Below are 55205 nucleotides of genomic sequence, written 5' to 3'. Positions count from 1 at the left end.
CGACGATGACGCAGGCCACGGTAGCAACCGAGATCCATCAGACGCTTGATGTTCATCGAGGTCTCGCGACGCAGGTCACCTTCGACCTGGTAGTCGCGGTCGATGGTTTCGCGGATCTGCAAAACTTCTGCATCGGTCAGCTGATGAACACGACGTTCAGCCGGAATACCGACTTTCTCGACGATTTCCTGTGCGAATTTCGGGCCGATCCCGTGAATATACGTCAACGCGATAACGACGCGCTTCGCAGTCGGGATGTTGACGCCAGCGATACGTGCCACGTCTATTCTCCTTGCGTTCCAGTTGCCATCCGGCAAGTGGTGCTTCTTCCATGACAGCAGTCGCTGCGCGACCGCCAGTTCAAATCCTATCCGAAAAGGCCAAACGACCGTGTCCGGAAACCCTTGTCGGGAGGTCCGCACCGATCGCATTGCTTTCGCGAGTTGGCGCGGTGTTAGCGGAATCGGTTAAAAAAAGCAACCGGCCCCGCCAAGATTCTTCGGTGTCGTTATCCATTCGCTCAAAGAGCGGACAGAACCTTTTCGATCTCGGCCGTTACGGTATCCATCTCGGCCATGCCGTCGACCGTCTTCAACTTGCCCTTGGCATAGTAGTAGCCGATCAGCGGAGCCGTGCTCTTGTAATAGGCTCGCAGACGATCTGCATAGACATCTGCGTTGTCGTCCTTGCGGACCGACCCGCCAGCGGCTTTCGTCTCCTCGGCACGTCGCAGGATACGCCCGACCATGGCCGAATCGTCGACCGCCAGTTCGATCGCAACGTCCAGCGCCTGCCCCTTGCTTCTCAGCATGGCATCCACGGCATCTGCCTGCACCAAAGTGCGGGGGTAGCCGTCGAGAATGAACCCGCGAGCACAGTCCGGCGCATCGATCCGTTCGGAAACGATAGCGTTGACAATATCGTCGGAGACGAGTTGGCCAGCGTCCATCACTTCTTTGGCACGCTTACCGACATCCGTTTGAGCCGCCACGGCTGCACGCAGCATGTCACCGGTAGAGAGCTGAGGTATACCGTGCTTCTCCACGATCCGCTGGGCCTGGGTCCCCTTCCCCGCGCCCGGCGGTCCCAAAAGAATTAGTCTCATCGTCCCCTCTTTCCTCCACGCAACTTCGACTTCTTGATCAGGCCCTCATACTGCTGGGCAATCAGGTGCCCCTGAACCTGAGCAACGGTATCGAGGGTTACACTGACAACGATCAAAAGCGAAGTACCACCAAGGGCTAACGGTACCCCCGTGCGGGCTATCAACAGCTCCGGCAGCACGCAGACGAAAACAAGATAGGCCGCACCCACGACGGTGATCCGGGTGAGGACGTAGTCAATGTACTCAGCCGTTCTTTCGCCGGGACGAATGCCGGGGATGAAGCCCCCGTGCTTCTTCAGATTGTCGGCCGTGTCCTTCGGGTTGAAAACGATTGCAGTATAGAAGAAGGCGAAGAAGGCAATCAACAGACCATAGAGGACCATGAAAGCAGGCTGCCCGTGGCCCAGCGCGGATATGATGGTCGTTGCCCAACCCGGCATGTCGGTGTTGCCTGCAAATCCTGCGGCGGTCGCCGGCAGAAGCAAGAGCGAAGAAGCGAAGATCGCCGGAATCACACCCGCCGTGTTCAGCTTAAGTGGCAGGTGCGAGGTGTCGCCCTGGAACATGCGGTTGCCGACCTGACGCTTGGGATACTGGATCAACAGGCGGCGCTGGGCACGCTCGACGAACACAATCAGCATAATCACCGCGATTGCGACGAGGATGACCAAGAGAATCAGAGCCGTTGACAAAGCACCGGTCCGACCAAGCTCCAGTGTTCCTGCCAAAGCAGTCGGCAGCGCCGCCACGATGCCGGCGAAGATGATCAGCGAAATGCCGTTGCCGATGCCGCGCGCGGTGATCTGTTCGCCCAGCCACATCAGGAACATAGTGCCCCCAACAAGCGTGACGACCGTGGAGATACGGAAGAACCAGCCTGGATCGAGGACCAGACCGTTGCCGCTTTCCAATCCTACCGCAATCCCATAGGCCTGAAGCGTGCCGAGCAAAACTGTGCCGTAGCGCGTGTACTGATTAATAACCTTGCGGCCCTGCTCGCCCTCCTTCTTGAGAGCCTCAAGCGAGGGAACCACGGAGGTCATCAGCTGCACGATGATCGACGCGGAGATATATGGCATGATGCCGAGCGCGAAGATCGCCATGCGCTCGACGGCGCCACCGGCAAACATGTTGAAGAGGCCGAGAATACCGCCAGCCTGGCCGCGGAAGGCCTGTGCATAGGCTTCGGGGTTCAGACCCGGGAGCGGGATGTGTGTCCCCAGCCGGTAGACAAGGAGCGCCGCCAGCGTGAACCACAGTCGCTTCTTGAGATCCTCCGCCTTGGCGAAGGTCGAAAAATTAAGGTTGGAGGCAAGTTGTTCCGCTGCAGAAGCCATGCATTTCTCCGCCTGACCAATTCCGGCGGCGGTCTAGCCGGGCCCGGAAAGCAGTCCACATTCAGTTTCTGAAAACGGGCGGGGATCGCGGATGCAATCGGTGCCTCACCCTATTTTCCGTATGGTTCCGGAAAGCGCGACCGTGCGATCGGTCCCGGAATCGTGAGGCTCACATATGGGAGCAAAATCGCCCGGTGTGAAGCACGCCGGGCGATTCAGAAGTGTTTACTCGGCAGCAGCTGCTTCCGGAAGCTTGATGGACCCACCGGCCTTTTCGATCTTCTCGACGGCGGCCTTGGAGGCGCCGGCGGCTTCGATCGTGACTTTGGCCTTCAGTTCCCCGTCCGACAGAACGCGGACGCCGTCCTTCGGGCGACGGATCACACCTGCAGCCTTCAGGGCAGCGGCATCGATCGTGCCCTTCGGGTCGAGCTTCTTGGCATCGATCGCAGCCTGGATCCGGCCGAGCGAAACGGTGACGAAGTCGGATGCGAAGATGTTGTTGAAGCCGCGCTTGGGCAGGCGACGATAGATCGGCATCTGGCCGCCCTCGAAGCCGTTGATGGCGACGCCCGAACGGGACGACTGCCCCTTCACGCCGCGACCACCGGTCTTGCCCGAGCCCGATCCGATACCGCGACCAACGCGCTTCCGGTTCTTGCTGGCACCTTCGTTGTCTTTGATTTCATTCAGTTTCATGATGACTTCCCCCGTCTCACTTCTCGTCGACGACGCGAACGAGATGCTGGACAGCACGGATCATGCCGCGAACCGACGGAGTGTCCTCCAGGGTGCGGACCCGGTGCATCTTGTTGAGCCCGAGACCGATCAGCGTCTGACGCTGCACAGCAGGGCGGCGGATGGGGCTACCGATCTGTTCGACCGTAACCGTCTTGTTAGCTTGTGCCTGAGTAGCTTTCTTAGCCATGATCGCTCTCCTTATTCTTCCGCAGAATTGCCGGAAGCGGCGCGGCGAGCCTGTAGCGTCGCATACTTGAGGCCGCGCTGGGCTGCTACGTCCTTCGGATGCACCTGATGCTTCAGGGCGTCGAAAGTCGCGCGAACCATGTTGTAAGGGTTCGACGAGCCGGTAGACTTGGCAACGACGTCATGAACGCCGAGCGTTTCGAAGACAGCGCGCATCGGGCCGCCGGCGATAATACCGGTACCGGCCTTGGCAGCACGCAGCAGAACCTTGCCAGCGCCATGACGACCATTGATGTCGTGGTGGAGCGTACGACCGTCGCGCAGCGGCACGAAGATCAGATCGCGCTTTGCGGCTTCCGTGGCCTTACGGATGGCTTCCGGCACTTCGCGTGCCTTGCCATGACCGAAGCCAACGCGGCCCTTCTGGTCGCCGACGACGACGAGGGCTGCGAAGCCGAAGCGACGGCCACCCTTGACGACCTTGGCGACGCGGTTGATCGCGACCAGCTTGTCGACGAATTCGCTATCACGTTCTTCGCGGTTCTGGCGATCGTCGCGAGAACCTCTTCTTTCCTGTGCCATTGTCCTTTTCCTTTTTCTTTTCCGGGTGCAACGGGCAGTTTCTGGGAGCCAACCATCCTGCGCCGAGATCGGGCAGAACGGGACGACTGTGGGTGCGGGGAAAACCGCGCTTGCCCGGCAGCCCTTGTGGGGCCGCCGGGCAAATTTTTAGAAGCTGAGACCGCCTTCGCGCGCAGCTTCGGCAAGGGCCTTGATGCGACCGTGGTAGATAAAGGCGCCGCGATCGAACACGACTTCCTTCACGCCAGCCTTGGTGGCGCGTTCTGCGACCAACTTGCCGACGGCAGACGCTGCCTCAACATCAGCGCCGGTCTTCAGCTTGGAGCGAAGATCCGCGTCGAGCGTGGAGGCGGCTGCAAGCGTGCGGCCGGCTACGTCGTCAATGACCTGTACATAGATGTTCTTCGACGAGCGATGAACCGACAGGCGCGGACGGCCGTTGGCAACCGCCTTAACCTGGCGGCGCACGCGGCTCGCGCGCTTTGCAAGTGCTTGTTTCCTGCTAGCCATTTCGCGTGATCCTTACTTCTTCTTGCCTTCCTTGCGGACGATCCGTTCCTCGGCGTACTTGACGCCTTTGCCCTTGTAGGGCTCGGGACCACGGTATTCGCGGATTTCCGCGGCAACCTGACCGACCTGCTGCTTATTGATGCCGGTGACGACGATTTCCGTCGGCTTCGGCACGGCAATCGAAATGCCCTGAGGCGGTTCGTAGACGACGTCATGGCTGAAGCCGAGAGCCAGCTGCAGGTTCTTGCCTTGCAGCGACGCGCGGTAACCGACGCCATTGATTTCCAGCTTACGCTCGAAACCGTCCTTTACGCCCTTGAAGATGTTCTCGATCATCGTGCGCGACATGCCCCACTTGGAGCGGGCGTCCTTGCTGTCGTTGATCGGGGTCACCGAAACGGCGTTGTCGTTGAACTCAACCTTCACTTCGTCATTGGCGACGAAGAAAAGCTCGCCCTTCGGGCCCTTGGCAGTCACTTTTTGGCCATCAACCGAGGCCGTAACACCAGCAGGAACCGGAACGGGCTTCTTACCGATACGAGACATTTTGTTATCCTGTCTGTTCGCTATGGAGATCCCTGCGCCGTCTTAGAAGACGGAGCAGAGTACCTCGCCACCAACGTTCTGTTCGCGAGCCTGGTGATCGGCCATCACGCCCTTCGGAGTCGAAAGGATGGTGATGCCGAGGCCGTTCGCGACCTGCGGAATGGACTTAACCGAAACGTAGACTCGGCGGCCCGGCTTGGACACGCGGCCGATCTCACGGATCACCGACGCGCCTTCGTAATACTTCAGCTCGATTTCGATCTCGGACTTGCCGTTACCGTAGTCGGTCTCAGAATAACCGCGGATATAACCTTCAGCCTGAAGCACGTCGAGAACGCGTGCGCGCAGCTTGGAGGCTGGCGTCGTCACCGACGTCTTGCGACGAGCGGCGCCATTGCGGATGCGGGTGAGCATATCACCCAGGGGATCAGTCATGGTCATCTAATGATCTCCTTACCAGCTCGACTTGACGAGGCCCGGCACCTTGCCGAGGTTGCCCAGTTCACGAAGCGCGATACGCGACATCTTGAGCTTACGGTAGTAGGCGCGCGGCCGGCCACTGACTTCGCACCGGTTGCGAATGCGGGTCTTTGAGCCATCGCGCGGCAGCGAGGCGAGCTTAAGGGTCGCCTGGAACCGCTCCTCGATGGGCAGTTCCTGGTTCATGATGGTTGCCTTCAGGGTCGCGCGCTTGGCGGCCTGAGTGGCAACGGTCTTGCGGCGGCGCTTGTTCTTTTCAACTGCGCTGGTCTTCGCCATATCGGAGTTCCTTTTCTACGCTCGTCGTTACGGTTACTGACGGAACGGGAAGTTGAACTCTCGCAGGAGAGCCCGGGCTTCGTCGTCGGCCTTGGCCGTCGTGCAAACGATGATGTCCATGCCCCACATCTGATCAACCTTGTCGTAGTTGATCTCAGGGAACACGATGTGTTCCTTGATGCCCATGGCAAAGTTGCCACGGCCGTCAAAGCTCTTCGGATTCAAGCCGCGAAAGTCACGAACGCGCGGAAGCGCGATGTTGATCAGGCGGTCGAGGAATTCATACATGCGTGCGCCGCGCAGCGTAACCTTGGCGCCGATCGGCATGCCTTCGCGGACTTTGAAGCCAGCGATGGAGTTACGGGCCTTGGTGATCACCGGCTTCTGACCGGCAATGGCAGCCAAGTCCGCCGCAGCAACCGTGGGCTTCTTGGAGTCGGCAGTCGCCTCGCCCACACCCATGTTGATCACGATCTTTTCCAGACGCGGAATCATCATGTCATTGGTGTAGGAGAATTCCTCCTTCAGCGCAGCGCGGATGCGGGATACATATTCGGTCTTGAGCCGCGGCTCATACTTTGCCTCAGCCATCGATCACATCTCCCGTACGCTTGGCAACTCGCACCTTCTTGCCGTCGACGACCTGGAAGCCAACGCGGGTCGGCTTGCCATCTTTCGCGGCGATCGCGAGGTTCGACAGGTGGATGGATGCTTCCTTGTTGATGATGCCTGCTTCCTGCGTCTGAGTCTGACGCTGGTGGCGCTTCACCATGTTAATGCCGCGCACGAGTGCGCGATCTTCCTTCGGCATGACCTGGAGGACTTCGCCGGTACGGCCCTTGTCCTTGCCGGTCAACACGACGACACTGTCGCCCTTGCGGATCTTCTGCATCGGTATCGCTCCCTTACAGTACTTCTGGAGCCAGCGAGATGATCTTCATGTGGTTCTTGGCGCGAAGTTCGCGCGGAACCGGTCCGAAGATACGGGTACCGATCGGCTCTTTCTTGTTGTCGATAAGCACCGCTGCGTTGTTATCGAAGCGGATGACGCTGCCGTCGGCGCGACGGATGTCCTTGGCGGTACGCACAACCACCGCCTTCATCACGTCACCCTTCTTCACGCGGCCACGCGGTATCGCTTCCTTGATCGAGACGACGATTACGTCGCCGATCGAAGCGTACTTACGCTTGGAGCCGCCCAGCACCTTGATGCACATGACACGACGTGCGCCGGAATTATCCGCCACGTCGAGGTTTGTTTGCATCTGAATCATGTCAGGTCGCCTTTTTCTAATGACCGGACCGACCGGGCGCGCGAACGCCCCGATCCGGCTTATGGACAGATTTTCATTGTGCGCGGGATGGATCTTGCCAAGGTGGTTTCCTGTGAAGGACCTTCCCTGCGCTCAAAGCAAAAGAACGCTCGTTGCCGAGCGTCCTGCGCCGATGGCGTGCTTCATACAGGAATCTGCGCCAGAAGCAAGGCCCCGGCGCAAATCTCTGACCTCAAGCCTGGGCGGCAATTACCGTCCAGCACTTATCCTTGGAAATCGGTGCACATTCCTGAATGGAAACGACATCACCGGCCTTGTACTGGTTGTTTTCGTCATGCGCCTTGTACTTCTTGGAACGGCGGACCGTCTTCTGAAGCAGCGGGTGCGCGAATCGGCGCTCGACACGGACAACAACGGTCTTCTCGTTCTTGTCGGAAACTACGACGCCCTGCAGAATGCGTTTCGGCATATTGTTCTTCCTTTAGGCCTTGGCTTCTGCCGCCTTCTGGCGGGCAATGGTTTTAACGCGAGCGATGTCCTTGCGAACTTCGTTGATGCGCGAGGACTTCTCGAGCTGACCGGTGGCCTTCTGGAAGCGCAGATTAAACTGCTCCTTCTTGAGCTCGGCGAGCTTGTCCTTGAGCTGGTCGGCCGTGAGGCCGCGAACGTCTTCGGCTTTCATCGTGCCTTCTCCTTACTCTGCAATGCGCTGAACGAAGCGCGTCTTGACGGAGAGCTTGGCCGAACCGAGGCGCAGGGCCTCGCGCGCGATCTCTTCCGAAACGCCATCGATCTCGAACATCATACGACCGGGCTTCACGCGGCATGCCCAGTACTCAACCGAGCCCTTACCCTTACCCATACGGACTTCAGTAGGCTTGGCCGTGACTGGTACGTCGGGGAACACACGGATCCAAACGCGACCTGCACGCTTCATATAGCGTGTGATGGCACGGCGAGCTGCTTCGATCTCGCGTGCGTTGACGCGGTTCGGTTCCTGAGCCTTGAGGCCGAATTCGCCGAAGGCCAGCTCGTAACCGCCCTTGGCCACACCCTTGATACGTCCCTTGAACTGCTTCCGGAACTTTGTACGCTTTGGCTGCAACATTTTCTTACTTCTCCGAGCTTATCTTTCGCCAGCGTTGATCAAGCGTTTTCGCGTTCGCGGCGGCGATCGCCACGATCGCCACGTTCGCGGCTTGCCGGACCCTGGGCATCGCCTTCAAGCGCACGGCGCTCGGAAGCCATAGGATCATGCTCAAGGATCTCGCCCTTGAAGATCCAAACCTTGATGCCGCAGATACCGAATGCGGTTTCGGCTTCCGCCGTCCCGTAGTCGATGTCGGCGCGCAGCGTGTGAAGCGGCACACGGCCTTCGCGATACCATTCGGTCCGTGCGATTTCAGCACCACCTAGACGGCCTGCGCAGGTGATACGAATACCTTCCGCACCAAGACGCATGGCAGACTGAACGGCGCGCTTCATGGCGCGGCGGAACGCGATGCGGCGCTCCAGTTGCTGGGCAATCGACTGGGCAACAAGCGTTGCATCGACTTCGGGCTTGCGCACTTCAACGATGTTAAGGTGGGTTTCCGAGTTCGTCATCGAAGAGATCTTCTTGCGAAGCTTCTCGATGTCAGCGCCCTTCTTGCCGATGATCAGACCCGGACGCGCCGAATGGATCGTCACGCGGCACTTCTTGTGCGGACGCTCGATGACCACCTTGGCGATACCGGCCTGCTTCAGCTCACGCATCAGGTACTGACGGATCTTCAGATCCTCATGCAGCAACTGACCGTATTCGGCGTTGTCGGCGAACCAACGGCTATCCCAAGTGCGGTTAATGCCGAGGCGGAAGCCGATTGGATTAATTTTCTGGCCCATTATGCGGCCTCCCCTTTTTCCTCGACTTCACGAACCACGATGGTCAGGTGCGCGAAAGGCTTCTCGATGCGAGATGCCCGGCCGCGACCACGAGCGTGGAAACGCTTCATGACGATCGACTTGCCGACGTATGCTTCCGATACGATCAGGCTGTCGACGTCGAGGTCATGGTTGTTCTCGGCATTGGCGATAGCAGACTCCAGGGTCTTTCTCACCGTGCCAGCGATGCGCTTGCGCGAAAACTCGAGATCTGCGAGGGCGCGATCAACCTTCTTGCCGCGGATCATGGCGGCAACCAGGTTCAGCTTCTGCGGGCTGACGCGAAGCGTGCGGGCAACCGCCTGTGCCTCATTGTCCTTCAGCCGGCGTTCGGTCTTTGCCTTGGCCATGATTACTTCCTCTTAGCCTTCTTGTCCGCACCGTGACCATAGTAGGTCCGGGTCGGCGAGAACTCGCCGAACTTGTGGCCGACCATGTCTTCGTTGACAGAGACGGGCACATGCTTGCTGCCGTTGTAGACGCCGAACGTCAGACCGACGAACTGCGGCAGGATCGTGGAGCGACGGCTCCAGATCTTGATGACTTCACTGCGACCGCCTTCACGAACCTTCTCAGCCTTCTTGAGAAGATAGCCGTCAACAAACGGGCCTTTCCATACTGAACGAGCCATTCCTGACTACCTCTCTTACTTCTTGCGCTGATGGCGCGAACGCATGATGAACTTGTCGGTAGACTTGTTCGAGCGAGTGCGCTTGCCCTTGGTGGGCTTGCCCCATGGCGTCACCGGATGACGACCACCGGATGTACGGCCTTCACCACCACCGTGCGGGTGGTCGACGGGGTTCATGACGACGCCGCGGTTGTGCGGGGTCTTACCACGCCAGCGCGTACGGCCAGCCTTGCCGTCGTTGATGTTGCCGTGGTCTGGGTTGGATACGGCGCCAACAGTGGCGAGGCAGGAACCGGGAACGAGGCGCTGCTCGCCCGAATTCAGGCGAAGGATTGCCATTCCCTGGTCGCGACCAACCAGCTGAACGTAGGTGCCGGCGGAGCGCGCGATCTGACCGCCCTTGCCCGGCTTCATTTCAACGTTGTGTACGATCGAGCCGACCGGGACGTACTGCAGAGGCATGGTATTGCCCGGCTTTACGTCAACGGCCTTGTCGGAAGCGATGACCTTATCGCCGGCAGCAAGGCGCTGCGGGGCGAGGATATAGGCCAGTTCGCCGTCCTCGTACTTGATGAGAGCGATGAATGCCGTGCGGTTCGGGTCGTACTCCAGACGCTCAACAGTCCCTTCGACGTTGAACTTGCGACGCTTGAAGTCGACCAGACGGTAGGTGCGCTTGTGACCGCCGCCGATGAAGCGGGCGGTGATACGACCAAGGTTGTTACGGCCGCCGCTCTTGGAGAGACCTTCCGTCAGCGCCTTGACCGGCTTGCCCTTATGGAGGCCAGAACGGTCGACGATGACCAGCTGGCGCTGGCTCGGAGACGTCGGATTGTAGCTTTTCAATGCCATTTTTCTGTTCCTCAGAGACCGGTGGAGACGTCGATCGACTGGCCTTCAGCCAAGGTCACGACTGCCTTCTTCACGTCCTTCTGCTTGCCGATGAAGCCGCGGAAACGCTTAACCTTGCCCTTGCGGACCAGCGTGTTGACGGCCTTGACCTTCACACCGAACAGCGCCTCTACGGCCGCCTTGATTTCCGGCTTGGAAGCATCCTTGGCAACGTTGAAGACAACCTGATTCTGTTCTGATACCAGCGTCGACTTTTCGGTGATCGCCGGCGAGACAATCACATCATAGTGGCGAAGATCGGTCACTTGAAACGCTCCTCTAGAGCTTCAACTGCGGCCTTCGACAGCACGAGCTTGCCGCGACGCAGGATGTCGTAAACATTGATGCCCTGAACCGGCAGAACATCGATGTTCGGGATGTTCTGGGCCGCGAGCTTGAAGTTGTTGTCGAGTTCGGCGCCACCGATGACGAGTGCATTGGTGAGACCGAGCGAGGCGAAGGAACCGATCAGCGACTTGGTCTTCGCTTCTGCAGCCATCAGGTTGTCGACGATGATCACGTCTTCAGCCTTGAACTTGGCGGAGAGCGCGTGACGCAGGGCGAGCGCACGAACCTTCTTGGGAAGATCGTGAGCGTGGCTGCGAACAACCGGACCATGCGCCTTGCCACCGCCACGGAACTGCGGTGCACGAGCGGAATGGTGACGAGCGCGGCCCGTACCCTTCTGCTTGTACATCTTTGCACCGGTGCGGGACACTTCGGAGCGGTTCTTGGTCTTGTGCGTGCCCTGCTGCTTCTTGGCAAGCTGCCAACGAACCATGCGGGCGATGATATCTTCGCGAGGGTCGAGGCCGAAGATCTCATCCGAAAGGGAGACCTTGCCAGCGTCTTTGCCCTCAAGGGTCTTGACGTTGAATTCCATTTGCTTGGCTCCCTTACTTCGCAGCCGACTTGATGGCGTCACGAACCACGATCCACGCGCCCTTGGAGCCGGGGACGGCACCCTTGACGAGGATCAGGCCGCGGCCTTCGTCGGTCGAAACGACTTCGAGGTTCTGGGTCGTGACGCGCGTCTGGCCCATGTGACCAGCCATGCGCTTGCCCTTCCAGACCTTACCCGGATCCTGGTTGGAACCGGTCGAGCCGTGCGAACGGTGCGAAACGGACACACCGTGCGTGGCACGCAGACCACCGAAGTTGTGGCGCTTCATGGCGCCGGCAAAACCCTTACCGATCGAGGTACCGGTTACGTCCACGAGCTGTCCAGCTTCGAAATGCGAAGCCTTCAACTCGGTACCGACATCGATCAACTGGTCTTCCGAAACGCGAAACTCAACGAGCTTCGCCTTCGGCTCGACTTCAGCAACGGCGAAATGACCGCGCAGAGCCTTCGTCGTGTTCTTTACCTTGGCGTTTCCGGAACCCAGCTGAATAGCCGTGTAGCCGTTCTTTTCCTTGGTGCGATGAGCAACGACCTGGCAGTTTTCCAGCCGCAGTACCGTCACCGGGATATGCTCGCCGGCGTCATTATAGACGCGGGTCATTCCCACTTTCTGTGCAATTACACCCGAACGCATCGGTTCAATCCTTCTCACTCAGCTCGAGACCAGAAGTCTCAGAGCTTGATCTCAACATCGACACCAGCAGCGAGATCGAGCTTCATCAGCGCGTCCACTGTCTGAGGTGTCGGGTCAACGATGTCGAGAAGGCGCTTATGGGTGCGCATCTCGAACTGCTCGCGGCTCTTCTTGTCGATGTGGGGGGACCGGTTAACCGTAAACTTCTCGATTCGGGTCGGAAGCGGAACGGGGCCCCGGACACTAGCTCCGGTGCGCTTCGCCGTCGACACGATCTCACGCGTAGACGCGTCGAGAATGCGGTGATCGAACGCCTTCAGGCGAATGCGGATATTTTGGCCGTTCATTCGACGTTATCCTTGTTGTCTATTCCCGCGTGCCTGGCAAAGGGCACGGGTTGTTCTTTTTCCTAAGGCGGACCACCGGTTTCAAAGAGCGAAGGGAACGCCGGGGAGCGGCATCCCTTCCAGTCTTCGGGTCTTGCGACCCACCTTATTGTTGATTGCAGTGCCCTGCCCCAATCGAAGCAGGGGCAAATCGCGCTTGCGCGCCATTTGCTACATTTTTGCGTCATAAGCAAGCCCGCCACCGGCGTCTTGCTTAAAGATTCTGCCACCAAAGGCGCAGAGCAGCTCTGCGCCTTTGGCAAATCAGATTACTCGATGATCGAGGCGACGATGCCGGCGCCGACGGTGCGGCCGCCTTCGCGGATCGCGAAGCGCAGCTTTTCTTCCATCGCGATCGGAACGATCAGCTCGACATCAACGGTCACGTTGTCGCCAGGCATGACCATTTCGGTGCCTTCCGGAAGCGTCACGATGCCCGTCACGTCCGTCGTGCGGAAGTAGAACTGCGGACGGTAGTTCGTGAAGAACGGCGTGTGACGGCCGCCCTCTTCCTTCGTCAGGATGTAGGCTTCTGCCTTGAACTTCTTGTGCGGCTTGACCGTGCCGGGCTTGCACAGGATCTGGCCACGCTCGACGCCGTTGCGGTCCACACCGCGAACAAGGGCACCGATGTTGTCGCCGGCCTGGCCCTGGTCGAGCAGCTTGCGGAACATTTCAACGCCGGTAACGGTCGTCTTCGACGTGTCGCGGATGCCGACGATCTCGACTTCCTCGCCAACCTTGACGATGCCGCGCTCGACGCGACCAGTCACAACCGTGCCACGACCAGAGATCGAGAACACGTCTTCGATCGGCATCAGGAACGGCTGGTCGATCGGACGCTCAGGCGTCGGGATGTAGTCGTCCACGGCTGCCATCAGTTCGCGGATCGCGTCTTCGCCGATCTTCTTGTCCGAATCTTCCAGAGCCGCAAGAGCCGAGCCCTTGACAACCGGAATGTCGTCGCCCGGGAAGTCGTAGGACGACAGAAGTTCGCGCACTTCAAGCTCGACGAGCTCGAGAAGCTCGGCGTCGTCGACCTGGTCGACCTTGTTCAAGAACACCACGATCGCCGGAACGCCAACCTGGCGAGCAAGCAGGATGTGCTCGCGCGTCTGCGGCATCGGGCCGTCAGCGGCCGAGCAGACCAGGATCGCGCCGTCCATCTGGGCCGCACCGGTGATCATGTTCTTGACGTAGTCGGCGTGGCCGGGGCAGTCGACGTGGGCATAGTGACGGTTCGGCGTCTCGTATTCGACGTGTGCCGTCGAAATGGTGATGCCGCGCGCCTTTTCTTCAGGAGCTGCGTCGATCTGGTCGTACGCCTTGAACTCGCCGAAGTACTTCGTGATCGCCGCCGTCAAAGACGTCTTGCCGTGGTCAACGTGACCGATCGTGCCGATGTTGACGTGAGGCTTATTGCGCTCAAACTTGCTCTTTGCCATTTCCGGCTCTCCGTTCTTTTTCCCCTTGCGGGAGAATTTCCTATGGGTTCAGAGGGGTATTCCGGTCACTTCTGACCGGAATACTTTGCCTGGATTTCCTGTGCGACGTTGCTCGGCACCGGCGCGTAATGGTCAAAGACCATCGAGTACTGGGCGCGGCCTTGGCTCATGGAGCGCAGGTTGTCGACGTACTTGAACATGTTCGCCAGCGGTACGTGGGCGTTGATCACCACGGCGATGCCGCGGCTTTCCTGGCCCTGGATCTGACCGCGACGAGAGTTCAGGTCGCCGATGACGTCACCGACATAATCTTCCGGCGTCACGACTTCGACCTTCATCATCGGCTCGAGGAGCTGCGCGCCAGCCTTCTTGGCTGCTTCGCGGAAGCAGGCACGCGAAGCGATTTCGAATGCCAGAACCGACGAGTCGACATCGTGGAAGGCGCCATCGACGAGGGTCGCCTTGACGCCCAGCATCGGGAAGCCAGCCAGCGGACCGGAAGACAGAACGCTCTCGATACCCTTCTGAACGCCCGGGATGTATTCTTTCGGAACAGCACCGCCGACGATCTTGGACTCGAACATGAAGTCTTCGCCGTCCGGGTTCGGTTCGAAGATGATCTTGACGCGCGCAAATTGCCCGGTACCACCGGACTGCTTCTTGTGCGTGTAATCTTCTTCGTGCTGACGCGTGATGGTCTCGCGATAAGCAACCTGTGGCGCACCAACGGTCGCCTCGACCTTGAACTCGCGACGCATGCGGTCAACGATGATGTCGAGGTGGAGCTCACCCATGCCGGCGATGATCGTCTGACCCGATTCCGTGTCGGTCTTGACGCGGAAGGACGGATCCTCAGCAGCCAGACGGTTGAGCGCGAGGCCCATCTTTTCCTGGTCGCCCTTGGTCTTCGGCTCGATTGCGATCTGGATGACCGGCTCCGGGAACTCCATGCGCTCGAGGATAACCTGGTTCAGCGGGTCGCAAAGCGTGTCGCCCGTGGTCGATTCCTTGAGGCCAGCCAGAGCAACGATGTCGCCCGCGAAAGCTTCTTCGATGTCCTCACGGCTGTTGGAGTGCATCTGCAACATGCGGCCGACGCGCTCGCGCTTTTCCTTGACCGTGTTCATCACCGACGAGCCCTTTTCGAGCTTGCCGGAGTAGATGCGGCAAAACGTCAGCGAACCAACGAAGGGGTCGTTCATGATCTTGAACGCCAGCATCGAGAGCGGCTCATTGTCGTCAGGATGACGCTCAATTTCGCCTTCCGTCTTGACGTCGATGCCCTTGATCGCAGGGATGTCGAGCGGCGACGGCAGGTAATCGACAACAGCGTCGAGCAGCGGCTGAACGCCCTTGTTCTTGAAGGCGGTACCGCAGAACATCGGGTGGAACTTGACGTCGATAGTGCCGCGGCGAACGAGTTCGCGGATCTTGTCGTTGTCCGGCATGTCGCCGTTCAGATAGGCTTCCATCGCTTCTTCGTCGATCTCGACAACCGTCTCGATCAGCTTTTCGCGATATTCTTCGGCCTTTTCCTTCAGGTCGTCCGGGATCTCGACAACGTCCCAGGCAGCGCCAAGGGATTCATCACGCCATACCAGCGCGTTCATCTCGATCAGGTCAACGACGCCCTTGAAGTCGGCTTCGGCGCCAATCGGCAGTTGCATGACAACGGCAGTCGCGCCGAGACGGGTCTTGATCATCTCGACCGAGCGGTAGAAGTCAGCGCCCGTCTTGTCCATCTTGTTGCAGAAGATCATGCGCGGAACATGATACTTCTCGGCCTGGCGCCAAACGGTTTCCGTCTGCGGCTCTACACCGGCGTTGGCGTCGAGCAGCGCGATGGCGCCATCGAGGACGCGCAGCGAACGCTCGACTTCGATGGTGAAGTCAACGTGGCCGGGGGTGTCGATGATGTTGAAGCGGCGCATCTTGCCATCGCGACCCTTCCAGAAGGTCGTGGTAGCAGCCGAGGTGATCGTGATGCCACGCTCCTGCTCTTGCTCCATCCAGTCCATCGTGGCCGCGCCGTCGTGGACTTCACCGATCTTGTGCGACTTACCGGTGTAGTACAGAATACGCTCGGTGGTCGTGGTCTTGCCGGCGTCGATGTGCGCCATGATACCGAAATTTCGGTAGTCTTCGATTTTATATTCGCGAGCCATAGGACTGCCTTTCGGAATTCGATCGGATGACGATTACCAACGGTAGTGAGAAAATGCCCGGTTGGCGTCGGCCATCTTGTGCGTGTCTTCGCGCTTCTTGACGGCACTGCCACGGTTGTTGGCAGCATCCATGAGTTCGCCCGAGAGGCGATCGACCATCGTCGTTTCGTTGCGCTTGCGGGCAGCCGCGATCAACCAACGGATCGCGAGAGCCTGACGGCGCTCCGGACGGACATCGACCGGCACCTGGTAGGTCGCGCCACCGACACGGCGCGAGCGGACTTCAACATGCGGGGCAACGTTGTCGAGGGCCTGGTGGAAGATTGCCAGGGGCTCCTGCTTTGCCTTGCCCTGCACGGAGTCGAAGGCACCGTAAACGATGCTTTCAGCGACAGACTTCTTGCCGTGAAGCATGATGGCGTTCATGAACTTGGTGACGACGAGATCGCCGAACTTCGGGTCCGGGTTGATCTCACGCTTTTCTGCACTGTGGCGACGGGACATACTATTTGTCTCTCAACGGTTAGGGACGCTTTATCACGCGGAGAACCTCGCGCAGCGCCGGTATCTGATGAATGAAGAGCCGAAGCTTACTTCGGACGCTTCGCACCGTACTTCGAACGGCGCTGCTTGCGGTTCTTGACACCCTGGGTGTCGAGAACGCCGCGGATGATGTGGTAACGAACGCCCGGCAAGTCCTTTACGCGGCCGCCACGGATCATGACGACAGAGTGTTCCTGCAGGTTGTGGCCTTCACCCGGGATATAGCCGATGACTTCGAAGCCATTGGTAAGACGAATCTTGGCAACCTTACGCAGAGCCGAGTTCGGCTTCTTCGGTGTCGTGGTGTAGACGCGGGTGCAAACGCCACGCTTCTGCGGATTTTCCTGCAGGGCAGGAACCTTATTGCGCTTTACCTGTGCCTGACGAGGCTTGCGGATCAGCTGGTTTACGGTAGGCATATAACCATCCCTTGCAAAATCTTCTTCCAAACCCTTTCGGGCCAATCGAATGCCGTTGCCGGCGGCGACACACCCATAGTCCTCATGCGCAAAACGTGGCCCAATCCGCTTGGATGGACCACAAGAGGCAGAGGACGCATTCTTCATGCGTCATGCGTGCAGCATTCGTGTCTTATACGTGCGTCTGGAACCTTGTTTGAGGTCAATTCCGGGACGAGTCGTTCCGGACGGACGAGCCTCACATCGCTTCCGATGGTGGGGCGTTTACTGTTTTACCCCCTTGTCGTCAAGTCCAGGCCCGAAAATAATGGGTTCTTGCCCTTCCAGGTCGGCGCTGGAGACATAAACTTAAGAACTCATGCGTGACGGCGCAATGTCCCGCCGGAAATTGATTAAGCGATTTCCCTAGGCGAGGGATTGCGTCTAACGTCCCCTCCCCTGGGACTCGGACGAGCCCCCAATCCATCCATGGAGATCCGAATGGTCAGCAACCCCGATAACGATAACAACCTCGAGGGGCCAATGATTTTCATCATTATTGGCAAGGCCTATGAGGTGAAGGGCGGTGATGGCATCGACTTGCACATCATGCTGCGGGCCCCGGACGACGATTCGGCCGTGCGGGAGGCGCTTAACGCCCTGTCGGAGGAAGGTTTCCTGGAGGCGGAACTCGATCAGATCGGTGTCTTGCAAGAGGAACCGGTGGAAGAACCGCATGCTTCAGCTTATCAGGGTGCGCTCGAAGGCGAAGTCGCAATAATCCGGTTCGACCAGTGAATGCGTAGCATCTCCGCCGGAATCACCGGCGGAGGCTGTTGCGGGCCAGATACAAGGTGCGGCTTACTTTGACGTCGGAATGACGCTGATGGGGCGAGGCGTCTCCGCCGTTTCGGCTGGCAGAACCGGATAGGCTACCTCTGGCATCTTGCCCGTCAGCGAGTTCAAGAACGCAACGATCAGGTCGACTTCCTCTCCCCGCAGTTCTTCTCCCAGCTGCGCGGTTCCCATGACCGCCACCGCTTGCTTCAAGTCCCAGACCTTGCCGGAATGAAAGTAGGGGGCCGTAAGAGCGATGTTGCGAAGCGGCGCGGCGCGGAAGACGTAGGAGTCGTCGGCGGTGTTCGTTACCGCAAAACGCCCCTTGTCGTTTTCCGGCAGCACGTCTGCCCCCGGCTTTTCAAAATCCGAACGGGTAGTAGCCTTCGCCGCCGACATTGATGCCTGCATGGCAGGATGCGCAACCCTTGTCCATGAAGAGCGCAAGGCCCTGCTTGGCCTCCGTCGTCAGGGCACCGTCATCGCCATTGAGGAAGGCGTCGAACGGCGCCGGGGTGACCAAGGTTGCCTCGAACGCTTCGATGGCCTTAGCGAAATTATCGAAAGTCACAGGATCGGCCTCGTCTGGGAACGCTGCCTTGAACCAGGTGACGTAGTCAGGCATCGACTTCAATGCAGCGACGACGTTATCCGGCGTGTTGGCCATCTCGACACCCGCCTGAACCGGCCCCTTGGCCTGCGCCTTCAAATCCTCGGCCCGCCCATCCCAGAACTGGGCGACATTGAAAACCAAATTGAAGACGGTTGGCGAATTGCGCCGCCCCTTCTGCCACCCATGCCCGATGGAGGTCTCGAGGTTGTCATCGCCCCCGGTCCCCAGGTTGTGGCACGAATTGCAGGAAAAGACGCCGGACGCGGAGACACGAGGATCGAAGAAGAGCGCCTTGCCGAGCGCGATCTTCTCCGGCGTGATCTTGTTGTCCCTCACCGAAGGGATGGTCGAAGGCAGTGGCTTGAAGATTTCTTGTGCAGTTTCGCGCAGGTCGGCCGGTACCGGCTCCGCCGCGATGGCCGCCGTCGCCAGCAGGACGCTGACGGCTACCGACGACAACAGGTTTCTCATTTTGTCCTCCGTTCGTTGTGAACAGAGTCAATCTAAAGGCGTCAAAACAATGCGCCTTGAGTGAGGTCAATATATTAGCAAAACCAAATGACAAAAGCGCCCGGACTGCACCGGGCGCTTCATTCTTTCCGTGGCTATGCCTAGGGCGGTTTAGCCTCTTTTCCGCAGCTCACTCAGCTGGCGTGTTCTCACCGGAGAGTTCCTGCAGCATCGGCGTTGCAGCCGATGCACCTGAGCTCTTGCGACGCTCGTCGAGAATCATCTCGTCGCGCGACGTGGCGATGCGGCGGATCTGCGTCATGGTACCACCGGTACCAGCCGGGATCAGGCGGCCGACGATGACGTTTTCCTTCAGACCCTGCAGCGTGTCCGTCTTACCGGCGATTGCAGCTTCCGTGAGAACCTTGGTGGTCTCCTGGAAGGATGCAGCAGAGATGAAGGACGGCGTCTGCAGCGAAGCCTTGGTGATGCCGAGGAGAACCGGTTCACCCGATGCCGGGCGCTTGCCTTCCTCGATCAAGGTCTCGTTCAGATCATCCAGTTCGATCCGATCGACGTTGTCGCCTACGATGTACTGGCTGTCGCCCGAGTCGGTGATTTCCACCTTCTGCAGCATCTGCCGGACAATTACCTCGATGTGCTTGTCGTTGATGACAACGCCCTGCAGTCGATAGACTTCCTGGATCTCGTTGACGAGGTAAGAAGCCAGAGCTTCCACGCCCTTGATCGCCAGGATGTCGTGCGGCGCAGGATTGCCATCGAGGATGTAGTCGCCCTTCTCGATGTAGTCGCCTTCCTGGAGGTGGAAAGGCTTGCCCTTCGGGATCAGGTACTCGACCGGCTCGACACCATCTTCAGCTGGCTCGATCATGACGCGACGCTTGTTCTTGTAGTCGCGGCCCATGCGGATCGTACCATCGATCTCCGCGATGATCGCATGATCCTTCGGGCGACGCGCTTCGAACAGTTCAGCCACGCGCGGCAGACCACCGGTGATGTCCTTGGTCTTGGCGCTTTCCAATGGAACACGCGCAAGGACGTCACCCTGGCTGACCTTTTGGCCAGGCTCCACCGAGAGGATCGCGTCCACCGACAGCATGAAGCGTGCTTCGCCACCACGGGCGAGCTTCATGATGGCGCCGGAAGCATCCTTGATCACGATGGCAGGCTTCAGGTCCGTACCACGCGGCGTCGAACGCCAGTCGATGACCTGACGCTTGGTGATGCCGGTGGATTCATCCGTCGATTCCGAGACCGAGATCGAGTCGACAACGTCTTCGAACTGAACGGTACCTTCGACTTCCGTCATCATCGGGCGGGTGTAGGGATCCCACTCGGCAAGCCGCTGACCGCGCTTGACCTTGTCACCATCGTCAACAAACAGCTTGGAGCCGTAGGCCACACGCTGAGATGACCGCTCAACGCCCCGTTCGTCCAGGATCGCGATCGCCATGTTGCGGCCCATCGCGACGAGAACGCCCTCAGAGTTGCGCAGCATGTTGCGGTTCTTCACCTGTACGGTGCCCTCGTAGGACGCTTCCAGGAACGACTGGTCCACCACGGTCGCCGTGCCACCAAGGTGGAACGTGCGCATGGTGAGCTGCGTACCAGGCTCCCCGATCGACTGCGCCGCAATGACGCCGACGGCTTCGCCCATGTTGACCGGAGTACCACGTGCAAGGTCACGACCGTAGCAGACCGAGCATACACCCGTCTGAACTTCGCAGGTCAGTGCCGAGCGGATCCGGATCGACTGAATGCCAGCCTTCTCGATCTCGATGACATCGGGCTCGAGAATCATCTTGCCAGCATCAACAATGCGCTCGCCGGTCACCGGATGATCGATGTCGTCCAGTGCCGTACGTCCAAGGATACGCGCACCCAGCGAGGCCACGACCTGTCCGGCATCAACGATAGCCGTCATCGTGAGGCCCTTCTCGGTGCCGCAATCGACCATGTTGACGATGCAATCCTGCGCCACGTCGACGAGACGACGGGTCAGGTAACCGGAGTTCGCGGTCTTCAGAGCGGTGTCTGCGAGACCCTTACGGGCACCGTGAGTCGAGTTGAAGTACTCGTTCACGGTCAAGCCTTCCTTGAAGTTCGAGATGATCGGCGTCTCGATGATCTCCCCCGACGGCTTGGCCATGAGGCCGCGCATGCCGCCCAGCTGACGCATCTGGTTCGGTGAACCACGCGCACCCGAGTGGGACATCATGTAGATCGCGTTCATCTGCTTCTGACGACCGGTTTCCGGATCGAACTCGACAGCCTTAATACGGGCCATCATGTCCTCGGCGACCTTTTCGGTGGCCTTGCCCCAGGCATCGACGACCTTGTTGTACTTCTCGCCCTGAGTGATCAGGCCGTCGTTGTACTGCTGCTCGTATTCCTTGACCAAGGATTCCGTGTCACCGACGATCTTCGCCTTAGTTTCCGGAATGATCATGTCGTCCTTGCCGAAGGAGATCCCGGCCTTGCAGGCATTGGTGAAGCCAAGCTGCATGATCCGGTCGCAGAAGATCACCGTGTCCTTCTGGCCGCAGTGACGGTAGACCGTGTCAATCATCTTGGAGATGTTCTTCTTGGTCATTTCCTGGTTGCAGATGTCGAACGGCACGTTGACGTTCTTCGGCAGAAGTTCGCCGATGATCATACGGCCGGGCGTGGTCTCATAGATCTTCGAAACCGGCTTACCTTCGGAATCGACCGTCTTGAAACGGCCCTTGATCTTGGCGTGCAGGGTGACGACCTTGTTTTCCAGAGCATGATGCAGTTCGCCCATGTCCGAGAAGACCATGCCTTCGCCCGGCTCGTTCTGGTTCTGGATCGACAGGTAGTAGAGACCGAGAACCATGTCCTGCGACGGAACGATGATCGGCGCGCCGTTGGCTGGATGCAGGATGTTGTTCGTCGACATCATCAGCACGCGCGCTTCCAGCTGGGCTTCGAGCGACAGCGGCACGTGAACGGCCATCTGGTCGCCGTCGAAGTCGGCGTTGAAGGCCGTGCAGACGAGCGGGTGCAACTGGATAGCCTTGCCTTCGACCAGGATCGGTTCAAAGGCCTGGATGCCCAGGCGGTGCAGCGTCGGCGCACGGTTCAGGAGAACCGGATGCTCCCGGATCACCTCGTCGAGGATATCCCAGACTTCCGGCTTTTCCTTCTCGACCAGCTTCTTGGCCTGCTTGACGGTCGAGGAGTAACCCTTGGCGTCGAGGCGGGCGTAGATGAACGGCTTGAAAAGCTCGAGCGCCATCTTCTTCGGCAGGCCGCACTGGTGCAGCTTCAATTCCGGACCGGTCACGATGACCGAACGGCCGGAATAGTCGACGCGCTTGCCGAGAAGGTTCTGGCGGAAGCGGCCCTGTTTGCCCTTCAGCATGTCGGACAGCGACTTCAGCGGACGCTTGTTGGCGCCGGTGATGACGCGGCCACGACGGCCGTTGTCGAACAGCGCGTCCACAGATTCCTGCAGCATGCGCTTTTCGTTGCGGATGATGATGCCCGGGGCGCGCAGTTCGATCAGGCGCTTCAGACGGTTGTTACGGTTGATGACGCGACGATAGAGATCGTTCAGGTCAGACGTCGCGAAGCGGCCGCCATCCAGTGGAACCAGCGGACGCAGGTCCGGCGGGATCACGGGCACGACCTTCATGATCATCCATTCGGGGCGGTTGCCGGATTCGATGAAGTTCTCGACGATCTTCAGCCGCTTCATCAGCTTCTTCTGCTTCAGATCAGACGTCGTCTCGGCAAGCTCGGCGCGCAGGTCGCCGGCGATCTTGTCGAGGTTCATCGACGCGAGCATCTCGTAGATCGCTTCAGCACCGATCATCGCAGTGAACTGATCTTCGCCGAACTCGTCGACGGCGATCATGTACTCTTCTTCGGAAAGAAGCTGGTTCTCCTTGAGCGACGTCAGGCCCGGCTCCGTCACGATGTAGTTCTCGAAATAGAGAACCCGCTCGACATCCTTCAGCGTCATGTCGAGGAGCGTCGAGATGCGCGACGGAAGCGACTTCAGGAACCAGATGTGGGCGACCGGGGCTGCGAGTTCGATGTGGCCCATGCGCTCGCGGCGAACGCGCGACAGCGTGACTTCGACGCCGCACTTTTCGCAGATGATGCCCTTGTACTTCATGCGCTTGTACTTGCCGCACAGGCACTCGTAGTCCTTGATCGGGCCAAAGATGCGCGCGCAGAAGAGGCCGTCGCGTTCCGGCTTGAACGTACGGTAGTTGATGGTCTCCGGCTTTTTAATTTCACCGTAGGACCAGGAGAGAATCTTCTCGGGGCTCGCGATCGAGATACGGATAGAATCGAAGTGCTGTGCCGGCACCTGCGGGTTGAAAAGATTCATGACCTCTTGGTTCATGCCTATCTCCTTATGGGGCCTGAGCCCTCAGCTTGCGATCGTGATCCGCCCATTCCCGGGAAGGCGGATCCGACGCTCAAAAACGGTCTTAGCCGCGAAATGCGGCGAAACTTCCCCTGCCCTTCCTGGCGGTCGGGCGGAGGATGGCGCGCGCTGGCTGTCAGCGCGCGCCTTGTCGGAGATTATTCGGCTGCGTCCGGCAGCACTGCGGCTGCTTCGTCGAGCTTGGAGTTTTCAAGCTCCACCGACAGACCCAGCGAGCGCATTTCCTTGACGAGAACGTTGAAGCTCTCCGGAATGCCAGCCTCGAAGGTGTCGTCGCCGCGGACGATCGCCTCGTAGACTTTGGTACGGCCTGCCACGTCGTCCGACTTCACAGTCAGCATTTCCTGCAGCGTGTAGGCGGCACCATAGGCTTCCAGGGCCCAAACCTCCATTTCGCCGAAGCGCTGGCCACCGAACTGCGCCTTGCCACCAAGCGGCTGCTGGGTGACGAGCGAGTACGGGCCGATCGAACGGGCATGGATCTTGTCGTCCACGAGGTGGTTCAACTTGATCATGTACATGTAGCCAACGGTCACCTTGCGGTCGAAGGCTTCGCCAGTCCGGCCATCGTAGAGCACCGACTGACCGGACTCATGGAGCCCTGCCTTCTTCAGCATCGCCGCAACATCCGGCTCGTGCGCGCCGTCAAAGACCGGCGTCGCAATTGATACACCGCGCTTGGACTGCTCGGCGAGACGAACAAGAGATTCGTCGTCGAAGCTTGCGACCTCATCGTTCGCCACGCTGGCGTAGGTTTCCCTCAGCTCACGCTTCAAGTCCGTGATGTCGTTCGACTTCTTGTACTCCTCAAGCATCTCGCCGATGCGCTTGCCCATGCCGGCGCAAGCCCAGGCCAGGTGCGTCTCGAGGATCTGGCCGACATTCATGCGCGAGGGCACGCCGAGCGGGTTCAGGACGATGTCGACGTGCGTGCCGTCTTCGAGGAACGGCATGTCCTCGACCGGAACGATACGCGACACGACGCCCTTGTTGCCGTGACGACCGGCCATCTTGTCGCCTGGCTGGATCTTGCGCTTCACAGCAACGAAGACCTTGACCATCTTCATGACGCCCGGAGGCATTTCGTCACCGCGCTGGACCTTCTCGACCTTGTCCATGAAGCGCTGTTCAAGGCGCGACTTGGATTCGTCGTACTGGGCCCGCAGGGCTTCGATCTCCGCCTGGACCTTTTCGTCCTCGACCGCAAACATCCACCACTGCGACCTCGGGTATTCCGAGATCACGGCGTTCGTGAGCTCGCCGCCCTTCTTGAAGCCCTTTGGACCGGCGACCGACTTCTGGCCCCGCAGCATCTCCGTCAGACGACCGTAGACGTTGCGGTCGAGAATCGCCTGTTCGTCGTCGCGGTCCTTGGCGAGGCTTTCGATTTCCTCGCGCTCGATCGCCATCGCGCGCTCGTCCTTTTCAACGCCGTGGCGGTTGAAGACGCGCACTTCGACCACTGTGCCGAAGGTGCCGGGAGGCATGCGCATGGACGTATCGCGAACGTCCGACGCCTTTTCGCCGAAGATGGCGCGCAGAAGCTTTTCTTCCGGCGTCATCGGGCTTTCGCCCTTCGGCGTGATCTTACCGACGAGAATGTCGCCAGGGGTCACTTCCGCACCGATGTAGACGATACCCGCTTCGTCGAGGTTCTTCAGCGCTTCTTCCGAAACGTTCGGAATATCACGCGTGATTTCTTCCGGACCAAGCTTGGTGTCACGCGCCATCACTTCGAATTCTTCGATGTGGATGGAGGTGAAGACGTCGTCGGACACGATGCGCTCGGAGAGCAGGATCGAGTCTTCGTAGTTGTAACCGTTCCAGGGCATGAACGCGACGAGCGCATTGCGGCCGAGAGCAAGGTCGCCGAGGTCGGTCGACGGACCGTCCGCGATGATGTCGCCCTTGTTCAGAACGTCTCCGACCGCGACCAGCGGGCGCTGATTGACGCAGGTGTTCTGGTTGGAACGCTGGAACTTCTGCAGGCGGTAGATATCGACGCCGGACTTGCCGGATTCGAGATCTTCCGTTGCACGGATAACGATACGCGTCGCATCGACCTGGTCGACCACACCGCTACGGCGAGCGGCGATAGCTGCACCGGAGTCACGCGCGACGACCGGCTCCATGCCGGTACCGACGAACGGCGCTTCAGCGCGTACCAGCGGCACGGCCTGACGCTGCATGTTGGACCCCATGAGGGCGCGGTTGGCGTCGTCGTTTTCCAGGAACGGGATGAGCGCTGCTGCGACCGAAACCAGCTGCTTGGGCGAAACGTCCATCAGGTTGATGGTGTCGCGCGGTGACAGCATGACTTCGCCGGCATGACGGCAAACAACGAACTCCTCGGCGAACTGGCCATCTTCGGTAAGTTCCGAGTTCGCCTGGGCGACGTAGTACTTCGCCTCTTCCATGGCGGACAGGTAGACGACCTCCTTCGTGACCTTGCCGTCCACGATCTTGCGGTACGGGGATTCGATAAAGCCGTACTTGTTGACGCGGGCGAAGGTCGCAAGCGAGTTGATCAGACCGATGTTGGGGCCTTCCGGCGTTTCGATCGGGCAGATGCGGCCATAGTGGGTCGGGTGAACGTCACGGACTTCGAAGCCTGCACGCTCGCGGGTCAAACCACCCGGGCCGAGAGCCGAAAGACGGCGCTTGTGGGTGATCTCCGACAGCGGGTTCACCTGGTCCATGAACTGCGACAGCTGTGAGGAGCCGAAGAATTCGCGAACGGCTGCTGCTGCCGGCTTTGCGTTGATCAGGTCCTGCGGCATGACCGTGTCGATTTCGATCGACGACATGCGCTCCTTGATGGCGCGCTCCATGCGAAGGAGACCCAGGCGATACTGGTTCTCCATCAGCTCACCGACAGAACGAACACGGCGGTTGCCGAGGTTGTCGATGTCGTCGATTTCGCCCTTGCCGTCGCGCAGCTCGACCAGCATCTTGACCACGGCCAGGATGTCTTCCTTGCGCAGCGTGCGAACGGTATCCGGAGCGTCTAGGTCCAGACGCATGTTCATCTTCACGCGGCCAACGGCAGAGAGGTCGTAGCGCTCTGCATCGAAGAACAGCGAGTTGAACATGGCTTCGGCCGAATCCATGGTCGGCGGCTCACCCGGACGCATGACGCGGTATATGTCGAACAGCGCGTCCTGGCGGTTCTCGTTCTTGTCAGCCGCAAGCGTGTTGCGGATGTAGGCGCCGACATTGATGTGGTCGATGCCAAGAACGGGGATTTCGTCAAATCCGGCATTCAGGATGACGGGAAGAGTCTTCTCGTCGAGCTCGTCGCCGGCTTCCAGATAGATCTCCCCGGTCTCGAAGTTGACGATGTCTTCGGCGAGATAGTTGCCGTAAAGATCGTCGTTCGACGCCTTGAGAGCCTTCAAGCCCTTGTCGCTCAACTGACGGAGGAGACGGGGGGTCAGCTTCTTGCCGGCTTCCACGACCACTTCGCCGGTATCGGCGTCGACCATGTCAGACAGTGCCTTGGCGCCCTTCAGCGTTTCCGGCTGGAACGGGATGCGCCAGCCTTCGCCGTCGCGGACGTAGTTCGACTTGGAATAGAAGGTCGACAGGATTTCTTCGCCGTCCATGCCGAGCGCCATCAGCAGCGACGTCGCGGGGATCTTGCGGCGACGGTCGATGCGCGCGTAGACGATGTCCTTGGCGTCGAATTCGATGTCGAGCCAAGATCCGCGATACGGAATGACGCGCGCAGCAAACAACAGCTTGCCGGACGAATGGCTCTTGCCCTTGTCATGGTCGAAGAAGACGCCCGGCGAGCGGTGCATCTGGGATACGATGACGCGTTCGGTGCCGTTCACGATGAACGTCCCGTTGTCCGTCATCAGAGGCATGTCGCCCATGTAGACCGACTGTTCCTTGATGTCCTTGATCGACTTCGCACCCGTATCCTCGTCGATATCGAACACGATGAGGCGCAGCGTCACCTTCAGGGGCGCCGCATAGGTCAGGTCGCGCTGACGGCATTCCTCGACGTCGAACTTCGGGGGCTCAAACTCATAGGATACGAATTCCAGCATCGAAGCGCCGGAGAAATCCGTGATCGGGAAAACCGACCGAAAGACGGCGTTCAGACCTTCGTCCGGACGACCACCTTCAGGCTCTTCCACCATAAGGAACTGATCATAAGATGCCTTCTGAACCTCGATCAGGTTCGGCATCTCTGTGACTTCTGGAATCTTACCGAAAAACTTGCGTACGCGCCTACGACCATTGAACGAAAGGGTCTGAGCCATCGTCGCTCCTTCAAAAATGCATCCGGGCCTGCAACAGACGGGGCTCGCTGGCCAGTCGATCCCGTCGAACATGGGTGGTTCAAATCTCGTCTCACTTCCAAACCGGCGGCCGGATTGCCGTACGATCTGGGCGGAGACCATCCTCTTGAAGAACCCATTACCCAAAAGCCGTTTCATGGGCTTTTGGGTAAAACGTTCTGCGGAAAGAACGATGGGAGAGGACCTTCGCCCTCTCCCGCCGTAGTCCGGTATTACTTAACGTCGACCTTGGCGCCGGCGTCCTCAAGCTTCTTCTTGAGGTCAGCAGCTTCAGCCTTGGAAACGCCTTCCTTGACAGCCTTCGGAGCGCCTTCGACGAGGTCCTTGGCTTCCTTGAGGCCGAGGCCGGTGATGCCGCGGACTTCCTTGATGACGTTGATCTTGTTGGCGCCGGCATCCGTGAGGATAACGTCGAACTCGGTCTTTTCTTCTTCGGCAGCAGCCGGAGCAGCACCACCGCCAGCAGCAGCAGCAGCAACCGGAGCAGCGGCAGAAACGCCCCACTTTTCTTCGAGCATCTTGGAAAGCTCAGCAGCTTCCAGAACGGTCAGCGAGGAGAGGTCTTCAACGATCTTTGCGAGATCAGCCATTTTACTAGTTCCTTTTGTATTCGGTTCGAACTGGTTTGATATCTACAGCGAAAAACCGCCTTACGCGGCTTCGTCCTTCTTTGCGTAGGCCGCAAACACGCGAGCAAGCTGAGCTGCCGGTGCCTGAACAACGCCAGCGATACGCGTTGCAGGCGTCTGGATCATGCCCAGCAGCTTTGCGCGCAGCTCGTCCAGCGAAGGCAGGGTCGCAAGCGACTTAACTGCATCGGCGCTGAGCGTGGTTGCTCCCATGGAACCACCCAGAACAACGACCTTGTCGTTGCCCTTGGCAAAATCCATGACGACCTTCGGAGCGGTGATGGGATCTTCGCTGTATGCGATGAGCGTCTGACCCTTGAACAGGTCCGACATCCCTTCCGACTCCGTGCCCTGAAGAGCGATCTTGGCCAGACGGTTCTTCGCGACTTTGACGGTGCCGCCAGCAGCGCGCATCTTTGAACGAAAATCGTTCATCTGCGCAACTGTGACACCAGCATAGTGGGCCACGACAACCGAACCGGAAGTCTTGAAGACTTCGTTCAGCTCCGTGACAAATTCGCGCTTTTCCGCTCTTTCCACTGTCTGTCTCCAGTTGACGGGACCGCAGTCCTGCAGGTCCCATCGGTTTGCCTTTGCCCCAAGGGATCTCAAAATCAAGATCCCGAGCGACGCTTGAGGATCCTGTCCCCCCGCACTGTCGCCGAAGCGGCTCCAGGCACAAGGCACACAAGGCTCGAACCGAACATCCGGACATGACGTCCGCGATGAAATCCGTTCTTACCCGTCTCATGCAGGCAAAGTGATTAAGGGTGAACCACCTGCAATCTCGGACAGGAAATCCAGGTTTCCCTGGACATTCCCGGCCCCGAAGGACCGGGAATTCTTTTGTCGGAGCCGAGCACGGCTCCGAAAGCCACTAGGCCGAAACGCTCGACGGGTCGATCTTGACCCCCGGACCCATGGTCGAGGAGATCGCTACGCGCTTGACATAGTTGCCCTTCGCACCAGCCGGCTTTGCCTTGACGACGGCGTCAGCGAAGGCCTTGATGTTTTCTTCGAGCGCCTTGGCGTCGAAGGAAGCCTTGCCGATGCCGGCGTGAACGATACCAGCCTTCTCGACGCGGAACTCCACAGCGCCGCCCTTGGAAGCCTTCACGGCGCCCGTGACGTCCATGGTCACCGTGCCGACCTTCGGGTTCGGCATCATGCCACGCGGGCCGAGAACCTTACCGAGGCGACCGACGAGCGGCATCATGTCCGGGGTCGCGATGCAACGATCGAAGTCGATCTTGCCGCCCTGGACGATTTCCAGCAGGTCTTCCGCGCCGACGATGTCTGCGCCGGCTGCCTTGGCTTCATCCGCCTTGGCACCGCGCGCGAAGACGGCAACGCGAACGTCACGGCCCGTGCCGTTCGGCAGGTTCACCACGCCGCGGACCATCTGGTCGGCATGACGCGGGTCAACGCCGAGGTTCATGGCGATCTCGATGGTCTCGTCGAACTTGGCGACAGCCCGTTCCTTGACAAGCGAAATTGCGTCGGAAAGAGCGACCAGTTTGGTCGGATCGATGCCTTCGCGGATCTTCTGAATACGCTTTGCTACCTTGGCCATGATCAACCTACCACTTCCAGGCCCATGGAGCGGGCGGAGCCCTCAACCATCAGCATTGCGCCTTCGACGTCGGCCGCGTTCAGATCCTTCATCTTGGCTTCAGCGATCGCGCGGACCTGAGCCTTGGTGATGGAGCCGGCGGTTGCGCCCTTGCCCGGGGTCTTGGAGCCGGACTGAATCTTCGCTTCCTTCTTCAGCCAGTATGTAACCGGCGGCTGCTTCATGACGAAGTTGAAGGACTTGTCCTGATAATAGGTGATGACGACCGGAATCGGCATACCCTTTTCCATTTCCTGCGTGGCGGCATTGAACGCCTTGCAGAATTCCATGATGTTAATGCCACGCTGACCAAGTGCGGGACCAATCGGCGGAGACGGATTAGCCGACCCTGCCTTGACCTGCAGCTTGAGTTGGCCTGCAACTTTCTTAGCCATTTCTCTCTGCCTTTTCTACTCTGGCCGGATATCCGACCAATGACTGCCGGCTACGCCGGCGGCTGCGGTTGCGTGGTGCGAACGGTTCCGGCCCGGCTTCAGGCCACCGTCTCCCACGCGCGTTCGGGAAGTATCCTCCCCTACCGGTCAGACCTTTTCGACCTGACCGTACTCCAGCTCGACCGGAGTGGCCCGACCGAAGATCGAAACCTCGACCTTGAGGCGCGAGCGCTCCTCGTCAACATCCTGCACGGTCCCGTTGAACGATGCGAACGGACCATCGGATACCCGAACCTGTTCGCCGATCTCGAAGCTGATCGAGGACTTCGGCCGCTCCACGCCTTCCTGGACCTGGCCGAGAATACGCTCAGCCTCATAATCCGGAATCGGTACCGGCTTGCTGTCGGACCCCAGAAAACCCGTCACCTTCGGGGTGTTCTTGATCAGGTGGTAAGCCTCGTCCGTCAGATTTGCGCGCACCAGCACGTAGCCGGGAAAGAACTTGCGCTCAGCATCAACCTTGCGGCCACGGCGAACCTCGACAACCTTTTCCGTCGGCACAAGGATCTTTTCGAACAGATGATCAAGACCCTTCTGCCGAGCCTTGTTCTCGATGTCCTCCGCCACCTTCTTTTCGAAGTTCGAATATGCGTGGACGATGTACCAACGCGCCGCCATCTTCATCTCCAAAATCAGTTGCCGATGTTCAGCACAAGGCCCATCAGCCAGGCAATAAGCTGGTCAGCGGCAAAGAAAAACAGGGCTGCGAAAATGACCATCAGCAGGACCATGGCCGTCGAAATCATCGTCTCGCGACGCGACGGCCAGGTGATCTTCGACGCTTCCGTGCGCACCTGCTGGAAGAACTGAACTGGGTTGGTTTTGGAAGCCATCAATATCCACGCCATTACGGCACGTAAAGCTGAATTCGTTCAGCCCCACGCACCGCGTGTCTGTTTTGCCCTACATAGACATCCATTTCCGCTTTCACAAGAGGAAATCAATGCCCCATGAAATGGTCGGCCGTATGGCCAACCGCCAAGCCCTCGATGTCGCTGCGTTCGCTTCGCGCGACAAGAGAAATGGCAGGGGCAGCCGGGCTTGAACCGACGACCTGCGGTTTTGGAGACCGCCGCTCTACCAACTGAGCTATACCCCTTCGAGATTCCCGCCGCGCATGCGCCGCCGGAACAGGCGGCTTAATATTGAAGTTGCCGGACAATGACAAGCACTATTCGCGGAAAAATGAACAAGGGGAAGAGTTTCTTCCGGCAGTCGCGTCACCGGCCAGAGACAATGCCGACGGACATCAAGCTGCGATCAATCGACGACCCCGTAAAACGAGTAAAAGCCCCGCCGTTGCCGGCGGGGCTTCCATCTCCCTCACGGGGAGAAATCGATTACTCGATGATCGAGGCGACGATGCCGGCGCCGACGGTGCGGCCGCCTTCGCGGATCGCGAAGCGCAGCTTTTCTTCCATCGCGATCGGAACGATCAGCTCGACATCAACGGTCACGTTGTCGCCAGGCATGACCATTTCGGTGCCTTCCGGAAGCGTCACGATGCCCGTCACGTCCGTCGTGCGGAAGTAGAACTGCGGACGGTAGTTCGTGAAGAACGGCGTGTGACGGCCGCCCTCTTCCTTCGTCAGGATGTAGGCTTCTGCCTTGAACTTCTTGTGCGGCTTGACCGTGCCGGGCTTGCACAGGATCTGGCCACGCTCGACGCCGTTGCGGTCCACACCGCGAACAAGGGCACCGATGTTGTCGCCGGCCTGGCCCTGGTCGAGCAGCTTGCGGAACATTTCAACGCCGGTAACGGTCGTCTTCGACGTGTCGCGGATGCCGACGATCTCGACTTCCTCGCCAACCTTGACGATGCCGCGCTCGACGCGACCAGTCACAACCGTGCCACGACCAGAGATCGAGAACACGTCTTCGATCGGCATCAGGAACGGCTGGTCGATCGGACGCTCAGGCGTCGGGATGTAGTCGTCCACGGCTGCCATCAGTTCGCGGATCGCGTCTTCGCCGATCTTCTTGTCCGAATCTTCCAGAGCCGCAAGAGCCGAGCCCTTGACAACCGGAATGTCGTCGCCCGGGAAGTCGTAGGACGACAGAAGTTCGCGCACTTCAAGCTCGACGAGCTCGAGAAGCTCGGCGTCGTCGACCTGGTCGACCTTGTTCAAGAACACCACGATCGCCGGAACGCCAACCTGGCGAGCAAGCAGGATGTGCTCGCGCGTCTGCGGCATCGGGCCGTCAGCGGCCGAGCAGACCAGGATCGCGCCGTCCATCTGGGCCGCACCGGTGATCATGTTCTTGACGTAGTCGGCGTGGCCGGGGCAGTCGACGTGGGCATAGTGACGGTTCGGCGTCTCGTATTCGACGTGTGCCGTCGAAATGGTGATGCCGCGCGCCTTTTCTTCAGGAGCTGCGTCGATCTGGTCGTACGCCTTGAACTCGCCGAAGTACTTCGTGATCGCCGCCGTCAAAGACGTCTTGCCGTGGTCAACGTGACCGATCGTGCCGATGTTGACGTGAGGCTTATTGCGCTCAAACTTGCTCTTTGCCATTGAATGCTTCCTGTGGACATGGATGTGGACCCGGCGCGCGGGTTTGGTGTGGCCGTTTAAGGCTTTCGCTCACGATGCGCAAGACATAAATGCGGAACACCGGAGCGGCTCGAGGACACCCTGCAGCTTCCCGCCAAAGGCGACACTCCGTCGGCTACAGCCGAAGAAATCCATACGACTTGCTCTGTTGATTGAAGCACTGCGGTTGATGCAGGCCGGCGCCGCATCTCAGCCGCCTGCTAGTCGTCTTCAGCCAATACTTTGAATCCTTCGTTCTCGAAGTAGGGTCGAGCGGCCGGCGACGTCAGGTATTCAAGATAAGGCGCTGCCGCCGGGTTGGCGGAAGCCGCCAAGACTGCGGCGGGGTAGATGATCTGCGGGTGGCTTCCTTCGGGAAAGATGCCGAGGACTGCGACCGCGGGGTCGGCGCGTGCGTCGGTCTCGTAAACGATGCCATAGGGCGCCTCCCCCCGAGAGACATATTGAAGTGCGACCCGCACATTCTCCCCGCTCGCAATCCTTTGCTCCACCCGCGTCCAGACCCCGAGCGTTTCCAAAGCCGCCTTTGCATATCTCCCGGCCGGGACCGAGTCGGGCGCTGCCATCGCGAGTTTGCCGTCGCCAAGCATGCCTACCAGAGGGAAGCCCTCTACGATATCCACGGGTGGTGTTCCCGCGGGGCCAATCAGTACGAGCCGGTTTCCGAGGAGGTTCGCGATGCTTGCCCGATCGACCAGTTCATGCTCGGACAGATATTCCATCCACGCAAGATCAGCCGAGATGAACACATCTGCGGGCGCACCGGCCTCGATCTGCTTTGCCAGCGCAGCACTCGCGGCATAGGAAACAACGACCGGGTGTCCGCTCTCTTCCGCCCAAGCGGCATTTGCGGCATCCAGGGCATTCTTCAAGCTCGCCGCCGCGAAAACCGTGACCGGCTCCTGCGCGGCAGAAGTGCCCGGCGCGGCAAGGATTGCGAGCGCGACGGCAATTGGCCACGCCCGATCCCAAAGCCGCCCAAAGATGGTGAAGGCCCTCATCTTGCCGATCCCAGGCCTAATCAAAGCCTACGGCAAGGAGCCCCCACGCCGCCAGAAACACCAGCATGATCGCCGCAGACCCCGCGAGACGCGTGGCGCGCTGGGTTGCGAATCGGAGAGCGACTTCCAGAGCAAGCCAGGCCCCCCCAAGGAGGACTGCGGCGGAGGCAAAATCCTCCCACCCCCATCGCACTTCGGGAGTGATCCGCATTGCAATCGCCGGGACGAGCAAAACCGCTGCCGCAACGGCCGACATGAGCCACCGCCACATCGGCACCTGATGCAAAAATGAAAGTCTCATCTGCGCCTCCCTCGCCGCGCATCTACCAGTGCCAAGCTTAGCGGCGCAGGATATCAGGCAGTGGGATTCAAGTACATGCAACCGGATGCTGAGAAGAGGATGCGCGGTGCATGAAGCTTGGAGCGGGTAGCGGGAATCGAACCCGCGTATTCAGCTTGGAAGGCTGCTGCTCTACCATTGAGCTATACCCGCGGATTGGTCGATCCTCAGACGGAATGGTGGAGGGAGTTGGATTTGAACCAACGTAGGCTGAGCCAACGGATTTACAGTCCGTCCCCTTTAACCACTCGGGCATCCCTCCAGTTTATCCGTCAGGATCGAGACCAAGCTCTTCAGACTGGAAGCCGTCGGCTCCCGATCTGCGCCGCGTATATGACCGCCCCTTGACCGTCTGTCAACACGGCCATGGACGCAAAAACACGAAAAAAATCTTCGGCGTAAGCGGCAGAGCCAAGGCCGCCGCGACTAGGCCGCCGCGCACGTCAAGTGTATAAGGCGGCATGAGCAAGAACGACAACAACGACAAATCCGGCCGCGACAGCCACTACGCCACCCTTCGCCGAACAGTGCGCGACGCCAGGCGGGAGCGGGGCGAAATCCCAACGCCTTCGGGACGAAAGCGCGACAGGGTGGGCGACTGGAAGGCGCCGCAACTGCAACCGGATCAGGTTTATCTTTACGGTCTCCACACGGTGCGGGCGGCGCTCGACAATCGAGACCGCAAGATCATCAAGCTTTCGGTGACGCAGAACGCCCTTGCGAAGCTGCAGCTTCCAGAACCCGGAGCCCTGCCCTACCCCATCGAACTGGTTTCGCCTCAGGACATCGACAAGATCCTCGGCCCAGACGCCATTCACCAGGGCGTCATGCTCGAAACGCGTCCACTGCCCGTGCGGCGCCTGGAGGCCCTGAAGGAGAGCCCGCTGCTGCTGGTGCTCGACCAGGTTACCGATCCTCATAACGTCGGCGCCATCATGCGTTCGGCAGTGGCATTCGGCGCAGGCGCGCTGATCACGACACAGCGACACAGCCCAACGGAATCGGGCGTGATGGCAAAGTCAGCCTCAGGCGCATTGGAGCTGATCCCCTACATCCAGATCACCAATCTGGCCAATGCGCTCGAGGAACTGCATGCACTCGGCTTTCAGACGATCGGCCTCGATTCGGAAGGTCCCGCCCCGCTGGAAGGCACGTTCACCGCAGACAAGATTGCTCTTGTCCTCGGCTCCGAAGGCAAGGGGTTGCGACAGAAAACGCGTGAGACGGTCAAGGCATTGGCACGGCTCGACATGCCGGGGGCTATCAAGTCCTTGAATGTGTCGAATGCCGCTGCTGTCGCCCTCTATGCTGCGCAGGCCCACCTGGTGCGCCATGCCCCATCTTCCGCGTGACCAGCGGCGGCATGAGCGACGCGGATCTTCTTGAGGCATTCCAAACGGCCGCCCTCCTCGCAGGGCGTGCGATCCTGGATTTTTACCAGCAGAAGCCGGCGGTGGCGGAAAAGGCGGATCATTCCCCGGTCACGGAAGCGGATGAGCGGGCGGAGCGAATCATCCTCGAGCACCTTTGGAAGATTGCGCCGGACCTTCCGGTGATCGCAGAAGAGGAAGTTGCCAGAGGCAATATCCCGCAGATCGGCGCGCGTTTTGTCCTCGTCGACGCTCTGGACGGAACGCGGGAATTCATCGCGCAACGGTCGGAGTTCACCGTCAACATCGCCCTCATTCAGAACGGAATACCGACGCTCGGCTTCGTTTACGCCCCAGCACAAGCCGTCGCCTACTGCGGGAGCGGAGCAGGTGCAAAGCGGCTCCACGTCGATGCCGACTTTCGGGTCGTTGCGCAGCACGCAATCTGCGTCCGCAAGATGCCGCTTAGCCCCCTGGCTCTTTCAAGCCGCTCGCACGAGTCCTGTCAAACGATCGACTACCTGCAGCGAAACGGGATCACGCAGGTTCGCCGGCTCGGCTCATCGCTCAAGTTCTGCCTCGTCGCAGAGGGAGCGGCGGACCTTTATCCCCGCTTCGGCCGCACCATGGAATGGGACACGGCCGCTGGCGATGCCGTACTGCGGGCCGCCGGAGGATTTGTAAAGACACTGGAGGGGGCGGCTCTCACCTATGGCAAGACCGCCCGCGTCGGTCAGGACGATTTCGTCAATCCCGATTTCATCGCGTCAGGCGGATGACATTCGCAGCTTCGATGAGGATCACATCTGATGGGAAAAGATGGTCCCCCCGCAAGGTTCCAACTCGCGACCCCTGATTACAAATCATGGAGAAAGGCTTGCAACATAGGGCGTTCAGGTTCCTATGTTGCGTTCATGTTGCATCAAGCCAGCACGAAGTCGGCTGCAGCAGCCAATTCGGAGCCGTCATCGTCACGTGGAAAGAGGTGCCCGTAGGTGTCCATGGTCATGGCAATGGTGGAGTGCCCCATGCGCTCTTAGGGATTTAGACCATGGCAGTCACGAATATGATACCGACAGAGCAGGAAGTCTCGACTGTAGACGCCGAAACAGCGCTACAGAAGCTTGCTCGGCTTCAGGAGGAGGCGCAGACCGCCGCTCAGAGTCATTCAATCAACCGCCAAAAATTAGAGTTGATGACAATGAAGGAGCTGAACATACTCCATAGTGCCGTCGATCCTGCGACTGAGGCTCTCGTGGGCGTTCTTTGCCAGCCTCGGAGCAGCAACGAGGCGGACGACCGCTATAACGGGGCCGGAAACGAGATCAGCGATCTCATTGACCACCTGGATCGCTACAAGACCACGATCCTCGACGTGACGAAGCACTCTGAACCAACAACAGTCAATGAGGTGAGAGACAGGGCGTGGCTACTCCTACGAGCGGAAACCCAATACGAGGAGTGCCTATACCAATTCACAAAGCTTGTGGGTGAGCAGGTCGCCCTGTTGGCGGAGGTGGGATTTGCAGAGCGGCGGCAGAAACTCTGACGAGCGTAGATCTAGTCCTCCGCGCTGGCTGGCGCCTCCTTCTGCGCTAGCTGAGATCTCCCCTCCTCGATAGCCGCCTTCTTCTCAGCGGCTATCGCACGAACCGAAGCGAGCCTTTTCTCCCTTTTGTCACGCGCCACATACCATTCATCGAAGAGCATCTCGATCAGTTCGATGAGAGCTTGGGCTTCGCCTGGATCAACCTCGACGATTAAGTTGATGTCTTTCTCCATATGTGCGCCGATGTTGCCGATATCGCGCACGGCATCGATGGCGTCGATCGTCTCAGCCTCTACGCCCTTTGGTCCCCGCCCTTCGTCCAGTTGCTTCTTCAGTTCCCGGATCTCGTCGATCAAGCGCGAGCGAGATATACCACAGAAGTCTCTGATCATGCCCTGTAGGCATCGTCGAGCTAAGGTGGCGGCAGCCTTTGGGCTATGATCGCGGATGAGACATGCTTCCTGATAGTCTTCCCGCAAGGGCGCCGGAATGTATTCAGGCTGGACCTTAGACGACCCCATGGGTCTCAAAATTCCATTTCGCTATCTGAGTCAATGGGACCCACTGACTGCTTCGTATGGCGAACGTGGAGAACGTTACCTCAAGGAAAACTTCGTTGCAGTCTGAGTTCACACAACGAATGGCGAAGACACTTGCACCGACGTCGCCATATTTGCTCTTTCCGAAGTGCATCTTGTTGTATTCATGGTGATAACTTTCGTCCAGCACGATTTGGTGTCGCTCACAGAACGGGCAGGACCACTGAAAAGACGCCATCTTACCTCAATCAAAAATGTTGCAATCCATGTCGCACGGATTTGCCGAGTGTGACGGGAAACCATCGGAAATCAAGGGGAATAGGTTGCAACATCGATGCAACATGATTCTGAGAGAAGTGACGCTAAGCCATTGAAAAGAATGGTGCCCCCGGCAAGGTTCGAACTCGCGACCCCCTGATTACAAATCAGGTGCTCTACCAACTGAGCTACAAGGGCAATCCATGGCTGCCGAGTTAGCAGATTCTGATGTTCTGTAAAGGGAAATCTGCCCTTCCCCTGTTCAAAACTCCACGCAAGACCAAAGCGGGCACCGTACCAGCCTGCGACGCAAACCCCTTGTCGACAAAGGAGGTTCCTGTCTAGGTAAGCGGACTTCAATGAGGCATGCCATGTCGATCCGAGCCAATTCAATCTTCTTTGCCGCATCCTCTTCTCCAGAGGCGATTGCGGCTCGAGACGAGTTGATCCACCTTTATGGAAACGCTCCAATGGCGGACGCCGACGTTATCGTGGCACTGGGCGGCGACGGTTTCATGCTGCATACGCTGCACGAGACCATGAGTTCGGGCAAGGCGGTCTACGGCATGAACTGCGGCTCGGTCGGCTTCCTCATGAACGACTTTCGCACGGACCAGTTGCGGGAGCGCATCGAGGCGGCCCTGGAAAACGTACTGCACCCCCTCCAGATGAAAACCACCAATGCCGACGGCACCAAGTCCATCGCGCTTGCCATCAACGAGGTGTACCTCTTCCGCCAGTCATACCAGGCGGCCAAGTTGAGGGTAGAGATCGACGGGCGGGTTCGGCTAGAGGAGCTTATCTGCGACGGCTTGATGATTGCGACACCTGCAGGTTCCACAGCCTACAACCTCTCCGCTCATGGTCCGATCTTGCCGCTCGAAGCCCCGCTTCTTGCCATGACACCTGTCAGTGCGTTTCGTCCCCGCCGTTGGCGAGGCGCGCTCCTTCCGGACCATGTCAGGGTCGACATCCACATCCTGGAACCCGACAAACGCCCGGCAAACGCCGTCGCCGACAACACAGAGGTTAAGTCGGTCCTGCATGTTGAGATCGCTCAGTCAGAAGACATGACTGCACGCATCCTTTCCGACCGCGACCATTCGTGGTCCGACCGGATCCTTGCAGAGCAATTTAACAACTGAGACACGGCAGCAGGTTGTTTAACAAAAACGGCCACCCGGGGGTGGCCGCTTGAAGTCTAGAGGCTTTGCCGAACCTCAGTCGACATCGGCGATCTCGCCTGCGTCCTTGCCGCTGATGCGATGCGCCAGCGCAGCTTCCATAAACGGGTTCAATTCGCCGTTCAGAACGTCGTCAGGTGCGGTGCTTTCCACGCCGGTGCGCAGATCCTTCACCAACTGATAGGGCTGCAGAACGTATGACCGGATCTGATGGCCCCAGCCGATGTCCGTCTTGGAAGCCGCCTCCGCGTTGGCCGCTTCCTCGCGCTTCTTCAACTCCGCCTCGTAGAGACGAGCGCGCAGCATGTCCCAGGCCTTGGCCCGGTTCTTGTGCTGAGACCGCTCCTGCTGGCAGGCGACCACGATACCCGTCGGGATGTGCGTGATCCGCACCGCCGAATCGGTCGTGTTGACGTGCTGGCCGCCTGCACCGGAGGATCGATACGTATCGATCCGGCAATCGCTCTCGTTGACCTCGATGTTGATCGAGTCGTCGACGACGGGATAAACCCAGGTCGAGGAAAATGAGGTGTGGCGACGCGCATTGCTGTCGTAGGGCGAAATCCGGACCAGGCGATGGACGCCCGATTCAGTCTTCAACCAGCCATAGGCATTGTGGCCCTTGACGAGGATTGTTGCCGACTTGATCCCCGCTTCTTCGCCCTCGTGGACCTCGAGCACCTCGACCTTGAAGCCCTGCTTTTCCGCCCAACGGATATACATGCGCAACAACATATTGGCCCAGTCCTGGGACTCGGTGCCGCCGGCGCCGGAATGGACTTCGACGTAGGTGTCATTCGAATCCGCCTCACCGGAGAGCATCGCCTCGACCTGGCGACGGTCCGCTTCGGCCTTCAGCGCCTTCAGCGCCTCCTCGGCCTCCTTGACAACGCTCGCGTCGCCCTCTTCCTCGCCGAGCTCGATCAGTTCGACATTGTCGTTGAGCTGCTGTTCGAGCCGCTTTACGCCGGCGATGCTGTCATCGAGCTGCTGGCGCTCGCGCATCAAGCCCTGCGCCTCCGTGGCGTCATTCCAGAGGTTGGGATCCTCTGCCTTGTTGTTCAACCAGTCCAGTCGTCTTACCGCCTGATCCCAGTCAAAGATGCCTCCTCAGCAGGCTTATGGCCTGCTTGATTTCGTCGACTACACCGATGATTTCGGCCCGCATGGCTCTCTTTCTTGTTCTTGCTATATCAAAGACGGGGTGGACATAAGCGGGCAAGACGCGGATGTAAAGGCCGCGCCACACCCTGTCGCCCGGCTTAGAAAAGCCCGGCTGCGCCCGAGGTAACGGCCTGCTGGGCCTGCGGTGAGGTCTCCAGAATTTGCTCGGGCGGCAGGTACTCGGTATCCCCGATGACTGCAAAAACGTCTGCAGGTCCGGTGCCAGGCTTGAAGGCTTCCACAATCGTATCGGGTTCGCCTTCGAAGGCCATCATGCCGGTGGCGCGGTTCACGGGAACGAACTGCATACCCTCCGGAACGTGGAACTGCTCGGCCGGCAGGCGCTGAACCGCCTTCTCCATGAAATCGGCGAAGATCGGTGCGGCAAGGCCGCTGCCAGTACCGCCGCGGCCAAGAGGCGCCGGGGTATCAAAGCCGATGTACACGCCAGCAACGAGGTTCGGCGTGAAGCCGACGAACCAGGCGTCCTTCTCGTCGTTGGTGGTTCCGGTCTTGCCTGCAACCGGACGATCGGTGATGTTGATCTTGCCTGCCGCCGTGCCACGCTTGACCACGCCCTCCATCATGGAGGTGATCTGATAGGCGGTCATCGGGTCGAGCACCTGCTCGCGATTGTCGACCAGGATCGGCTCATCCTGACCGTTCCAAGCCGTGGCGTTGCAGCCATCGCAGGTACGCTCCTCGTGGCGGAAGATCGTGTTACCGTAGCGATCCTGGATGCGGTCGATGACGGTCGGCTTGATCTGCTTGCCGCCGTTGGCGATGACGGCGTAGGCGGCGGCCATGCGTAGCACGGTGGTTTCACCGGAACCGAGGGACATGGCCAGCACGGGCAACATCTTGTCGTAGATGCCGAAGCGTTCCGCGTACTCGGCCACCAGTTCCATACCCATGTCCTGAGCGAGCCGGACGGTCATCTGGTTACGGGATTTTTCAATGCCAAGTCGCAGGGTCTGCGGGCCGGCTGATCCGCCACCATAGTTTTCCGGGCGCCAGACCTGTCCTCCCGAAACCATTTCGATCGGCGCGTCGAGAATGACCGAAGCGGGGGTATAGCCATTGTCCAGCGCTGCCGCGTAGACGAACGGCTTGAATGCTGACCCAGGCTGACGCATCGCCTGCGTGGCACGGTTGAATTCTGACTGCCCATAGGAGAAGCCGCCGACCATCGCAAGAACGCGACCGGTATTGGGATCCATGGCGACGAAACCGCCCTGAACCTTCGGCGGCTGGCGAAGCCGAAACTGGCCTTCCTCATCGGCGATTTCCTCTACATAGACCACATCGCCGGGCTCAAGGACGCCTTCGGGCGATTTCGCAGTTTTGCGCTCGCCTTTGGCGTCGCGATAGGCCCACTTCATGTTCTCCGCTTTAATGAAGCCGACCTTACGTGGTTCCTCGACCTGACCGCCGCTATCGGTGGTCGGCCGAAGGCCGATATCGGCCCCCTCGGACGAAACTGCGGTGACCACGGCCAGATGCCACTCCGGCACGTCCCGCAGCCCCTCCATCTTGCTGAGCTCGGCGCCCCAGTCGCCTGCCACGCTGATCTTCTTCAGGGGGCCGTGAAAACCGCGCCGCTCGTCATAATTGACCAGTCCATTGTGAAGGGCGGCACGCGCCAGAACCTGAAGTTCCGGATCCAGCGAGGTGCGAACGGAGAGCCCCCCTTCGTAGAGGGTATCGTCCCCGTACTTCTCCATGATTTGCCGGCGAACGGCCTCAGCAAAGTAATCCGACGCGAAAAGATGTGTGCCGCCTCGACGGGGATTGACGCCCAGCGGCTGCTTCTTTGCCTCGCTAGCATCGCTCGGCGTGATGTAGCCGTTCTCTGCCATACGATCGATGACCCAATTTCGGCGCTCGATCGCAGCTGCCTCACGACGATAGGGGTGATAGTTGTTGGGGCCCTTGGGCAGCGCCGCGAGATAAGCCGACTCTGCGATCGTCAGTTCCGTCACTGACTTATCGAAGTAGGTCAATGCTGCCCCGGCGATACCATAGGAGTTCAGTCCGAAGAAAATCTCATTCAGATAAAGTTCGAGGATCTTGTCCTTCGAGTAGGTCTGCTCGATGCGGAAGGAAAGAATGGCTTCCTTTACCTTGCGGTCGATCGTCTGATCGTTGCTGAGCAAGAAGTTCTTCGCCACCTGCTGCGTAATGGTTGATGCGCCTTCGGGACGGCGACCGGAGCCCAGGTTCTGGAAGTTATTGACGATGGCGCGCGCCAGACCGGCAGGATCGATACCAGGGTGGTTGTAGAAGTTCTTGTCTTCAGCCGAGAGGAAAGCAGCTTTGACCCGATCGGGGATCGCCTGAATCGGCAGGAAAAGACGCCGCTCACGGGCATATTCAGCCATCAAAGCGCCGTTGCCGGCATGCACACGCGTAGCGACCGGTGGTTCGTAGGAATTCAGGACTTCGTAATTTGGCAGATCTCTTGAGACGCCGGCGAGGTAGATCCCCGCAACGGCCGCGACGCCCAGAAACGCTACGCACGCGAGTCCAAAGAAATACCCAATGAGTCTGATCATATCGAAGCTACCGTTCGGCTAAAAATTCGGTGCCGCAACACCATCGCACGAATAACCCGGTTTTGCATGGCAAGTGTCCCGGCGCAAGCCGGCGAGACCGCTGTGTCCGAGTCACGTCGTTTCCATAGCGACTAATGGGGGGAATGTGAGCAAAATAGGGCCCTTGTCCCCCGGGATAAAATGCGGGCTTATCCAGTGGATATTTGTGGCACGTCTGTTGTAGACGCGCCACCTTCAGAAAACTAACCGCCATTCGAGAAGGCGCGAGCCTTGTGACGCTCGATCGATTCAACAAGCAGGCTGCTCACTTTGTTGCGCCACGTCTCGTCTAGAAGAAGCTTCTCGTCTTCCGGATTGGACAGAAATCCGAGTTCAAGCAAGACCGATGGGATGTCTGGGGCGCGCAGGACTTGAAAGCCGGCATACCGGTGGGCGTTGTTGATCAAGCCGATCTGGCCCTCGAACGAATCGATCACGTTTTCTGCCAGGGTGACGGAGAAAGCCTGCGTTTCTCTTCGCGTCAGGTCGAGCAGGATGTCGGCGACCTCGGGAGGCTCATCTTTCAGACTGACGCCCGCAAGCTCATCGGACAGGTTCTCGCGCACCGCGAGCTTCTCCGCCATGCGATCGGACGCCCTGTCTGAAAGCGTGTAGACGGTCGCACCACGGATATCCCTTTGGCTCAGCGTGTCGGCGTGCAGGGAAATGAATAGATCAGCCTTTGCCTGCCGGGCGAGCGTGACCCGCTCCGACAAGGTCAGGAACCTGTCGTCCTCACGGGTCAGGAAAACACTGATGCCGGGCTTTTCCTTCAATCGCTCGGCGACCGACCTGGCAAATCTTAGCGTGATATCTTTCTCGGCTACCTTCGTTTCCGTGCCAGTCGCACCGGCATCGATCCCGCCATGACCCGGATCAATCGCCACCACAAAGACACCGTCATCCTGCGATATTGCAGGTTGCTCCGCCGGCTGGGCTTCCCAGCTTTGCTGGCGCACTAGGCTTTCAAAAGTCTCGGCGGTGGTCATCTCCGCATCAAGGACCAGGCGATAGGCACCATTGTCAGCCTCCTGCACCTCCGCCAGAGTTAGTCGCACCGGCCGCTTTGCCGTCAGCACGATACGGGCACTGCTTTCGTCCATGGTGCCGTAGCGGATATCTGTAAACAGGCCGCGAGCGGAGAGATCTTCTTGTGGGAACCCGAATGCCGTGGCGGGAAGGTCTACAACCACGCGTTCCGGAGACGCGACGTAATGGACGGAGAAGTCCGGCTTCTCGTCGAAATCGACCACGATGCGTGTGCGCGCCTCGTCGCCCGCAATCCGAGCGTCAAAGGCAAGCAGCGGCTTCGGGTCCGCCGGCGCCGCCACCGCCAGGTCGAGCGGAGCGACCGCCAGTGCGACACCTGTGACCAGTCCTGCGAGTCGCCACAGCCGCATCGCCCCGCGCCTACCTTGTGAAACACCCGTCATTCCAAATTGCCCCGCCTGTACATCTTGCACTGTTCGCACTCCGCCTCCGCTTCGAGCGTCGGCGCTTACGAATCAAGCACTTCCACTAGCGTCTTAATTCTATCCACAATATGGCGTGACAGGCTTTTCCCTTGCTATTATGTCGCGGAAACCATACAACGCAGCTGAGGATAAAGGTGTTGACGGGATAGTCTTCCGACAGGCCGGCCAGCAAAGGATCTGGCGCCGATACCGGAATTTCATCCGCCGTCTTCACGCCTTTGTTCCGAATACCAATCACTTCCGGCATTTGCCGGGCACATACCGGGTGGCGCGCCACCCATGCTCGCAGAGAGCACCTCCACCGGGCCTTGAGCCTAATACATCGTTGTTCTCGTTTGGACGTTCATGTCGCGGCAAGTGTCACAGAATCTGGATACGCTGAAGGAGCTAAGCGCTCCGTCAGTCGTCCGGTCGTCGCCGCCATATCGTTCGGAGGGAGCCCTTTTTTCCGGCGCAACCACAATTTTGCATGAACGGCCTGTCCCTGCGGCAGGCCTTTTTGCAACTGCTCAGTTGCGCCGAGGAGCTAAATCTTTATGGCAGACAAAATGCTCATCGACGCGTCTCACGAAGAGGAGACGCGGGTAGTCGTCGTTCGCGGCAGTCGCATCGAAGAATTTGATTTTGAGTCCCAGCACAAGAAGCAGATACGCGGCAACATCTACCTGGCAAAGGTGACGCGGGTCGAACCCTCGCTTCAGGCGGCTTTCGTCGACTACGGCGGAAACAGGCACGGCTTCCTGGCTTTCGCTGAAATCCACCCCGATTACTATCAGATCCCGCTCGCGGACCGGCAGGCCCTGATGCAGGCCGAAGCTGAGGAACAGAGGAGGATCGCCGAAGATGAATCGGCCGATCCCGTCGTCGACCAAGCCACCGCCGAGCAGCCTCCCACTGAAGAGCCGGCAACGGCTGAGGTCCCGTCGGAGGCGGGTGCCGAAGCAGCCGAGGTCAGCCCCGGCGAAGAGGCCGCGGCGGCGGAAAAGCCAAAGGCGAAGCCTCGCCGCAGCCGCTCGCGCAAGAAAGTGGCTGAACCCGATGCAGGCGAGGCGGCGACCGAACCATCTGGAATCAGCGACGACGAGAGTAACCCTGGCGAAATGGCAGCCATGGTTGAAACCGATTCAGTCTCCGAGGATGTCCGCAGCCGTCGTCACAATGATGACGATGACGACGACGGGGAGAAGGAAGAGATCGAATCCGTTGGCGCTGAAGATGCCATGGAAGAGGTTCCGGAGCGCGTTGTCCGGAAGCCGCGCAAGCAGTACCGCATTCAGGAAGTCATCAAGCGCCGACAGATCCTGCTGGTCCAGGTTGCCAAGGAAGAGCGTGGCAACAAGGGTGCGGCTCTGACCACCTACCTTTCGCTGGCGGGTCGTTATTCGGTTCTGATGCCGAATACGGCGCGCGGCGGCGGCATCTCTCGCAAGATCACCCAACCGGCCGACCGCAAGCGCCTGAAGGAGATCGCGCGTGAGTTGGACGTGCCGCAGGGCATGGGCGTCATCCTGCGGACTGCGGGCGCTAACCGCACCCGCGTCGAGATCAAGCGCGATTTCGAATACCTGATGCGGCTTTGGGAAAACGTGCGGACGCTGACCCTTGCCTCCACCGCCCCCTGCCTCGTCTACGAGGAAGGTTCGCTGATCAAGCGCTCGATCCGTGACCTTTACAACAAGGATATCTCGGAAATCATCGTTTCCGGCGAGGAAGGCTATCGCGAAGCCAAAAGCTTCATGAAGATGCTCATGCCGAGCCACGCCAAAGTGGTACAGCCCTACCGGGATATACATCCGATCTTCGCGCGCTCCGGCATCGAAGCACAACTCGACCGCATGCTGCAGCCGCAGGTAACGCTCAAGTCAGGTGGCTACCTCATCATCAACCAGACGGAAGCTCTGGTGGCGATCGATGTAAACTCCGGCCGCTCGACCCGTGAGCACTCGATCGAGGACACCGCCCTCCAGACCAATCTGGAAGCGGCGGAGGAAGTGGCTCGCCAGCTCCGCCTCCGAGATTTGGCGGGGCTGATCGTCATCGACTTCATCGACATGGAAGAGAAGCGCAACAACCGCGCTGTCGAGAAGAAGCTGAAGGACTGCCTGAAGAACGACCGTGCCCGTATCCAGGTGGGTCGCATTTCACATTTCGGCCTGCTGGAAATGTCGCGGCAGCGGATTCGCGCCTCAGTCCTCGAATCGACAACCCAGATCTGCACCCATTGCGGCGGTACAGGCCATGTCCGGTCGCAGTCATCGGTTGCGCTGCATGTTCTGCGCGGTATCGAAGAACATCTACTCAAGAATACCACGCACGACATCACTGTGCGGACGACGCCGGAAATCGCGCTCTACCTTCTCAACCAGAAGCGCAACAGCGTCGTCGACTACGAGAGACGCTTTGGCGTGTCGATCTTCATCGAGTCCGACGCCAGCATCGGCGCGAGCCATTTCGCGATCGATCGAGGCGAGCCTGTAGAAAATCCGGTTCGAATCGAGACCCTGATGCCGTTCGCTGCGCTTCCCGTTGAAGACGATGAGGACGACAATGTCGTCATCGAGGACGACGAAGAGAACGAAGAACTCGCAGATGTAAAGCCCGCCGCGTCTCCTGCCGCGGAAGAAGGTGAGCAGAGCGGCCGCAAGCGCAAACGTCGTCGCCGCCGCCGCAACCGAAATGGCGACCGTGCCGAGGGTGCGAGCGCCGAAGGAACTTCGGGTCACGACGATTCGATCAGCGATGATTCCAAGGAGGACGAAGGCGACGACGAGAGCGACGCCCTGGGCGCTTCCGATGTTGGGGACGACAACGATGAGGGTGGTCGCCGCAAACGCCGTCGCCGTGGCAAGCGTGGCGGGCGTCGCAACCGTCAGGAAGACGAGGCACAGGCGGCTTCTTCCGATGCTGATGCGGCCTCCGCATCCACGGGCGATCAGGACGAGGCAGCAGAAGGTGAAGCGAACCTAGCTCAAGCCGAAGGGGCAGCGGTCCCTCCAGCAACGGAGCCGGAAGCTGAGGCGCCTGTTGCCGCCAAGCCGCGTCGGACACGCCGCAAGGCAGCTGCCGCACCTGTCGAAGAAGTCGCGGTCGAAACGGGGGATCTCGCGCAAGCCACCGAAACGGCGCCCGATGCAGCCGAAGCGGTCATTGCGCCTCAGGTCGATGCCGCTCTTGGAGAAGATGCATCAGGGAAGGAAGACGCGGATGCAGATCTTGAGCCGGAGGCAAAGCCTGCTCGCGCCAATCGGGGCTCCAATATCGGCTCGACGGATCCGGTCGTGAAGAGCTCGGAACCGTCGACCTCGGAGGACGACACAGGAAAGCCGAAGAAGGCCGGCTGGTGGCAGCGTCGCGGCTTCTTCTAAGATCGGCAACAGCATGACTGGAAAGGCCGCAGATCCGCGGCCTTTTCCATTTGAGGCGACAGCAGCTTCGCACGCAGCAAGGAGGGTATCGCGCTCCGTCCGCCGCATTTGCAGTTCCCATACATTGACGGTCGGCTTAGGTTCGCCGCAAACCATAGCTACTCGGACGGCTTCGCCGCCTGCACACAACAAGGATCATCTATGCCTGCCCGTTTGAAAACCCTTGCTCTTGGGACCTTGCTGATCTCGGCAGCATGGCTCACCCCCGCAATTGCTCTGGACGAGCAGCAGAAAAAGGAGATGGGCGAGTTCATTCGCGAGTATCTCATTGATAATCCGGAAATCATGCTGGAAGTACAGTCTGCACTAGAGGCAAAACAGCAGGCGCAGCGGTTGCAGATGGCCGGGCAGGCCGTTGCCGCCAATCACGATGCGATCTTCGCTTCTGACGCCGATGTCGTGCTTGGAAATCCGGACGGTGACGTCACGGTGGTCGAATTTTTCGACTACAATTGCGGCTACTGCAAGAACGCACTGAATGATATGGAGAGCATCCTTCAGGCGGACCCGAACGTGCGTTTCGTGCTCAAGGAATTTCCCATCCTCGGCCCGGATTCTCTTGCGGCACATCGCGTGGCAAATGCGGTGCGCCTGCTTGCCCCGGAGAAATATGGAGAATTCCACCGCACCCTGCTCAGCGCAACGGGCCTAGCGACTGAAGCCAGCGCCATGGACGTGGCTACTTCACTGGGGCTCAAGGAAGCTGCCGTCCGCAAATCTATGGAAGAAAATCCCAACGACAGCATCGTACGCGAAGCCTACAGGCTCGCCACCAGCCTCGGCGTAACCGGAACGCCGACCTATATCGTTGGCGACGAGGCACTGTTCGGCGCCGTCGGCAAGGATGCCATCGAAGAGAAGGTGGCAAACGTGCGGGCCTGCGGAAAGAGCAACTGCTAGAACGGCCCCCAACCCGTTCTGGCGGGTCAGGAAAGCCCGGTGTTTCAATGGCCGGGGGCTTTTCCTTGCCATTGCGCCGGTCTATAGGTTGCCCCTGACTTTTGAAGGAACATTGTGGACACGATGAGCAAGACGGTCTTCGTTCTGAACGGCCCCAACCTTAACATGCTCGGGAAGCGCGAGCCGGGCATCTATGGCGGCAAGACCCTGAAAGACATCGAGAACGACTGCGTGGCCATGGGCCGTGACCTCGGTTTGGCCGTAGACTTCCGCCAAAGCAACCACGAAGGCGTTCTGGTGGATTGGCTCCACGAAGCAGGTGAAAACGCCGTGGGCGTCGCCATTAATGCTGGCGCCTATACCCACACGTCTCTCGCGCTTCATGATGCAATTCGTGCGATCCCAATCCCGGTGATCGAAGTTCATATCTCTAACGTTCACGCACGTGAGGCCTTCCGCCATCACTCGATGATCGCGCCGGCGTGCAAGGGCGTCATTTGCGGCTTCGGCCCGACGAGCTACGTTCTCGCGCTGCATGCCTTGAAAAGCATCACTGACTGACAAGATAAACAGAACAATAGGGTTTGCCATGTCTGACAATAAGAACGGTATCGACAAGGGGTTGATCCGCGACCTCGCGAACATCCTCAACGACACCGACCTCACCGAGATCGAGGTGGAGCAGGACGATCTGCGCATCCGCGTCTCGCGCGCCGCAACACACTACGTGCAGGCGCCTGTGGCCGCAGCACCGGCTGCTCCTGCTGTTGCAGCGGTAGCCGCGCCCGTTGCAGCGGCTCCTGCTGCACGCGACAATAGCGATGCCGTTCCGGCTCCAATGGTGGGCACCGTATATCTTTCACCCGCTCCCGGAGCCCGTGCTTTCGTCGAGGTCGGTGCCATGGTGAAGGAAGGCCAGACCCTTCTCATCATCGAGGCGATGAAGACCATGAACCAGATCCCGGCTCCAAAGTCGGGCAAAGTGACGGAGATCGTGGTCAGCGACGGCCAACCCGTCGAATACGGCGAGCCGCTCGTCGTCATCGAATAGGACGCTCCATGATTTCCAAGATCCTCATAGCGAACCGTGGCGAAATCGCGCTTCGCGTTCTGCGCGCCTGCAAAGAGCTCGGTATTGCTACCGTGGCGGTCCATTCGACCGCCGATGCCGACGCGATGCATGTACGACTGGCAGACGAAAGCGTCTGCATCGGCCCCCCGCCATCGCGCGACAGCTATCTCAACATTCACCAAATCGTTGCTGCCTGCGAAATCACCGGTGCCGACGCCGTGCATCCGGGTTACGGCTTCTTGTCGGAGAACGCCAAGTTTGCCGACATCCTGGAAGCGCATGGCATTACCTTCATCGGGCCCACCGCCGAACATATACGCATGATGGGCGACAAGATCACGGCGAAAAAGACGGCCGTCGACCTTGGCATCCCCGTGGTTCCCGGTTCGGAAGGCGAAGTGAAGCCGGAGAATGCGCTCACGATCGCACGCGAGATCGGCTTCCCCGTGCTGATCAAAGCCACCGCCGGTGGTGGTGGCCGCGGGATGAAGGTTGCAAAGACCGAAGCCGAACTTGATGAGGCCGTCTCCACCGCTCGTTCAGAAGCGCTCGCCGCATTCGGCAACGATGCTGTCTACATGGAGAAATACCTCGGCAAGCCGCGCCACATCGAGATTCAGGTGGTTGGTGACGGGGAAGGCAATGCGATCCATCTCGGCGAGCGCGACTGCTCGCTCCAGCGCCGCCACCAGAAGGTGTGGGAGGAGGCGAACTCCCCTGCCCTGAATGTCGAACAGCGCATGAAGATCGGCCAAATCTGCGCCGACGCGATGAAGAAGATGAAGTACCGCGGTGCGGGAACGATCGAGTTCCTTTACGAAAACGGCGAGTTCTACTTCATCGAGATGAACACTCGCCTGCAGGTGGAGCACCCGATCACGGAGGCCATCACCGGTATCGACCTCGTGCACGAGCAGATCCGCGTGGCCTCGGGTGCGGGATTGTCCGTGTCGCAGGAGGAGATCGTTTTTTCGGGCCATGCCATCGAATGCCGCATCAATGCCGAAGATCCACGGACATTCGTCCCATCCCCCGGCAAAATCACGCACTTTCATGCCCCAGGCGGCCTCGGCGTCCGCGTCGATTCCGGCGTCTACGCCGGCTACAAAATCCCGCCTTACTACGACAGCCTTATCGGTAAGCTGATCGTCCACGGCCGGACCCGGATCGAGTGCATGATGCGTCTGCGACGGGTTCTCGACGAATTCGTCGTTGATGGGGTGAAGACGACGCTTCCCCTCTTCCAGGATCTGGTGTCCAATCAGGACATCGCCAATGGCGACTACGATATCCACTGGCTGGAAAACTATCTGGCGGGGGAAAAGCACTAACGGGGAACTGATGATCGGGCGCCGCGGCAGGTACTATCCAACCATTACGCCGGATATTCTGCTGCGCGCCTATTCCATTGGCCTGTTTCCCATGGCCGAATCTGCCGACGACCCAGAAATCTTCTGGGTCGAGCCAGAGGTCCGAGGTATCCTGCCTTTGGATCAGTTACACATTTCCAAAAGCTTGGCGAAGGCCATGCGCAGAGACCCATTCTCGATCCGGGTAAACACCTCCTTCGACCACGTGATCGACCTCTGCGCCGAGGCCGCCGACGATCGGCCCAACACCTGGATTAACACCACCATCCGCCTGCTATATTCCGAGCTCCATCGCATGGGGCATGCCCATAGCGTGGAAGCCTGGGAGGGCGAGGAACTGGTGGGAGGGCTATATGGTGTCACGCTCGGCTCGGCCTTTTTCGGCGAGAGTATGTTCTCCCGAAGAACCAACGCGTCGAAAATCTGCCTTGTGCATCTTGTGGAGCGACTGAGAGAAAAGCGCTTCACCCTCCTCGATACACAATTTACCACCGAACATCTGAAGACCTTCGGTGCGATCGATGTGCCTAAGGAGGACTACCTGGAGATGCTGAAGGAAGCCGTCGCTTCACCGCACCTCCCCTTCTAGTCAATTGGTGGCCGCGTCGGGCGCAGGAACATCGGACTGCTGTTTGCAGCCCGTCAGCCAGACATCATAGATGGCATGCTCGACCGCATTCAAGCCGGGGCTATCAGCGAACATCCAGCCGGTGAAGATCCGACGGATCTTGCGGTCGAGCGTGATCTCGTCGACCTCCACGAATCCATCGACTCGTTGTGCTTCCGTCTCGTCCCGGGAGTAGCAGACCTTTGGCGTGACCTGCAGCGCGCCGTATTGAACCGTCTCGTCGATATAAACGTCGAACGTCGTGATTCGGCCGGTGATCTTGTCGATCCCCGCGAAGACGGCAACCGGGTTGGAAATGCGAGCAGCCGAAACGACAGTCGCAGACATCATCGAAACCGAGATGATCGAAAAGCCGAACGCCAGCGCGCGAGCAAGTGTCCTCATCAACGATCCCCTTCTGCTCCGGCCAAGTCTCCGGATGCGCTTCTTGACGTGTTCCTCGCCTAAAGGCGGAATGTGGCCAAAACAGGCGCGCGTTAGGAGCCTGGCGTCCAGGCGTCATAGTCGCCCGTCACGCGGGGGCGTTCACCCGCGCCTGCGAGCGATCCTTTGGGACGATAGGCGCCGGGAGTTCCGGTCAGGTTCGGCTTGTGCGGCTTCTCCCACTCCCGCGGCACGTAGTGGTCCTGGGACGGCGCAATATCCGTACGGTGGTGCATCCAGCCGTGCCAGCCTGGCGAAATCGCCGAGGCTTCAGCTTCGCCGTTGAAGATGACCCAGCGACGGGGAACACCGAAGGAGGTCTTCGGCCCCTCGTAGTAGACGTTGCCCATCTCGTCTTCGCCGACCTTCTTGCCGAAGCGCCAGGTGTAGAAGCGGGTGCCAATGGTCTGGCCGTTCCACCATGTGAATATCTGAAGCAGGAGATTTTTCATGTTCTTCGTCAGCTCTGGCAAATGCTGCAGGCAGCTCGGGTGACTGTTTGAAGGGTTATGCAATCTGGCGATCATGATGTCCAGCATTTCCGGACCGCTACAGGGTTCATCTCAGCTTCATCTTGAAGCCGATATGGCTCTTGGCAAAGCCCAGGCGCTCGTAGAACCGGTGAGCATCAATGCGGGCCGCATTGGAGGTCAACTGGACAAAGCGGCATCCCCGTAGCCGCGCCTCCCGCACAGCGTGACCGACCATGGCGGCACCGATCCCCTGCCCTCGAACATCCGGCCGCGTTTGGACGGCCTCGAGCGTCATGTTCAGCCCACCGCGTCCGGTCAGCGTGCGATTGAACACGATTTGGAACGTGCCGACCACCTCACCGCCAAGCTCGGCTACGAACAGTTGCTCCCTTCCGGAGGCCTCAATCTCTTTGAAAGCGCGAAGGTAATCGCCGAAGACTTCCAGTTCCGTGGTGTCGCCATGCCCGCCGACAGCATCCTCCGCGAAGATTGCGATGAGAGAGGGAAGATCCTCCTCGCATGCGCGGCGTATCACCATCTCTGGCTGCACTCTTTCCTCCGAAGCCGAATCCGTTGATGCTACAGACAGCATTCCTTCTAAAGATTTTCACGGATGACACAACGAACAGCCCACTGGATCCTCTGCTGTCCCCTGATGTGGGCTATCGCGGCCCCATCAGAAGCACGCGATGCGATCGCCTTTTCGCAGGCGCCAGAGATGAGTAGCGGCCACTGTGTGGCCGACAGCATCCGGGAAGCGCTAGACTGTGCCAAGAAGCAGTGCATAGACGGCGGCGGCACGAACGAGGACTGCCTGGAAACGACCGCCTGTTTTCCGGCCGGATGGTCGGTGGACATCTTCGTGCAGCAGCGGGATGGGCCGCACTGGCACGAGGTTCACTGCGGCTTTGACAGTCGCGAAGGAGCGCTGCAGGTGGTCGATGCCGTCTGCAACCGCACCCGCCGAAGCGATCTGGTGGAGTGCAGCGCCGTTCGACTCCTGGATGAGCAGGGAAAGGAACATGAGGTTCCCGAGCTTCAGTAGCGGCTATCGAGGCAAGGTCTTTTCCAGCACCACCGCCGGCAGGCCGGAGTTTGGACCGCCCCACTCTTCCATGCGATCAACTTCTGCGAAGCCTAGGCGTTCGTAGAAGGAAATGGCACGAAGGTTCTGCAACGCCACCTCAACGCGTAAGATCTCCGCATCCGGAAAACAAGTCTCGATCTCGGCGAAGATGTCCCGTCCGATACCCTGGCCCTGGCAGGATGGTTTGACATAGAGCTGATGCAGCATCACCGTCTTTTCCATCTTCGGATAGGTTGCGGCGTAACCTATGCCACCAAGGTCCCTGCCACTGTCAGCGACGAGAAACTCGCCATCCTTCTTGCCGATTCGGCTGCGGATGGCTGGGGGCGAATGCCATGCTGCGATGAGCTGGGTGACCTTGTCTGCGCCGTAGAAGGGGTCGTAGGTAGCGTGGAACGTGTCGCTGAGGAGAGCGCGGATCTTCTCCACGTCCTCCTCCCCGGCCGTACGGACGAAGTAGACCATCGGCCTACTCCTCGATGCCCAACTTTGCCTTCACCAGTGCCTGAACCGCCTGCGGGTTGGCCTTGCCGCCCGTCGCCTTCATCACCTGTCCGACGAACCAGCCGGCGAGCGCTGGCTTTGCCTGTGCCTTGGCGACCTGGTCTGGATTGGCGGCGATGATTTCATCGACGGCCGCTTCGATGGCACCGGTGTCGGTCACCTGCTTCATGCCGCGGCTTTCGACTATCTCGGCCGGGTTGCCACCTTCGTTCCAAACGATCTCGAAGAGGTCCTTGGCGATCTTGCCAGAGATCGTCTCCGACTTGATGAGATCGATGATGCCACCCAGTTGCTCCGGAGAAACAGGAGTCTCTTCAATGACGTTGCCGGCTTTGTTCAAGGCACCCAGCAAGTCGTTGATCACCCAGTTGGCAGCCGTTTTGCCGTCGCGCCCCGCGGCCACCGCCTCAAAGTAGTCGGCGATCGCCTTCTCCGAGACGAGCACCGAGGCGTCATACACAGAGAGGCCAAGCTCGCGAACGAAACGCTCCTTCTTGTCATCCGGCAATTCCGGAAGGTGCTGCTTCAGTTCCTCGACGAAGGGGTCGTCGAACTCGAGCGGCAAGAGGTCCGGATCGGGGAAGTAGCGATAGTCGTGCGCCTCTTCCTTCGACCGCATGGAACGCGTCTCGCCCTTGTTGGGGTCAAAGAGCCGGGTCTCCTGATCGATGGTACCACCGTCCTCAAGGATGCCGATCTGGCGACGGGCTTCATACTCGATGGCCTGGCCAATGAACCGGATCGAGTTGACGTTCTTGATTTCGCAACGGGTGCCGAAAGCCTCACCGGGGCGACGAACCGAGACGTTGACGTCAGCGCGCATGGAACCCTCATCCATGTTGCCGTCGCAGGTCCCGAGGTAGCGCACGATCGCGCGCAGCTTTGTCATGTATGCCTTTGCTTCGTCGGAGGATCGCATGTCGGGCTTGGAAACGATCTCCATAAGCGCCACACCCGACCGGTTGAGGTCGACGAAGGACATGG

Annotated in this window: 60 protein-coding genes, 4 tRNA genes and 1 pseudogene (2 of these 65 cut by a window edge); 12 read left to right on the top strand and 53 right to left on the bottom strand. The window is 59.5% G+C overall.

Annotated features, from left to right (window positions below; translation table 11 throughout):
• The 28 genes from rpsM to rpsL form a co-directional block, all read right to left on the bottom strand.
• Positions 1-281 carry the 5' portion of a 30S ribosomal protein S13 gene (gene rpsM / locus LXM96_RS14720; RefSeq protein ID WP_029620145.1) on the bottom strand. Its footprint begins 88 nt before the window's first position, so only the first 281 of its 369 coding nucleotides appear in the window; the start codon lies at positions 279-281; its stop codon lies off the left edge, out of view.
• Between the two features lie 239 nt (positions 282-520).
• Entirely contained in the window at positions 521-1105 is a 585-nt protein-coding gene (locus LXM96_RS14715; protein ID WP_239999303.1) for an adenylate kinase, read from the bottom strand.
• Entirely contained in the window at positions 1102-2442 is a 1341-nt protein-coding gene (gene secY / locus LXM96_RS14710; RefSeq protein ID WP_239999302.1) for a preprotein translocase subunit SecY, read from the bottom strand. The genes LXM96_RS14715 and secY overlap by 4 nt, the downstream gene beginning before the upstream one ends.
• 225 nt (positions 2443-2667) lie before the next feature.
• Complete coding sequence (gene rplO, locus LXM96_RS14705) at positions 2668-3141, bottom strand: 50S ribosomal protein L15 (protein ID WP_239999301.1); 474 nt, start codon at positions 3139-3141, stop codon at positions 2668-2670.
• Positions 3142-3157: 16 nt separating this feature from the next.
• Positions 3158-3370 (bottom strand): 50S ribosomal protein L30, encoded by a 213-nt coding sequence (gene rpmD / locus LXM96_RS14700; protein WP_239999300.1) that lies wholly within the window; start codon positions 3368-3370, stop codon positions 3158-3160.
• An 11-nt stretch (positions 3371-3381) separates the two neighbouring features.
• Positions 3382-3951, bottom strand: coding sequence for a 30S ribosomal protein S5 (gene rpsE, locus LXM96_RS14695; RefSeq protein ID WP_239999299.1), 570 nt, complete (start codon positions 3949-3951; stop codon positions 3382-3384).
• 147 nt (positions 3952-4098) lie between these two features.
• Entirely contained in the window at positions 4099-4461 is a 363-nt protein-coding gene (gene rplR, locus LXM96_RS14690) for a 50S ribosomal protein L18 (RefSeq protein ID WP_239999298.1), read from the bottom strand.
• 12 nt (positions 4462-4473) lie between these two features.
• On the bottom strand, positions 4474-5007 hold the full coding sequence (rplF, locus tag LXM96_RS14685; protein WP_239999297.1) for a 50S ribosomal protein L6: 534 nt from the start codon (positions 5005-5007) through the stop codon (positions 4474-4476).
• A 42-nt stretch (positions 5008-5049) separates the two neighbouring features.
• Positions 5050-5448 carry a 30S ribosomal protein S8 gene (gene rpsH, locus LXM96_RS14680; RefSeq protein ID WP_239999296.1) on the bottom strand — a complete coding sequence of 133 codons (399 nt, stop codon included), beginning with the start codon at positions 5446-5448 and terminating at the stop codon, positions 5050-5052.
• Between the two features lie 12 nt (positions 5449-5460).
• The gene (gene rpsN / locus LXM96_RS14675) at positions 5461-5766 is read right to left on the bottom strand and encodes a 30S ribosomal protein S14 (RefSeq protein ID WP_239999295.1); all 306 of its coding nucleotides are present in this window, start codon (positions 5764-5766) and stop codon (positions 5461-5463) included.
• 33 nt (positions 5767-5799) lie between these two features.
• Positions 5800-6357, bottom strand: coding sequence for a 50S ribosomal protein L5 (gene rplE, locus LXM96_RS14670; protein ID WP_239999294.1), 558 nt, complete (start codon positions 6355-6357; stop codon positions 5800-5802).
• Entirely contained in the window at positions 6350-6658 is a 309-nt protein-coding gene (gene rplX, locus LXM96_RS14665; RefSeq protein WP_239999293.1) for a 50S ribosomal protein L24, read from the bottom strand. Before rplX ends, rplE begins: the two co-directional genes overlap by 8 nt.
• Positions 6659-6671: 13 nt before the next feature.
• Positions 6672-7040: a 50S ribosomal protein L14 gene (rplN, locus tag LXM96_RS14660; protein ID WP_052638136.1), complete on the bottom strand. Its 369-nt coding sequence runs from the start codon at positions 7038-7040 to the stop codon at positions 6672-6674.
• A gap of 232 nt (positions 7041-7272) precedes the next feature.
• Complete coding sequence (gene rpsQ, locus LXM96_RS14655; RefSeq protein ID WP_239999292.1) at positions 7273-7509, bottom strand: 30S ribosomal protein S17; 237 nt, start codon at positions 7507-7509, stop codon at positions 7273-7275.
• Between the two features lie 12 nt (positions 7510-7521).
• The gene (gene rpmC, locus LXM96_RS14650; protein ID WP_046792688.1) at positions 7522-7722 is read right to left on the bottom strand and encodes a 50S ribosomal protein L29; all 201 of its coding nucleotides are present in this window, start codon (positions 7720-7722) and stop codon (positions 7522-7524) included.
• Between the two features lie 12 nt (positions 7723-7734).
• Positions 7735-8148, bottom strand: a complete 414-nt coding sequence (gene rplP, locus LXM96_RS14645) for a 50S ribosomal protein L16 (protein ID WP_239999291.1) — start codon at positions 8146-8148, stop codon at positions 7735-7737.
• Between the two features lie 38 nt (positions 8149-8186).
• A complete protein-coding gene (rpsC, locus tag LXM96_RS14640; protein WP_239999290.1) occupies positions 8187-8924 on the bottom strand; it encodes a 30S ribosomal protein S3 in 738 nt (245 codons plus the stop codon).
• Complete coding sequence (rplV, locus tag LXM96_RS14635) at positions 8924-9313, bottom strand: 50S ribosomal protein L22 (RefSeq protein WP_239999289.1); 390 nt, start codon at positions 9311-9313, stop codon at positions 8924-8926. The genes rpsC and rplV overlap by 1 nt, the downstream gene beginning before the upstream one ends.
• 2 nt (positions 9314-9315) lie before the next feature.
• A complete protein-coding gene (rpsS, locus tag LXM96_RS14630) occupies positions 9316-9594 on the bottom strand; it encodes a 30S ribosomal protein S19 (protein ID WP_028735901.1) in 279 nt (92 codons plus the stop codon).
• A 15-nt stretch (positions 9595-9609) separates the two neighbouring features.
• Positions 9610-10446 (bottom strand): 50S ribosomal protein L2, encoded by an 837-nt coding sequence (rplB, locus tag LXM96_RS14625; protein WP_239999288.1) that lies wholly within the window; start codon positions 10444-10446, stop codon positions 9610-9612.
• 11 nt (positions 10447-10457) lie between these two features.
• Entirely contained in the window at positions 10458-10751 is a 294-nt protein-coding gene (locus LXM96_RS14620) for a 50S ribosomal protein L23 (RefSeq protein WP_239999287.1), read from the bottom strand.
• Entirely contained in the window at positions 10748-11368 is a 621-nt protein-coding gene (gene rplD / locus LXM96_RS14615; RefSeq protein WP_239999286.1) for a 50S ribosomal protein L4, read from the bottom strand. The genes LXM96_RS14620 and rplD overlap by 4 nt, the downstream gene beginning before the upstream one ends.
• Positions 11369-11381: 13 nt before the next feature.
• Positions 11382-12023, bottom strand: a complete 642-nt coding sequence (gene rplC / locus LXM96_RS14610; RefSeq protein ID WP_239999285.1) for a 50S ribosomal protein L3 — start codon at positions 12021-12023, stop codon at positions 11382-11384.
• A gap of 38 nt (positions 12024-12061) precedes the next feature.
• Entirely contained in the window at positions 12062-12370 is a 309-nt protein-coding gene (rpsJ, locus tag LXM96_RS14605) for a 30S ribosomal protein S10 (RefSeq protein ID WP_003547547.1), read from the bottom strand.
• A 308-nt stretch (positions 12371-12678) separates the two neighbouring features.
• A complete protein-coding gene (gene tuf / locus LXM96_RS14600) occupies positions 12679-13854 on the bottom strand; it encodes an elongation factor Tu (protein ID WP_239999273.1) in 1176 nt (391 codons plus the stop codon).
• A gap of 65 nt (positions 13855-13919) precedes the next feature.
• Positions 13920-16019, bottom strand: coding sequence for an elongation factor G (gene fusA / locus LXM96_RS14595; RefSeq protein ID WP_239999284.1), 2100 nt, complete (start codon positions 16017-16019; stop codon positions 13920-13922).
• Between the two features lie 33 nt (positions 16020-16052).
• The gene (gene rpsG, locus LXM96_RS14590; RefSeq protein WP_239999283.1) at positions 16053-16523 is read right to left on the bottom strand and encodes a 30S ribosomal protein S7; all 471 of its coding nucleotides are present in this window, start codon (positions 16521-16523) and stop codon (positions 16053-16055) included.
• An 86-nt stretch (positions 16524-16609) separates the two neighbouring features.
• A complete protein-coding gene (rpsL, locus tag LXM96_RS14585; protein ID WP_003507760.1) occupies positions 16610-16981 on the bottom strand; it encodes a 30S ribosomal protein S12 in 372 nt (123 codons plus the stop codon).
• Positions 16982-17461: 480 nt separating this feature from the next.
• Here rpsL and LXM96_RS14580 point away from each other — a divergent pair, with 480 nt between their 5' ends.
• The gene (locus LXM96_RS14580) at positions 17462-17758 is read left to right on the top strand and encodes a transcriptional regulator (protein WP_239999282.1); all 297 of its coding nucleotides are present in this window, start codon (positions 17462-17464) and stop codon (positions 17756-17758) included.
• A 63-nt stretch (positions 17759-17821) separates the two neighbouring features.
• On the opposite strand, the pseudogene LXM96_RS14575 reads toward LXM96_RS14580, so the two are convergent.
• The 15 genes and pseudogenes from LXM96_RS14575 to LXM96_RS14505 form a co-directional block, all read right to left on the bottom strand.
• Positions 17822-18881: pseudogene (locus LXM96_RS14575) on the bottom strand (cytochrome-c peroxidase).
• A gap of 169 nt (positions 18882-19050) precedes the next feature.
• On the bottom strand, positions 19051-23259 hold the full coding sequence (rpoC, locus tag LXM96_RS14570; RefSeq protein ID WP_239999281.1) for a DNA-directed RNA polymerase subunit beta': 4209 nt from the start codon (positions 23257-23259) through the stop codon (positions 19051-19053).
• Positions 23260-23441: 182 nt separating this feature from the next.
• A complete protein-coding gene (gene rpoB, locus LXM96_RS14565) occupies positions 23442-27575 on the bottom strand; it encodes a DNA-directed RNA polymerase subunit beta (protein WP_239999280.1) in 4134 nt (1377 codons plus the stop codon).
• Positions 27576-27826: 251 nt separating this feature from the next.
• Positions 27827-28204 carry a 50S ribosomal protein L7/L12 gene (rplL, locus tag LXM96_RS14560; RefSeq protein WP_239999279.1) on the bottom strand — a complete coding sequence of 126 codons (378 nt, stop codon included), beginning with the start codon at positions 28202-28204 and terminating at the stop codon, positions 27827-27829.
• Positions 28205-28264: 60 nt separating this feature from the next.
• Positions 28265-28783: a 50S ribosomal protein L10 gene (rplJ, locus tag LXM96_RS14555; RefSeq protein ID WP_239999278.1), complete on the bottom strand. Its 519-nt coding sequence runs from the start codon at positions 28781-28783 to the stop codon at positions 28265-28267.
• A gap of 337 nt (positions 28784-29120) precedes the next feature.
• The gene (rplA, locus tag LXM96_RS14550; protein ID WP_239999277.1) at positions 29121-29816 is read right to left on the bottom strand and encodes a 50S ribosomal protein L1; all 696 of its coding nucleotides are present in this window, start codon (positions 29814-29816) and stop codon (positions 29121-29123) included.
• Positions 29817-29818: 2 nt separating this feature from the next.
• A complete protein-coding gene (gene rplK, locus LXM96_RS14545; protein WP_239999276.1) occupies positions 29819-30250 on the bottom strand; it encodes a 50S ribosomal protein L11 in 432 nt (143 codons plus the stop codon).
• 147 nt (positions 30251-30397) lie between these two features.
• On the bottom strand, positions 30398-30928 hold the full coding sequence (nusG, locus tag LXM96_RS14540) for a transcription termination/antitermination protein NusG (protein WP_239999275.1): 531 nt from the start codon (positions 30926-30928) through the stop codon (positions 30398-30400).
• A 14-nt stretch (positions 30929-30942) separates the two neighbouring features.
• Entirely contained in the window at positions 30943-31143 is a 201-nt protein-coding gene (gene secE / locus LXM96_RS14535; RefSeq protein WP_239999274.1) for a preprotein translocase subunit SecE, read from the bottom strand.
• A gap of 190 nt (positions 31144-31333) precedes the next feature.
• Positions 31334-31409, bottom strand: a tRNA-Trp gene (locus LXM96_RS14530).
• Positions 31410-31650: 241 nt separating this feature from the next.
• The gene (gene tuf, locus LXM96_RS14525; protein ID WP_239999273.1) at positions 31651-32826 is read right to left on the bottom strand and encodes an elongation factor Tu; all 1176 of its coding nucleotides are present in this window, start codon (positions 32824-32826) and stop codon (positions 31651-31653) included.
• 239 nt (positions 32827-33065) lie between these two features.
• Complete coding sequence (modA, locus tag LXM96_RS14520; protein ID WP_239999272.1) at positions 33066-33866, bottom strand: molybdate ABC transporter substrate-binding protein; 801 nt, start codon at positions 33864-33866, stop codon at positions 33066-33068.
• A 16-nt stretch (positions 33867-33882) separates the two neighbouring features.
• Entirely contained in the window at positions 33883-34167 is a 285-nt protein-coding gene (locus tag LXM96_RS14515) for a hypothetical protein (protein ID WP_239999271.1), read from the bottom strand.
• Between the two features lie 118 nt (positions 34168-34285).
• Positions 34286-34359, bottom strand: a tRNA-Gly gene (locus LXM96_RS14510).
• A 24-nt stretch (positions 34360-34383) separates the two neighbouring features.
• A tRNA-Tyr gene (locus LXM96_RS14505) sits at positions 34384-34468 on the bottom strand.
• A 199-nt stretch (positions 34469-34667) separates the two neighbouring features.
• Between LXM96_RS14505 and rlmB the strand changes: the two genes are divergently transcribed.
• The 3 genes from rlmB (at position 34668) to LXM96_RS14490 (ending at position 37125) form a co-directional block, all read left to right on the top strand.
• Positions 34668-35558: a 23S rRNA (guanosine(2251)-2'-O)-methyltransferase RlmB gene (rlmB, locus tag LXM96_RS14500; RefSeq protein WP_239999270.1), complete on the top strand. Its 891-nt coding sequence runs from the start codon at positions 34668-34670 to the stop codon at positions 35556-35558.
• Positions 35559-35569: 11 nt separating this feature from the next.
• Entirely contained in the window at positions 35570-36355 is a 786-nt protein-coding gene (gene cysQ / locus LXM96_RS14495) for a 3'(2'),5'-bisphosphate nucleotidase CysQ (RefSeq protein ID WP_239999269.1), read from the top strand.
• A gap of 272 nt (positions 36356-36627) precedes the next feature.
• Positions 36628-37125, top strand: coding sequence for a hypothetical protein (locus tag LXM96_RS14490; RefSeq protein WP_239999268.1), 498 nt, complete (start codon positions 36628-36630; stop codon positions 37123-37125).
• Positions 37126-37136: 11 nt separating this feature from the next.
• Here LXM96_RS14490 and LXM96_RS14485 read toward each other — a convergent pair whose 3' ends face one another.
• Positions 37137-37646, bottom strand: coding sequence for a DUF4145 domain-containing protein (locus tag LXM96_RS14485; protein WP_239999267.1), 510 nt, complete (start codon positions 37644-37646; stop codon positions 37137-37139).
• Between the two features lie 398 nt (positions 37647-38044).
• Positions 38045-38120: transfer RNA gene (locus LXM96_RS14480), tRNA-Thr, on the bottom strand.
• 173 nt (positions 38121-38293) lie between these two features.
• Between LXM96_RS14480 and LXM96_RS14475 the strand changes: the two genes are divergently transcribed.
• Entirely contained in the window at positions 38294-39067 is a 774-nt protein-coding gene (locus tag LXM96_RS14475; protein ID WP_239999266.1) for an NAD kinase, read from the top strand.
• Between the two features lie 75 nt (positions 39068-39142).
• Here the strand turns inward: LXM96_RS14475 and prfB are convergent.
• The 3 genes from prfB to LXM96_RS14460 form a co-directional block, all read right to left on the bottom strand.
• Positions 39143-40274 (bottom strand): peptide chain release factor 2 gene (gene prfB, locus LXM96_RS14470; RefSeq protein WP_239999265.1). Its coding sequence is split into 2 segments (ribosomal slippage): positions 39143-40204 and positions 40206-40274, totalling 1131 coding nucleotides; the frame shifts between segments, so codons are not numbered across the junction.
• Positions 40275-40368: 94 nt separating this feature from the next.
• Complete coding sequence (locus LXM96_RS14465) at positions 40369-42825, bottom strand: penicillin-binding protein 1A (protein ID WP_239999264.1); 2457 nt, start codon at positions 42823-42825, stop codon at positions 40369-40371.
• A 242-nt stretch (positions 42826-43067) separates the two neighbouring features.
• Positions 43068-44264 (bottom strand): N-acetylmuramoyl-L-alanine amidase, encoded by a 1197-nt coding sequence (locus LXM96_RS14460; RefSeq protein WP_239999263.1) that lies wholly within the window; start codon positions 44262-44264, stop codon positions 43068-43070.
• Positions 44265-44875: 611 nt separating this feature from the next.
• Between LXM96_RS14460 and LXM96_RS14455 the strand changes: the two genes are divergently transcribed.
• The 6 genes from LXM96_RS14455 to aat all read left to right on the top strand — a co-directional run bounded on the left by LXM96_RS14455 (position 44876) and on the right by aat (position 51695).
• A complete protein-coding gene (locus tag LXM96_RS14455) occupies positions 44876-47704 on the top strand; it encodes an Rne/Rng family ribonuclease (protein ID WP_239999262.1) in 2829 nt (942 codons plus the stop codon).
• A 201-nt stretch (positions 47705-47905) separates the two neighbouring features.
• Positions 47906-48664: a DsbA family protein gene (locus tag LXM96_RS14450; protein ID WP_239999261.1), complete on the top strand. Its 759-nt coding sequence runs from the start codon at positions 47906-47908 to the stop codon at positions 48662-48664.
• A gap of 123 nt (positions 48665-48787) precedes the next feature.
• Positions 48788-49225, top strand: a complete 438-nt coding sequence (gene aroQ, locus LXM96_RS14445; protein ID WP_239999260.1) for a type II 3-dehydroquinate dehydratase — start codon at positions 48788-48790, stop codon at positions 49223-49225.
• Between the two features lie 28 nt (positions 49226-49253).
• Positions 49254-49715 carry an acetyl-CoA carboxylase biotin carboxyl carrier protein gene (gene accB, locus LXM96_RS14440; protein WP_239999259.1) on the top strand — a complete coding sequence of 154 codons (462 nt, stop codon included), beginning with the start codon at positions 49254-49256 and terminating at the stop codon, positions 49713-49715.
• Between the two features lie 8 nt (positions 49716-49723).
• Positions 49724-51067, top strand: coding sequence for an acetyl-CoA carboxylase biotin carboxylase subunit (gene accC / locus LXM96_RS14435; RefSeq protein WP_239999258.1), 1344 nt, complete (start codon positions 49724-49726; stop codon positions 51065-51067).
• A 10-nt stretch (positions 51068-51077) separates the two neighbouring features.
• The gene (gene aat, locus LXM96_RS14430; protein ID WP_239999257.1) at positions 51078-51695 is read left to right on the top strand and encodes a leucyl/phenylalanyl-tRNA--protein transferase; all 618 of its coding nucleotides are present in this window, start codon (positions 51078-51080) and stop codon (positions 51693-51695) included.
• Here aat and LXM96_RS14425 read toward each other — a convergent pair whose 3' ends face one another.
• From LXM96_RS14425 to LXM96_RS14415, 3 genes are all read right to left on the bottom strand, one after another.
• On the bottom strand, positions 51696-52064 hold the full coding sequence (locus tag LXM96_RS14425; RefSeq protein ID WP_239999366.1) for a DUF2155 domain-containing protein: 369 nt from the start codon (positions 52062-52064) through the stop codon (positions 51696-51698).
• Positions 52065-52210: 146 nt separating this feature from the next.
• Positions 52211-52609: an NADH:ubiquinone oxidoreductase subunit NDUFA12 gene (locus tag LXM96_RS14420; RefSeq protein WP_239999256.1), complete on the bottom strand. Its 399-nt coding sequence runs from the start codon at positions 52607-52609 to the stop codon at positions 52211-52213.
• A 106-nt stretch (positions 52610-52715) separates the two neighbouring features.
• Entirely contained in the window at positions 52716-53168 is a 453-nt protein-coding gene (locus tag LXM96_RS14415; RefSeq protein ID WP_394801968.1) for a GNAT family N-acetyltransferase, read from the bottom strand.
• Positions 53169-53243: 75 nt separating this feature from the next.
• Between LXM96_RS14415 and LXM96_RS14410 the strand changes: the two genes are divergently transcribed.
• Positions 53244-53675 carry a hypothetical protein gene (locus LXM96_RS14410; RefSeq protein WP_239999254.1) on the top strand — a complete coding sequence of 144 codons (432 nt, stop codon included), beginning with the start codon at positions 53244-53246 and terminating at the stop codon, positions 53673-53675.
• Positions 53676-53678: 3 nt separating this feature from the next.
• Here the strand turns inward: LXM96_RS14410 and LXM96_RS14405 are convergent, their stop codons facing one another.
• Together LXM96_RS14405 and gatB are read right to left on the bottom strand one after the other, a co-directional pair.
• On the bottom strand, positions 53679-54182 hold the full coding sequence (locus LXM96_RS14405) for a GNAT family N-acetyltransferase (RefSeq protein ID WP_239999253.1): 504 nt from the start codon (positions 54180-54182) through the stop codon (positions 53679-53681).
• 4 nt (positions 54183-54186) lie between these two features.
• On the bottom strand, positions 54187-55205 hold the 3' portion of the coding sequence (gatB, locus tag LXM96_RS14400) for an Asp-tRNA(Asn)/Glu-tRNA(Gln) amidotransferase subunit GatB (protein WP_239999252.1). Its footprint extends 484 nt past the window's final position; 1019 of the gene's 1503 nt are visible here — the last part of the coding sequence; the start codon falls outside the window, past its right edge; the stop codon is at positions 54187-54189.

It is taken from the genome of Rhizobium halophilum, assembly GCF_021648825.1.
Classification (GTDB): Bacteria; Pseudomonadota; Alphaproteobacteria; order Rhizobiales; family Rhizobiaceae; genus Neorhizobium; species Neorhizobium halophilum.
The sequence above is the reverse complement of the archived record's forward strand: the minus strand, read 5'-3'. Positions and strand labels throughout refer to the sequence as shown.

Coding starts and splice junctions, on each gene's coding strand:
- rpmD (WP_239999300.1), bottom strand. CDS start 3,370: ATGGCTAAGAAAGCTACTCAGGCACAAGCTAACAAGACGGTTACGGTC.
- LXM96_RS14485 (WP_239999267.1), bottom strand. CDS start 37,646: ATGGGGTCGTCTAAGGTCCAGCCTGAATACATTCCGGCGCCCTTGCGG.
- aroQ (WP_239999260.1), top strand. CDS start 48,788: ATGAGCAAGACGGTCTTCGTTCTGAACGGCCCCAACCTTAACATGCTC.
- rplA (WP_239999277.1), bottom strand. CDS start 29,816: ATGGCCAAGGTAGCAAAGCGTATTCAGAAGATCCGCGAAGGCATCGAT.
- LXM96_RS14415 (WP_394801968.1), bottom strand. CDS start 53,168: ATGGTGATACGCCGCGCATGCGAGGAGGATCTTCCCTCTCTCATCGCA.
- rpsN (WP_239999295.1), bottom strand. CDS start 5,766: ATGGCGAAGACCAGCGCAGTTGAAAAGAACAAGCGCCGCCGCAAGACC.
- rplK (WP_239999276.1), bottom strand. CDS start 30,250: ATGGCTAAGAAAGTTGCAGGCCAACTCAAGCTGCAGGTCAAGGCAGGG.
- rpoB (WP_239999280.1), bottom strand. CDS start 27,575: ATGGCTCAGACCCTTTCGTTCAATGGTCGTAGGCGCGTACGCAAGTTT.
- LXM96_RS14410 (WP_239999254.1), top strand. CDS start 53,244: ATGACACAACGAACAGCCCACTGGATCCTCTGCTGTCCCCTGATGTGG.
- secY (WP_239999302.1), bottom strand. CDS start 2,442: ATGGCTTCTGCAGCGGAACAACTTGCCTCCAACCTTAATTTTTCGACC.
- LXM96_RS14580 (WP_239999282.1), top strand. CDS start 17,462: ATGGTCAGCAACCCCGATAACGATAACAACCTCGAGGGGCCAATGATT.
- LXM96_RS14455 (WP_239999262.1), top strand. CDS start 44,876: ATGGCAGACAAAATGCTCATCGACGCGTCTCACGAAGAGGAGACGCGG.
- LXM96_RS14715 (WP_239999303.1), bottom strand. CDS start 1,105: ATGAGACTAATTCTTTTGGGACCGCCGGGCGCGGGGAAGGGGACCCAG.
- LXM96_RS14405 (WP_239999253.1), bottom strand. CDS start 54,182: ATGGTCTACTTCGTCCGTACGGCCGGGGAGGAGGACGTGGAGAAGATC.
- rpoC (WP_239999281.1), bottom strand. CDS start 23,259: ATGAACCAAGAGGTCATGAATCTTTTCAACCCGCAGGTGCCGGCACAG.
- rplN (WP_052638136.1), bottom strand. CDS start 7,040: ATGATTCAGATGCAAACAAACCTCGACGTGGCGGATAATTCCGGCGCA.
- LXM96_RS14475 (WP_239999266.1), top strand. CDS start 38,294: ATGTCGATCCGAGCCAATTCAATCTTCTTTGCCGCATCCTCTTCTCCA.
- LXM96_RS14515 (WP_239999271.1), bottom strand. CDS start 34,167: ATGAGACTTTCATTTTTGCATCAGGTGCCGATGTGGCGGTGGCTCATG.
- rpsJ (WP_003547547.1), bottom strand. CDS start 12,370: ATGAACGGCCAAAATATCCGCATTCGCCTGAAGGCGTTCGATCACCGC.
- secE (WP_239999274.1), bottom strand. CDS start 31,143: ATGGCTTCCAAAACCAACCCAGTTCAGTTCTTCCAGCAGGTGCGCACG.
- rplX (WP_239999293.1), bottom strand. CDS start 6,658: ATGCAGAAGATCCGCAAGGGCGACAGTGTCGTCGTGTTGACCGGCAAG.
- rplD (WP_239999286.1), bottom strand. CDS start 11,368: ATGGAATTCAACGTCAAGACCCTTGAGGGCAAAGACGCTGGCAAGGTC.
- rplR (WP_239999298.1), bottom strand. CDS start 4,461: ATGGCTAGCAGGAAACAAGCACTTGCAAAGCGCGCGAGCCGCGTGCGC.
- rlmB (WP_239999270.1), top strand. CDS start 34,668: ATGAGCAAGAACGACAACAACGACAAATCCGGCCGCGACAGCCACTAC.
- rpsG (WP_239999283.1), bottom strand. CDS start 16,523: ATGTCCCGTCGCCACAGTGCAGAAAAGCGTGAGATCAACCCGGACCCG.
- accB (WP_239999259.1), top strand. CDS start 49,254: ATGTCTGACAATAAGAACGGTATCGACAAGGGGTTGATCCGCGACCTC.
- rplO (WP_239999301.1), bottom strand. CDS start 3,141: ATGAAACTGAATGAAATCAAAGACAACGAAGGTGCCAGCAAGAACCGG.
- LXM96_RS14490 (WP_239999268.1), top strand. CDS start 36,628: ATGGCAGTCACGAATATGATACCGACAGAGCAGGAAGTCTCGACTGTA.
- cysQ (WP_239999269.1), top strand. CDS start 35,570: ATGAGCGACGCGGATCTTCTTGAGGCATTCCAAACGGCCGCCCTCCTC.
- rplF (WP_239999297.1), bottom strand. CDS start 5,007: ATGTCTCGTATCGGTAAGAAGCCCGTTCCGGTTCCTGCTGGTGTTACG.
- LXM96_RS14465 (WP_239999264.1), bottom strand. CDS start 42,825: ATGATCAGACTCATTGGGTATTTCTTTGGACTCGCGTGCGTAGCGTTT.
- rpsL (WP_003507760.1), bottom strand. CDS start 16,981: ATGCCTACCGTAAACCAGCTGATCCGCAAGCCTCGTCAGGCACAGGTA.
- LXM96_RS14420 (WP_239999256.1), bottom strand. CDS start 52,609: ATGAAAAATCTCCTGCTTCAGATATTCACATGGTGGAACGGCCAGACC.
- rplE (WP_239999294.1), bottom strand. CDS start 6,357: ATGGCTGAGGCAAAGTATGAGCCGCGGCTCAAGACCGAATATGTATCC.
- tuf (WP_239999273.1), bottom strand. CDS start 32,826: ATGGCAAAGAGCAAGTTTGAGCGCAATAAGCCTCACGTCAACATCGGC.
- fusA (WP_239999284.1), bottom strand. CDS start 16,019: ATGGCTCGCGAATATAAAATCGAAGACTACCGAAATTTCGGTATCATG.
- rplP (WP_239999291.1), bottom strand. CDS start 8,148: ATGTTGCAGCCAAAGCGTACAAAGTTCCGGAAGCAGTTCAAGGGACGT.
- accC (WP_239999258.1), top strand. CDS start 49,724: ATGATTTCCAAGATCCTCATAGCGAACCGTGGCGAAATCGCGCTTCGC.
- LXM96_RS14425 (WP_239999366.1), bottom strand. CDS start 52,064: ATGATGTCTGCGACTGTCGTTTCGGCTGCTCGCATTTCCAACCCGGTT.
- rpsE (WP_239999299.1), bottom strand. CDS start 3,951: ATGGCACAGGAAAGAAGAGGTTCTCGCGACGATCGCCAGAACCGCGAA.
- nusG (WP_239999275.1), bottom strand. CDS start 30,928: ATGGCGGCGCGTTGGTACATCGTCCACGCATATTCGAACTTCGAAAAG.
- rplL (WP_239999279.1), bottom strand. CDS start 28,204: ATGGCTGATCTCGCAAAGATCGTTGAAGACCTCTCCTCGCTGACCGTT.
- modA (WP_239999272.1), bottom strand. CDS start 33,866: ATGAGGGCCTTCACCATCTTTGGGCGGCTTTGGGATCGGGCGTGGCCA.
- rplC (WP_239999285.1), bottom strand. CDS start 12,023: ATGCGTTCGGGTGTAATTGCACAGAAAGTGGGAATGACCCGCGTCTAT.
- tuf (WP_239999273.1), bottom strand. CDS start 13,854: ATGGCAAAGAGCAAGTTTGAGCGCAATAAGCCTCACGTCAACATCGGC.
- LXM96_RS14460 (WP_239999263.1), bottom strand. CDS start 44,264: ATGCGGCTGTGGCGACTCGCAGGACTGGTCACAGGTGTCGCACTGGCG.
- rplB (WP_239999288.1), bottom strand. CDS start 10,446: ATGGCATTGAAAAGCTACAATCCGACGTCTCCGAGCCAGCGCCAGCTG.
- rpsH (WP_239999296.1), bottom strand. CDS start 5,448: ATGACCATGACTGATCCCCTGGGTGATATGCTCACCCGCATCCGCAAT.
- rpmC (WP_046792688.1), bottom strand. CDS start 7,722: ATGAAAGCCGAAGACGTTCGCGGCCTCACGGCCGACCAGCTCAAGGAC.
- rplV (WP_239999289.1), bottom strand. CDS start 9,313: ATGGCCAAGGCAAAGACCGAACGCCGGCTGAAGGACAATGAGGCACAG.
- rpsQ (WP_239999292.1), bottom strand. CDS start 7,509: ATGCCGAAACGCATTCTGCAGGGCGTCGTAGTTTCCGACAAGAACGAG.
- rpsS (WP_028735901.1), bottom strand. CDS start 9,594: ATGGCTCGTTCAGTATGGAAAGGCCCGTTTGTTGACGGCTATCTTCTC.
- rpsC (WP_239999290.1), bottom strand. CDS start 8,924: ATGGGCCAGAAAATTAATCCAATCGGCTTCCGCCTCGGCATTAACCGC.
- aat (WP_239999257.1), top strand. CDS start 51,078: ATGATCGGGCGCCGCGGCAGGTACTATCCAACCATTACGCCGGATATT.
- LXM96_RS14450 (WP_239999261.1), top strand. CDS start 47,906: ATGCCTGCCCGTTTGAAAACCCTTGCTCTTGGGACCTTGCTGATCTCG.